The 57,671-nt window shown below is 71.5% G+C and carries 46 protein-coding genes (2 of these 46 running past the window's edge); 29 read left to right on the forward strand and 17 right to left on the reverse strand.

Annotated elements, in window-relative coordinates:
- The 3 genes from POL25_RS30740 to POL25_RS30750 form a co-directional block, all read left to right on the forward strand.
- A protein-coding gene (locus tag POL25_RS30740; protein ID WP_272089827.1) for a hypothetical protein crosses the window boundary here: on the forward strand, nucleotides 1-1,019 show its 3' portion. 397 nt of this gene lie to the left of the window's left edge; the window shows 1,019 of its 1,416 coding nt (coding positions 398-1,416); its start codon lies beyond the left edge, outside the window; its stop codon occupies nucleotides 1,017-1,019.
- Between the two features lie 609 nt (nucleotides 1,020-1,628).
- Nucleotides 1,629-2,726 carry a serine/threonine-protein kinase gene (locus tag POL25_RS30745; RefSeq protein WP_272089828.1) on the forward strand — a complete coding sequence of 366 codons (1,098 nt, stop codon included), beginning with the start codon at nucleotides 1,629-1,631 and terminating at the stop codon, nucleotides 2,724-2,726.
- Between the two features lie 398 nt (nucleotides 2,727-3,124).
- On the forward strand, nucleotides 3,125-4,846 hold the full coding sequence (locus tag POL25_RS30750) for a hypothetical protein (RefSeq protein ID WP_272089829.1): 1,722 nt from the start codon (nucleotides 3,125-3,127) through the stop codon (nucleotides 4,844-4,846).
- A 48-nt stretch (nucleotides 4,847-4,894) separates the two neighbouring features.
- Here POL25_RS30750 and POL25_RS30755 read toward each other — a convergent pair whose 3' ends face one another.
- From POL25_RS30755 to POL25_RS30770, 4 genes are all read right to left on the reverse strand, one after another.
- Nucleotides 4,895-5,671 (reverse strand): alpha/beta fold hydrolase, encoded by a 777-nt coding sequence (locus POL25_RS30755; RefSeq protein WP_272089830.1) that lies wholly within the window; start codon nucleotides 5,669-5,671, stop codon nucleotides 4,895-4,897.
- A 130-nt stretch (nucleotides 5,672-5,801) separates the two neighbouring features.
- Nucleotides 5,802-6,842: a HupE/UreJ family protein gene (locus POL25_RS30760; protein WP_272089831.1), complete on the reverse strand. Its 1,041-nt coding sequence runs from the start codon at nucleotides 6,840-6,842 to the stop codon at nucleotides 5,802-5,804.
- Between the two features lie 152 nt (nucleotides 6,843-6,994).
- Complete coding sequence (locus tag POL25_RS30765; protein WP_272089832.1) at nucleotides 6,995-7,864, reverse strand: CHAT domain-containing protein; 870 nt, start codon at nucleotides 7,862-7,864, stop codon at nucleotides 6,995-6,997.
- Between the two features lie 95 nt (nucleotides 7,865-7,959).
- Nucleotides 7,960-9,039 carry an SAVED domain-containing protein gene (locus POL25_RS30770; protein WP_272089833.1) on the reverse strand — a complete coding sequence of 360 codons (1,080 nt, stop codon included), beginning with the start codon at nucleotides 9,037-9,039 and terminating at the stop codon, nucleotides 7,960-7,962.
- 104 nt (nucleotides 9,040-9,143) lie between these two features.
- On the opposite strand from POL25_RS30770, the gene POL25_RS30775 reads away from it, so the two are divergent.
- From POL25_RS30775 to POL25_RS30785, 3 genes are read left to right on the forward strand one after another with little or no spacing between them, the layout of a single operon-like run.
- The gene (locus POL25_RS30775) at nucleotides 9,144-10,178 is read left to right on the forward strand and encodes a CBASS oligonucleotide cyclase (RefSeq protein WP_272089834.1); all 1,035 of its coding nucleotides are present in this window, start codon (nucleotides 9,144-9,146) and stop codon (nucleotides 10,176-10,178) included.
- The gene (locus POL25_RS30780; protein ID WP_272089835.1) at nucleotides 10,178-10,672 is read left to right on the forward strand and encodes an HORMA-1 domain-containing protein; all 495 of its coding nucleotides are present in this window, start codon (nucleotides 10,178-10,180) and stop codon (nucleotides 10,670-10,672) included. The genes POL25_RS30775 and POL25_RS30780 overlap by 1 nt, the downstream gene beginning before the upstream one ends.
- A complete protein-coding gene (locus POL25_RS30785; protein ID WP_272089836.1) occupies nucleotides 10,669-11,550 on the forward strand; it encodes an AAA family ATPase in 882 nt (293 codons plus the stop codon). Before POL25_RS30780 ends, POL25_RS30785 begins: the two co-directional genes overlap by 4 nt.
- Nucleotides 11,551-11,698: 148 nt before the next feature.
- Here POL25_RS30785 and POL25_RS30790 read toward each other — a convergent pair whose 3' ends face one another.
- Nucleotides 11,699-12,940 (reverse strand): DUF4056 domain-containing protein, encoded by a 1,242-nt coding sequence (locus POL25_RS30790; protein WP_272089837.1) that lies wholly within the window; start codon nucleotides 12,938-12,940, stop codon nucleotides 11,699-11,701.
- Nucleotides 12,941-13,045: 105 nt separating this feature from the next.
- Between POL25_RS30790 and POL25_RS30795 the strand changes: the two genes are divergently transcribed.
- Nucleotides 13,046-14,635 carry an alkaline phosphatase family protein gene (locus POL25_RS30795; RefSeq protein ID WP_272089838.1) on the forward strand — a complete coding sequence of 530 codons (1,590 nt, stop codon included), beginning with the start codon at nucleotides 13,046-13,048 and terminating at the stop codon, nucleotides 14,633-14,635.
- A gap of 59 nt (nucleotides 14,636-14,694) precedes the next feature.
- Here the strand turns inward: POL25_RS30795 and POL25_RS30800 are convergent, their stop codons facing one another.
- Entirely contained in the window at nucleotides 14,695-15,609 is a 915-nt protein-coding gene (locus POL25_RS30800) for a carotenoid 1,2-hydratase family protein (RefSeq protein WP_272089839.1), read from the reverse strand.
- Nucleotides 15,540-17,102, reverse strand: a complete 1,563-nt coding sequence (gene crtD / locus POL25_RS30805; RefSeq protein ID WP_373372136.1) for a 1-hydroxycarotenoid 3,4-desaturase CrtD — start codon at nucleotides 17,100-17,102, stop codon at nucleotides 15,540-15,542. The genes POL25_RS30800 and crtD overlap by 70 nt, the downstream gene beginning before the upstream one ends.
- Nucleotides 17,103-17,251: 149 nt before the next feature.
- On the opposite strand from crtD, the gene POL25_RS30810 reads away from it, so the two are divergent.
- From POL25_RS30810 to POL25_RS30825, 4 genes are all read left to right on the forward strand, one after another.
- Complete coding sequence (locus POL25_RS30810; protein WP_272089841.1) at nucleotides 17,252-18,130, forward strand: polyprenyl synthetase family protein; 879 nt, start codon at nucleotides 17,252-17,254, stop codon at nucleotides 18,128-18,130.
- A gap of 280 nt (nucleotides 18,131-18,410) precedes the next feature.
- Nucleotides 18,411-19,133, forward strand: coding sequence for a class I SAM-dependent methyltransferase (locus POL25_RS30815; RefSeq protein ID WP_272089842.1), 723 nt, complete (start codon nucleotides 18,411-18,413; stop codon nucleotides 19,131-19,133).
- Between the two features lie 391 nt (nucleotides 19,134-19,524).
- A complete protein-coding gene (locus tag POL25_RS30820; protein WP_272089843.1) occupies nucleotides 19,525-21,090 on the forward strand; it encodes an FAD-dependent oxidoreductase in 1,566 nt (521 codons plus the stop codon).
- A 709-nt stretch (nucleotides 21,091-21,799) separates the two neighbouring features.
- Complete coding sequence (locus POL25_RS30825; RefSeq protein WP_272089844.1) at nucleotides 21,800-22,891, forward strand: vWA domain-containing protein; 1,092 nt, start codon at nucleotides 21,800-21,802, stop codon at nucleotides 22,889-22,891.
- Between the two features lie 115 nt (nucleotides 22,892-23,006).
- On the opposite strand, the gene POL25_RS30830 is transcribed toward POL25_RS30825, so the two are convergent.
- Nucleotides 23,007-23,153: a hypothetical protein gene (locus POL25_RS30830; RefSeq protein WP_272089845.1), complete on the reverse strand. Its 147-nt coding sequence runs from the start codon at nucleotides 23,151-23,153 to the stop codon at nucleotides 23,007-23,009.
- Between the two features lie 215 nt (nucleotides 23,154-23,368).
- Between POL25_RS30830 and POL25_RS30835 the strand changes: the two genes are divergently transcribed.
- The 3 genes from POL25_RS30835 (at nucleotide 23,369) to POL25_RS30845 (ending at nucleotide 26,480) form a co-directional block, all read left to right on the forward strand.
- Entirely contained in the window at nucleotides 23,369-24,979 is a 1,611-nt protein-coding gene (locus tag POL25_RS30835) for a phytoene desaturase family protein (RefSeq protein ID WP_272089846.1), read from the forward strand.
- 5 nt (nucleotides 24,980-24,984) lie between these two features.
- Nucleotides 24,985-25,875, forward strand: coding sequence for a M15 family metallopeptidase (locus POL25_RS30840; protein ID WP_272089847.1), 891 nt, complete (start codon nucleotides 24,985-24,987; stop codon nucleotides 25,873-25,875).
- Between the two features lie 179 nt (nucleotides 25,876-26,054).
- Complete coding sequence (locus POL25_RS30845) at nucleotides 26,055-26,480, forward strand: hypothetical protein (RefSeq protein WP_272089848.1); 426 nt, start codon at nucleotides 26,055-26,057, stop codon at nucleotides 26,478-26,480.
- Between the two features lie 51 nt (nucleotides 26,481-26,531).
- Here the strand turns inward: POL25_RS30845 and POL25_RS30850 are convergent, their stop codons facing one another.
- The 4 genes from POL25_RS30850 to POL25_RS30865 form a co-directional block, all read right to left on the reverse strand.
- Nucleotides 26,532-27,722, reverse strand: coding sequence for a DUF4328 domain-containing protein (locus tag POL25_RS30850; RefSeq protein WP_272089849.1), 1,191 nt, complete (start codon nucleotides 27,720-27,722; stop codon nucleotides 26,532-26,534).
- Nucleotides 27,723-27,730: 8 nt separating this feature from the next.
- Nucleotides 27,731-29,044: a hypothetical protein gene (locus tag POL25_RS30855; RefSeq protein WP_272089850.1), complete on the reverse strand. Its 1,314-nt coding sequence runs from the start codon at nucleotides 29,042-29,044 to the stop codon at nucleotides 27,731-27,733.
- A gap of 65 nt (nucleotides 29,045-29,109) precedes the next feature.
- Complete coding sequence (locus POL25_RS30860; protein WP_272089851.1) at nucleotides 29,110-30,843, reverse strand: GDSL-type esterase/lipase family protein; 1,734 nt, start codon at nucleotides 30,841-30,843, stop codon at nucleotides 29,110-29,112.
- A gap of 13 nt (nucleotides 30,844-30,856) precedes the next feature.
- Complete coding sequence (locus tag POL25_RS30865) at nucleotides 30,857-32,509, reverse strand: MBOAT family O-acyltransferase (protein ID WP_272089852.1); 1,653 nt, start codon at nucleotides 32,507-32,509, stop codon at nucleotides 30,857-30,859.
- A 655-nt stretch (nucleotides 32,510-33,164) separates the two neighbouring features.
- Here POL25_RS30865 and POL25_RS30870 point away from each other — a divergent pair.
- Nucleotides 33,165-34,325 carry a hypothetical protein gene (locus POL25_RS30870; RefSeq protein ID WP_272089853.1) on the forward strand — a complete coding sequence of 387 codons (1,161 nt, stop codon included), beginning with the start codon at nucleotides 33,165-33,167 and terminating at the stop codon, nucleotides 34,323-34,325.
- A 102-nt stretch (nucleotides 34,326-34,427) separates the two neighbouring features.
- Here the strand turns inward: POL25_RS30870 and POL25_RS30875 are convergent, their stop codons facing one another.
- Together POL25_RS30875 and POL25_RS30880 are read right to left on the reverse strand one after the other, a co-directional pair.
- The gene (locus tag POL25_RS30875; protein WP_272089854.1) at nucleotides 34,428-34,790 is read right to left on the reverse strand and encodes a hypothetical protein; all 363 of its coding nucleotides are present in this window, start codon (nucleotides 34,788-34,790) and stop codon (nucleotides 34,428-34,430) included.
- Nucleotides 34,791-35,075: 285 nt separating this feature from the next.
- Complete coding sequence (locus tag POL25_RS30880; RefSeq protein WP_272089855.1) at nucleotides 35,076-35,684, reverse strand: DUF4142 domain-containing protein; 609 nt, start codon at nucleotides 35,682-35,684, stop codon at nucleotides 35,076-35,078.
- A 621-nt stretch (nucleotides 35,685-36,305) separates the two neighbouring features.
- Between POL25_RS30880 and POL25_RS30885 the strand changes: the two genes are divergently transcribed.
- A complete protein-coding gene (locus tag POL25_RS30885) occupies nucleotides 36,306-36,938 on the forward strand; it encodes a hypothetical protein (RefSeq protein ID WP_272089856.1) in 633 nt (210 codons plus the stop codon).
- A 120-nt stretch (nucleotides 36,939-37,058) separates the two neighbouring features.
- Here the strand turns inward: POL25_RS30885 and POL25_RS30890 are convergent, their stop codons facing one another.
- The gene (locus POL25_RS30890) at nucleotides 37,059-38,144 is read right to left on the reverse strand and encodes a hypothetical protein (RefSeq protein ID WP_272089857.1); all 1,086 of its coding nucleotides are present in this window, start codon (nucleotides 38,142-38,144) and stop codon (nucleotides 37,059-37,061) included.
- A 452-nt stretch (nucleotides 38,145-38,596) separates the two neighbouring features.
- Here POL25_RS30890 and POL25_RS30895 point away from each other — a divergent pair, with 452 nt between their 5' ends.
- From POL25_RS30895 to POL25_RS30935, 9 genes are all read left to right on the forward strand, one after another.
- The gene (locus tag POL25_RS30895) at nucleotides 38,597-40,093 is read left to right on the forward strand and encodes a CoA-acylating methylmalonate-semialdehyde dehydrogenase (protein WP_272089858.1); all 1,497 of its coding nucleotides are present in this window, start codon (nucleotides 38,597-38,599) and stop codon (nucleotides 40,091-40,093) included.
- A 5-nt stretch (nucleotides 40,094-40,098) separates the two neighbouring features.
- Nucleotides 40,099-41,460 carry an aminotransferase class III-fold pyridoxal phosphate-dependent enzyme gene (locus POL25_RS30900; protein ID WP_272089859.1) on the forward strand — a complete coding sequence of 454 codons (1,362 nt, stop codon included), beginning with the start codon at nucleotides 40,099-40,101 and terminating at the stop codon, nucleotides 41,458-41,460.
- A 10-nt stretch (nucleotides 41,461-41,470) separates the two neighbouring features.
- Nucleotides 41,471-43,120, forward strand: a complete 1,650-nt coding sequence (locus POL25_RS30905; protein ID WP_272089860.1) for an efflux RND transporter permease subunit — start codon at nucleotides 41,471-41,473, stop codon at nucleotides 43,118-43,120.
- A gap of 63 nt (nucleotides 43,121-43,183) precedes the next feature.
- Complete coding sequence (locus POL25_RS30910; protein ID WP_272089861.1) at nucleotides 43,184-43,579, forward strand: DoxX family protein; 396 nt, start codon at nucleotides 43,184-43,186, stop codon at nucleotides 43,577-43,579.
- Nucleotides 43,580-44,025: 446 nt separating this feature from the next.
- Complete coding sequence (locus POL25_RS30915; RefSeq protein WP_272089862.1) at nucleotides 44,026-44,994, forward strand: SPM autocatalytic domain-containing protein; 969 nt, start codon at nucleotides 44,026-44,028, stop codon at nucleotides 44,992-44,994.
- 549 nt (nucleotides 44,995-45,543) lie between these two features.
- Nucleotides 45,544-46,269: a hypothetical protein gene (locus tag POL25_RS30920; RefSeq protein WP_272089863.1), complete on the forward strand. Its 726-nt coding sequence runs from the start codon at nucleotides 45,544-45,546 to the stop codon at nucleotides 46,267-46,269.
- Between the two features lie 198 nt (nucleotides 46,270-46,467).
- Entirely contained in the window at nucleotides 46,468-47,976 is a 1,509-nt protein-coding gene (locus POL25_RS44605; protein WP_272089864.1) for a Rieske 2Fe-2S domain-containing protein, read from the forward strand.
- Nucleotides 47,977-47,978: 2 nt separating this feature from the next.
- A complete protein-coding gene (locus POL25_RS30930; RefSeq protein WP_272089865.1) occupies nucleotides 47,979-48,773 on the forward strand; it encodes a sterol desaturase family protein in 795 nt (264 codons plus the stop codon).
- A gap of 61 nt (nucleotides 48,774-48,834) precedes the next feature.
- Nucleotides 48,835-49,980, forward strand: coding sequence for a DUF7802 domain-containing protein (locus POL25_RS30935; protein ID WP_272089866.1), 1,146 nt, complete (start codon nucleotides 48,835-48,837; stop codon nucleotides 49,978-49,980).
- 105 nt (nucleotides 49,981-50,085) lie between these two features.
- Here the strand turns inward: POL25_RS30935 and POL25_RS30940 are convergent, their stop codons facing one another.
- Together POL25_RS30940 and hisD are read right to left on the reverse strand one after the other, a co-directional pair.
- Nucleotides 50,086-51,198 (reverse strand): pyridoxal phosphate-dependent aminotransferase, encoded by a 1,113-nt coding sequence (locus POL25_RS30940; protein ID WP_272089867.1) that lies wholly within the window; start codon nucleotides 51,196-51,198, stop codon nucleotides 50,086-50,088.
- A 30-nt stretch (nucleotides 51,199-51,228) separates the two neighbouring features.
- The gene (hisD, locus tag POL25_RS30945; RefSeq protein ID WP_272089868.1) at nucleotides 51,229-52,533 is read right to left on the reverse strand and encodes a histidinol dehydrogenase; all 1,305 of its coding nucleotides are present in this window, start codon (nucleotides 52,531-52,533) and stop codon (nucleotides 51,229-51,231) included.
- 129 nt (nucleotides 52,534-52,662) lie between these two features.
- On the opposite strand from hisD, the gene POL25_RS30950 reads away from it, so the two are divergent.
- The 4 genes from POL25_RS30950 to POL25_RS30965 all read left to right on the forward strand — a co-directional run.
- Nucleotides 52,663-53,736, forward strand: coding sequence for a hypothetical protein (locus POL25_RS30950; protein WP_272089869.1), 1,074 nt, complete (start codon nucleotides 52,663-52,665; stop codon nucleotides 53,734-53,736).
- Between the two features lie 182 nt (nucleotides 53,737-53,918).
- Nucleotides 53,919-55,073, forward strand: a complete 1,155-nt coding sequence (gene metK / locus POL25_RS30955) for a methionine adenosyltransferase (protein ID WP_272089870.1) — start codon at nucleotides 53,919-53,921, stop codon at nucleotides 55,071-55,073.
- A 922-nt stretch (nucleotides 55,074-55,995) separates the two neighbouring features.
- On the forward strand, nucleotides 55,996-56,796 hold the full coding sequence (locus tag POL25_RS30960) for a hypothetical protein (RefSeq protein WP_272089871.1): 801 nt from the start codon (nucleotides 55,996-55,998) through the stop codon (nucleotides 56,794-56,796).
- Between the two features lie 175 nt (nucleotides 56,797-56,971).
- On the forward strand, nucleotides 56,972-57,671 hold the 5' end (the start) of the coding sequence (locus POL25_RS30965) for a tetratricopeptide repeat protein (RefSeq protein WP_272089872.1). It continues 1,751 nt past the right edge of the window; 700 of the gene's 2,451 nt are visible here — the first part of the coding sequence; it begins with the start codon at nucleotides 56,972-56,974; its stop codon lies beyond the right edge, outside the window.

The raw sequence follows: 57,671 nt of genomic DNA on the forward strand, positions 1-57,671 counted from the left end.
CCGAGGACAGCCAGGCCCACCAATCACATGTCCCGAAGGACAGCCGCACCGGCTCATCCTCCGTCCTCGAGGCTAGCCCCCCGCTTCCCCCGCCCCTCGCCTCGCCGGGTCCTCCGATCCCCGTGACCCTCCTCGCCGCGCCGGCCCCGACCGCTCGGCTCGCCTGGCCTCGCTTCCCACCTGTCCCCGAGGCCAGCCCCGCTCCCGCCTCCCCACCTGCACCGAGCGACATGTCCTCCGGGACACTCACCATCCAGCTCGACTACAGCCTCGCCGAGGGCCACCTCACCCTCACCGCCCCCGAGCACGAGCGCCTGGTCCCTGCCCCCGAGGGCACCAAAAAATCGGAGGAGCGCGCCCTCACCTGCGTCTTCACCGGCATCGCGCTCGGCGGCCCTGCCGGCGGCCCGCGGCGGCTCATCCTCGCCGCGCGCGAGCGCTTCTTCTTCACCCGGGACGCCTGCGATGCGGCCGGCTTCGCCGACGATCCGCCCGGGCCCGACGAGCTGCGCGTGCTCGGCTGCGCCGGCGCCCTCGCCGATCCGGCCACCCGCGCCCGCCTCGAGCGGCCGCCCCCGCGCGACGCCCCCGACGCCGCCGCCCGGCTCCACCGCGCCCGCGCCGTCCACCACCTCCGCCGCGGCAGCGACGGCGCGCTCGTGTGCGACGTCTGGCGCAACCGGCCCGAGCGGGCTCGCGGGCATGGCCGCCTCGAGCACCGCGGCCGCGACGACGACGGCCGGTTCGTCCGCACCTACGCCTACGACGTCGGCCCCGGCTACCTCACCCTCCAGGGCCCCGCCGAGTTCCGCCGTATCGACCTCGCGGGCCAGCGCACCGACATCGTGCGCGCCAGCAGCTGCCTCGTCACCCGCGGCGTCGCGGCCGTCGGCCCCACGGCGATCGACCTCGGCGGCGAGCGCTGGTACCTGTCCCGAAGTGCATGCGACGCCGCCCGCCTCGCCGGCGCCCCCGCCCCCGTCGGCCCTGTCCCCCTGCTGGTCGCCGGCTGCGAGTGAGCGCCATCGCCGGTCCCGAAGTCCGCGCCCCCACCCTGCGCGCGCTCCTTCAAAGCACCCGCCCCTGCGAGGCCCCGCGACGCACGTGACCCCGCCCGCATCACCCCGGCCGCGCCCGCGAACGCCCCGATATCGGCCCGATCGCCGCCGCCACAATTTTGCGTGACCCTCCCCGCAACCGCTGCGCTCCCGTGCGCTCGCTGCAGGTTCCGCGCCTCGACCCGCGCCGCGCATCACCTGTCCCGAAGTACATGTGCGCCGCCTCGCAGCCCCCGCGCGCCCGTGCCCTCCCGACCGCCCGCCGCCGGGTTCAGCGGCGCCGCGAACTACAATTCACCTGTCCCAAAGTTTATGTGACCCGCTTCGCAGCGCCCGCGCTCCTGCGCCCGCCTCACGCGCTTGCGAGGGCGAACGAGCGCCGCGCGACCTGGCGGCGCCGGCGCGCGTCCGGCCCGGACACTCGTTCGGGCACCCCCTTCGACTTGATGATTTTTTGGTGCGCCGGATCGCGGAGGCTCGCCAGGCCCGCTGCGCCGCGGTCGCGCCGCGCCGGCCCTCGCCGCCACATCCTCGGCCTACAGCTCGCCTGTCCTCGAGGCCAGCTGCACCATGAGCACCCGCGCTATCGACATCGGCATGGAAGTCTCGCAGCCCGAAGCTCTCGAGGATCTGTGCACCACCCGGCGCACCTTGAGCCCCGCGGAGCGAGAGCTGTTCGGCACCGCTGCCGACGCCCTCGGTCGTTACTCGCTGCTCGGCAAGCTGGGCAGCGGCAGCATGGGCGTCGTCTTCCGCGCCTACGACCCGCGGCTGCAGCGGCCCGTCGCCGTCAAGATCCTCTACCCCTCGGGCAAGAAGACCGCCCACCTCGTCTCCACCGGCGACACCCGGCTCCTGCGCGAAGCCCAGTCGATCGCACGCCTCTCGCACCCCAACATCGTCGCCGTCCACGACGTCGGCGTCGTCGGCGACCGCATCTTCCTCACCATGGAGTTCGTCGAGGGTCCGACCTTGCGGCAGTTCTGCGACCAGCCGCGGGGCTGGCGGGAGCTGCTCCCCTTGCTGATCCAGGCCGGGCGCGGGCTCGCGGCCGCCCACCGCGGCGGCGTCATTCATCGCGACATCAAGCCCGACAACATCCTCGTCGGCGACGACGGCCGCGTCCGCGTCGTCGACTTCAGCGTCGCCCGCCCGCAAGGCGGCAGCGGCGACACCCTCGTCGGCAAGACCCGCCTCACCGACACCGAGACCCACAACCTCGTCGGCACCCCCGCGTACATGGCCCCCGAGCAGCTGCGCGCCGCCCCGGCTTGCGCGCGCTCCGACCAGTTCGCCTTCTGCGTCACCGCCTTCGAGTGTCTGTTCGGCGAGCGGCCGTTCGCCGGTCCCACCCTGCGCCGCCTGATCGACAACGTGCTCGCCGGCCCGCCGACCCAGCCGCCCCCGTTCAGCCAGCAGATCCCCCGCGCCCTCTATCAATGCATCGCCCGCGGCCTCGCTCTCGACGTCGACGACCGCTGGCCCGACATGGACACCCTCGTCGCCCAGCTCGAGGAATTCGCCGCCCGCGGCCCCCGGCGCTCCTCCCTCCTCCTCGCCGCCTCGCTCGGCGCCGCCGCGGCCCTCACCGTCGGCGCCGTCGCGGCCCAGTTCACCGGCACCAGCTGCTCCCACCCCGAGCTCGCCGCCCACCTCCATACCCGCTGAGCGCCGCGGCTCGCTCGCGCCCTCGTGACATGTCCCTTCGGACATCCTCGCCAGCGCCGCGACGACCTGTCCCGTCGGCCATCCGTCGACGGCCACCACCGCGTCGGGCGTGCCATCGAACACCGCGCCCTCCTCAGGGGACGCGATATCGAAGTCCAGCGGAGGATGCGGCACGAAACCGGTGTCGGTATCCGCCGCCGCAGCGGGAGCGGCGACCACCAGGAGCCACGCACGACAGATCGAGCCAGGCGCACGCATGTCCCAGGCCTGGCAGCCGAAAGGTCCCCTCTCCAATCCGACGCGACACGACCTGTCTCTCGTGCCAGCGCACTCGCGCTCGCGCGGAAATTCCGCCGACCACGTTGTCAGCGCCGGGCCCTGGGCCCTACCCTGACGCGATGCATCGCCCCCTCAGCTTGAGCCCGTCTGCGCTCGCCTTGCTCGGCGCCGGCTTGATGTCCGCCTGCCCCCTCCCGCCGGCCGCCGACACCGAGACCGCCAGCGACGGCACCACCGCGACGACGACCGACGGCGGCACCGCGACCACCGAGACCACCGCCACTACCGAGACCACCGCCACCGATCCGACCACCACCACCGGCCCCGGCACCACCGAGCCCCCGACCGGCACCACCGCGACCTCCTCCACCACCGACGACACCAGCACCACCATGCCCGCCTGCCGGGCCGAGTGCGGCGACGGCCTCGTCGAATGCGACGAAGCCTGCGACGCCGGCCCCGACAACAACGACATCGAGCCGGGCGCCTGTCGCAGCGACTGCACCGCCGCCGGCTGCGGCGACAGCGTCGTCGAATACCTCGACGACGAACAGTGCGACGACGGCAACCGCAGCGACGGCGACGGCTGCAGCGGCGCCTGTCAGGTCGAGGTCGGGGCCGCCTGCGGCGACGGCCTGCTCGACCTCGACCAGGGCGAAGAGTGCGACGACGCCGGCCTCGACCCCGGCGACGGCTGCGGCCCCAACTGCCAGCTCGAGCCTCCGGGCGGCGCCTGCGGCGACGGCCTCGTCGACCCCGTGCTCGAGGTCTGCGACGACGAGAACCTCGCCAACGGCGACGCCTGCAACCCGACCTGCAACCTCGGCAACAGCACCTCCCTGTTCGTCGGCAGCCAGGGCCAGCTCGGCCTCAAGGATGGCGTCGGCCAGGCTGCGCGGATCTCCGGCACCGGCGGCCTCGCCGTCGACCTCACCCACCTCTACCTCGCCGACGCGCAGAACAACTGCATCCGCCGCATCGACATCGCCACCGCCACCGTCGAGACCATCGCCGGCTCGAACACCGGCGCCAGCGGCTACCTCGACGCCCCTGACGGCCTCGACGCCCGCTTCGCCGGCCTCGACGCCATCGCCACCGACGGCAAGACCTTGTGGGTCAGCGACGGCACCAACAAGCGCCTGCGCGCCGTCAGCCTGACCGCCCCGTATGCCGTCACCACCGTCGCCGGCAGCGGCATGACCGGCGTCGCCGACGGCATCGCCGACGCCGCCACCTTCGACGACAACCGCGGCCTCACCTACTACGCCGGCCGCGTCTACATGGTCGACGCCAGCGCCGCCGTGCTGCGCCGCTTCGACCCTGTCACCCAGGAGGTCGTCACCCTCGCCGGCCTCGCCTACGAGAACGGCGGCGACGACGGCGTCGGTGACGTCGCCCGCTTCGTCAGCCCGCGCTACCTCACCTCCGACAACAGCGGCATGCTCTACGTCGCCGACACCAACGGCTTCGCCCTCCGCAGCTTCAACACCGTCACCGGCCACGTCGGAACCTTCGCCGGCACCGGCAGCGCCGGCTACGTCGACGGCATCGGCGCCGCCGCGGCGATCCACCGCCCGCGCGGCCTCGCCAGCGACGGCGCCAGCCTCTACTTCGGCGAGTTCGCCCAGCACACCGTCCGCCAGGCCATGCTCGCCACCCGCGAGGTCTCGACCAATGCCGGCCAGCACTGCGACGGCGACATGACCTGCCCTGGCGCCTACGTCGAGGGCGTCGGCGTCGAGGCCCGCTTCAACGGCCCGTTCGCGCTCGCCTACCACGACCCGAGTCACTCGCTGTTCGTGCTCGACAGCGCCAACCGGGTCATCCGCCGCGTGCAGTGATTCGCCGCCGCCGACGTGGTCGGCGCGCCGCTCCTCCGACCGCGATCGTCACTCGACCGCGTCGAGGAACTCGTCGACCAACCGGTTGAACAGCGCCGGCCGCTCCCAGTAGACCGAGTGCCCCGTCTCCGGCACTTTAATAAAGCGCCCGTGGACCAGCAGGCGCGCCAGGTGGGCCACCGAGTCGGGGGCGCACACGAAGTCCTCCTCGGCCGTCATGCACAGCGTCGGCACCGCGAAGCCCTCGAGGTCGCGCGCCGTCACCGTGCGCATCCCCAGCAGCACGTCGCGGATCGCCCGCTTGTCGGCCCCGCCGAGGACGTCCATCCCGCGATACAGCTCGTGCATCGCCGGCTGGTCGCGCACCATCCGCTCGCCCGCGGCGGGGTGCACCCCCTTCATGAACGCCGCCGTCGCCCGCCCGCGCAGGCGGTTGATCGCCGCGTCGATCTCCGGCGTCGTCACCTGTCCCGTCGTACAGGCCATCACCAGCGCCCGCACCTTCTCCGGCCGCCGCATCGCGTAGCCGAGGCAGCTCCACCCGCCCATCGACTGCCCCACCAGCCGCACGTCGTCGACGTGCAGGTGCTGCAGCAGCGCGTCGAGGTCGTCGACGAACCTGACCGGCCCCTGCCCCGACGCGTCGCGCGACGGCGCGAAGCCCCGGTGCGAGAACACCACGCAGCTGAACCGCTGGCGAAAGTGCGGCACCTGCTGCCACCACGACAAATAACCGCCCCCGAGCCCGTGCGCGAACACGAGCGGCGGCCCGCTGCCGTGCACCTCATAATAGAGCTCGCCGTCGGGCAAAGTCAGCGTCGCCATGACGCCACCCTATCGCGGCCCGCTGCGCGGCGATAGCCCCGTCACCCCTGCGCGCCGGATCGGCCCAGCCCGGCGCGCGCACATCCTCGCAGCATGCAGCACCCGATCGGCTCGATTCACCACACTCCGCTCACCCGAACACTCTCTCAAAAAACCACCACAATCCCGCCACCACGATCGCCGCCGAGATCCACCGCGCCCCGTGCCATCGGCGATACGCCGGCACGCGCCCCAGCAGCAGCAAGATCGGCAGCACCAGCGCCAGCACGGCCAGCTGGCCCGCCTCCACCCCGAGGTTGAAGAGCAGCAGCGCCGGCCCGACCTCCCCGGCCGGCAGCCCGAGCTCCGCCAGCACCCCCGCGAACCCGAACCCGTGGATGAACCCGAACGGCAGGGTGATCCGCCAGCGCCCGGCCGCGTCGGGCACGAAGAAATTTTCGACCCCGACGTACGCGATCGACAGCGCGATCGCCGGCTCGACCCATGCACCGCTCGGCGTCCAGATCCCCAGCGTCGCAAGAGCCAGGCTCAACGAGTGCCCGAGCGTGAACGCCGTGATCACCGCGATCAGCGAGCGCAGCTTGCCGCCGACCACCACCAATCCGAGCAGGAACACCAGGTGATCGGTCCCGATCAGGATGTGCTCCACCCCCAGCTCGAAGTACGCGGAGACCGGCCGCGTCGGCGCCTCGCCCTCCCCGCCCTCGACCGCGATCGTCGCCGACGGCGCGCGGGCCAGCAGCACCGGCTCGGCGAAGATGTCCTCGGGGCCAGCTCCGGGCCGGACGAACTGCCCCAGGTGGCGGTGCCCCGCCGCCAGCCCGGCGAACGACCACGTCAGCGTCAGCGTGCGCGGCGGCGCGGGGCAGTCGAAGCTGATCGCCACCGTCGCCCCGTCCTCCTCCGTCAGCCACGCCCGCACCGGCGCCCCCGCGCACGCCTCGCCATCGGCCGCCAGCCCCAGCGCCGCAGCCACCGGCCCCAACGCCGCGCTCGCGCCCGCCAGCTCCGCCTCGGTCAGCGTCCCGTCGCCGTCGCCGTCGAGCCCCGGCGCCAGCCCGCGCAGCTCCCCGCGCGCGAACGTCAGCTCGGCCGCGACCGCCTCGCCGTCGACCGTGTACACCCCGCGCGACAGCCCGACCTGGTGGGCCTCCGCGGTCCGCGGAACCACCAGACCCAAGAGACATGCCCCAATGACCATGCTCCAAGCGACATGTCCGAACGAGCCTGTCCTTGCGAACACATCTCTTGAAGGATGACGGCGTCGATGGTGCAGACGAGCTCTCCCCCGCCGAGGATACCCCATCTCCTCGGACCCTGGGATCAGAAGCGGATTCCGCCCGGGTCGACGCGAGCGCGACAGCTCAGCAACGGCAGGTGATCCTCGCGCGGGTCCAGCGACCCGAGCGCCGCCCGGGCGATACCGAACGACTCCTGGAGATCTTTCCCCTTGCCGATCGCACGATAGAGAGCGCGCGAGAAGATCCTCGCCGCTTCGTCGGAGATTCTTTCTCTCATCCCCACCACCGCGTCGACGCGCTCGGTCAGCACTGCCGTGGCCAGTCCGCTGAAACAAGCGTTGAGGACCACGCAGCGGGGTGGCTGGCGTAGCGCGCCGAGCAAACGCGCGAGAGCGTCGTAGCGCAGCCGGGTCGTCGATCCTTCCGCTCCGACGACCAGCATCGTCCCGTCCGAGCCGCCGTGACCCGCGAAGTGCAACAAGACCGGGTTGTGGTCGGTGATCAGATCGAAGGTCTGCTCCGCCGTGACGGACCACCCCCAGACCAACGAAAACCGCTCGCGGACAGGCCCCAGACCGAGCTCGTCTTCGATATCGCCTGCTTCTCTTGCGAGCTCGAGCGGAGCTTGACCCTCCGGACAGGCCATGAGCACGAGCGCGACCTGCTTGTCCGTGACCGGACCTCCCGGACCTCCCGCCGGAAACGGGTCGAGCCCGAGGCAAGCGACCGCGGCTGTCCGCAGCGCGTCGTCATGCTTCCGAAACTCCCCCAGGCGCAGAAACAGTTCCCGCTCGAGGTAGCCGAACTGGCGCAGCCGCTCGATCACGGCAAACACGTACTGGTCGACCCCCACCACCGAATCCGGCAACCCGGCGGCGATGTCCGCGTAGTGCATGGCGATGAACTGCCGCAAGTCGGGCAGCGATACCCGCTGGACGAGGTAGTGATGCAAGGGCTGAGGATACTGCGACACGGCTGCCATTACTCAGAAGTGTAGGCCACGGCAGCGACCGATCACCTTGCCGGACGCGTCCTCGCGCTTTCAGCTCAACAGCCCCAGAGCACCGCGATTTCCTCGATCTCCGCCGCCCGGCTGGGCCGCGCCCTGCGCAGCGCTTCGAATAAGTTCGCGTCTACTTTGCCATGCCGCTTCAAGACATCCATCACTTGGTGGGCGACTCCGGCGAGTTCGGCTTCCCAAAGGATTTCCTTGACGAGTGAACTCAAGGATTCGGTCATGGCGAACAATCGTCGAAGGTCGGCGCTCTCGAAGGACCTCGCTAAGAAGTCGACCAGCGCCTTCGCGGGTTCGGCGTCTCCTGCCCGGAGCTGGGGCGGCGCCGGCGACAAGAGGTCCAGAGTCGGCACGAACCCGCCCTTGTCGCGCTGATGGTCATAGACTCTCACGGGCGGATCCGCCTTGGGCAGGAAGCTCAGGCCGCACTGAACCGCCACGGCCACGGGCACGGCGGGGAACAGGTGGATCCGACAGCGTGGTCCGTGCGTCGCGCGAATTTTCGTCAGCAGATTCTGCCAGGCACTGGCGAAATCTTGCAGATGCGCCTCCGTGCGCACGGAGTCACGGCCCGGCTCCTCGACGGCGATCTCGTACATCGCACACGGACCCGGAGGCAGCACCGCCTCCGCCTCTTCCGGGTGCACCTTTCCGCTGATCGACAGTAACACCCCGACGTTCAAGCCTCGTGTTGTGTGGGTGACGACCTTGAAGGCCGACTGGTCCGGCCGCGAATCTCCCCACGTCCATCCAGCGGGCCTGTGGAACCGGTTGAACACCCGGATCTCCTGCTTTTCGCCCAAGGCCTCACCGAGCACCATCAGGAGCGGGATTGGTGCGAGACCGAACACACTGATGCGCCGCACCGACGACTGCGCGACCTGCTGCAAGAACCCGCTCACCTTGCGCCGGATTTCGGAGGCCAACAACTTCCACGTCGCGGGCTCGTCGTCAGAAACCTCGAGATATGCGAGGTCGATCTCCAGTCCTCCCGGGAGCGCCTCCCACGGCGGCAGGGCAGCCTGGATCTGCTCCTCGCTCCACAACCCCTTCTGACGGCCGATATTGGCGGAGAGGCGGATGACGTGGGTCTTCAGGGCGGGATCGTCCATGGCGCTCCTCGAAGTGCCCCCTCGCGGTCCGAACGATCACCTCGCCAGCGAGGTGATCGGTGAGGCGGGGCCGAGGCACCACGTCTCGACCCAGGAGGAACCCCGTGAAGAGCCTCAGCTCCAAGAGCCCATCGCATCGACGGCTGACCGCATTCGTCGAGTGGATCCGCACGCCCGACGATCGAGAAGAACGGATCAGGAACCAAGCCGACGAGGTACGGCGCCGTCTCCGCGGCAAGGCCGAGAGCGACGAGCTCGTCATCCGCTCCATGCCGTTCTCGGGCTCGTACGAGAAAGGCACGGGACTGCGGCGCCACATGCAGGGCGAGGCCGAGATCGAGGGTCAGGACGTCGACATCGCCATCGTCATCCATCCACGCAGTGTCCCCGAGGATGCTGACCGTGAGCGCCTGATCGAACGTTTCCTGAGCTACTTTCGCGCCAGCTACCCCGATACGCAGGCGTCAGCGACCCGCAGCTCCGTGCGGGTCGCCTTCGTGGGCAGCAAGGTGAATTTCGATCTCGTTCCGATGCTGGCGGTGGACGGCACCGACCGCGAACAGTTGCTGTTTCGCAGCAACGGTGAGCGCCGCCGGACCTCGATCCAGAACCACAGCGAATTCGTGCGGCGCCGCAACAAGCGCAGCAACGATTTGCCTGGCCGGGTAAAGTTCAACGAGTGCGTCCGGCTCGTCAAGTGGTGGCGTCACTACTGTGAGGGCAGCGCGCAACAGATCGAAGAGGTGCCCAGCATCCTCGTCGACCTGCTGTGCGCCAAGGCCTTTGACCAGCATGGCGTCGCCGCGACCTATACCGAGACGCTCGCCCGATGGTTCTCCACCATGGCGGATCTGGCCCTGCGCAAGCGCCTGGTCGCTTTTGACGACTTCGGTCCGGTCCCCGACCGCACCGTGGACGACCGCCAGTGGGCCGTCCTCGACCCCGTGAACCCGGACAACAACGTCCTGCCGATGGCCTGGAACAACCTGCACATCGCCGAGCTCGCCGACTGGCTGTCCACCGCCCGGGACCAGTGGGCCGAGGTCGAGAGCTTCGAAAGGGTCGACGAGGTCGACAAGTCGCGCCGGGTCCTTATCGAGCTGTTCGGCAATCCCTTCAAGCATCACGGAGAGCTGTGATGGCCTCGACCTTCACGAACACGGAGGCCTCGACCTTCACCGAGGCTCGCGCGAGGGCCGTCATGGTGAAGATCTTCGTGGACTTCACCGCCATGAAGAACGCCGGGCTCATCTCGGCCGCGCGGGCTGACAACTGGCACGAGGTGTTGTTGTTCGGCCTGTATCAGGAGGCTATCGAAATGTTCCAGGTCGCGTTCACGAGCCCGGCAGGCCAGCAATGGGCCTTGGACTATCAGATCAAGGACGACGGCTCGGTCGCCACCGATCAGCGCCCTGGTGGCAACAATTACGCCGTTTTTCCTCAGGGGACCTCGGTCTGCCTGACCGTGCGAATGCGTCAGAAAGCGCGTGGCCGCCAGAAAGTCCTCGACTTCATGAAGCAGCATGGTTGGGGCATGGAAGGCACCATCTTGACCGGCGACGCCTACGTCGACCGCCAATATTCCCAGAACGGTTACGGCGTGACCCGCACCAAAGTAGGAGAATGGAAATGAGTGAGTTGACCCTCCTGGAGACCAAACACCCCGACAAGTCCGCGAGGCGCCGGTTCGAGGGCCTCGTCGGCATCGACGCTCAGAAGCAACGCCTTCTCGACGACCTGGTCCTGATGTTCGCGCCGAAAGAGTTCGAAGATTGGCGCGCTCGGCATCATCCCCGCGGCCTTCCCTTCGCCGACGCGGGGGCTGCCAGCAGCCGCTTGCTGCTGTTGTCGGGCGAGGTCGGCTGCGGCAAGACGGCGCTCGCGTCCTCCGTGGCGACGCCGCTGGCGGAGCGGCTCGAGCAGCGGGTCCTCGTACTCGAGACGCCCTCCGACATCCGTGGCTGGGGCAAGGTCGGCGAGATCTCGGCGCGCCTCACCGACGCGTTCACGCAGGCCAAGGCCCGCGCGCGTGAATTTGATGCTGCCCTCCTCATCATCGACGAGGCCGACGACTTGGCTACCAGCCGCGCGCAGATGCAGGCCCACCACGAGGATCGCGCCGGACTCAACGTCCTCCTCAAGCAGCTGGACTTGCTGGCGCGCGAGAAAGTCCAACTGGTGACCGTGCTCATCACCAACCGAGCATCCGCGCTCGATCCGGCGCTCCTTCGTCGAGCGGCATCACACCTGAAGTTCACCCGCCCCGATGCCGACGCCCGGGCGGCTCTGTTCCACTCCATGCTGCACAAGACCTCGACCACGGAGCGCGACATCAAGGCTCTGGTCGAGGCCAGCGAGCGCGAGGTTCCCTTCAGCTACTCGGATCTGACCGAGCGCCTCGGCCGTCAGGCGCTCCGCCGGGCATGGAGCGCCGATCGTGCGTTCGACGCCGCCATCCTGCGGGAGACGCTCGCGGAGTTGGAGCCCTCACCGCTCATCGAGGTCGCGTGACCGGCGCTGGCCGGGTGAGCGAACCCCCTCGCCGCAATTAAAAAGCGCTTCAAAACCGGTGAGGGCCTGAAGCAGCGAACCCGAGCGGGGCTCGGCGGTGATATGTCGCGCGCGGATAGTGTGTGTGCTGCCGGCGCGACTTCCGGCATCACGGTCTCGCGGGGGTAGTCGCCGGCCCGGGCCGACCCGTCACGGGTCGGCGCACGATTTTTTGATTTTCTTTTGCTGGCGGCTTCTCGGCCTTGCCGGCCCCGGGCTTGTCGAACTCCGGGCCCAGCGACGCCGCGCCTTCGCGGCGGATGTCGTCCATGATCACCGGGAAATCGGCCTGGGTCACCGTCGTGCCCTCTGCGAGCGGCAGCGGGAAATTCTTCGGCAGCCAGGTGCCGAACTCGAACTCGACGGTCACGAGGTCGGAGATCTCCCGCTCGCCGATCCGGTGGTCGATGACCAGCGGCAGCGGCGGCGGCTGGCCGGAGCAGGCCTCACGGATCGCCGGAGCCGACACCAGCCACGCCGGCACCTGCGGCTCGGTATGGATATAGCGTCGCGTCACCAGCGTGAACTCCGGCACCCGCTTGCTCGAGTCCCACCACAGCCCGTCGACCGCCTGCATCGCCGCTCGTGCCCCGTCCTTCGACACCACCCCGAGGCGGCGCAGGCCCTCGCGGATCCACGCCTGCATCGCCAGGTCGTACTCCTCGCGCGAGCGGATCTCGCCCGCCAGGATCAGCCCCGTCGCCAGGTTGATGCCGAGCACGTTCGAGTACACGTCCTCCGGCGAGAACGACGACAGCCGCTCCGACACGCCCGGCACGCTCTCGAAGCCGTACCACGTGACCACCTCGTGCCACGTCGACAGCTGATAGACCGCCCAGCTCGCCAGCATGGCCGCCGTCTTCCACCGCCCGTGGCGCGCCAGCAGCCCCTCCGGCAGCGGCTTCACCACCACCCGCCGCTTCGTGCCCTCCTCTGGCCAATCGATGGTCGCCCCGTCGGGCAATCGTCGCACCAGCTGCAGCGTCAAGAACAGCGTGCGGTCGGCCATGTCGCGCACGTGGGCGATGTCGAGGAACCCGCCGCGGCAGGTGTAGACCAGCCCGTTGCGCTCGCGCGTCGCCTCGCCCTTGTCGTAGCCGTGCGGCCCGATCTCCTCCGGCGCGCGGATGTTCTCGTTCTTGTACAGCGGCACCGGCACCGGCCCGACCTCCGCCCGCAGGTCCTGGCCGAACGCGCAGCACGGCCGCAGCTTCTTCGGTGGGTCGAACACCGGCACGCTGGCCGGGTCGAAGCTCGTCCCGACGTCGGCCGGGTCTCGCAGCGCGCGCGCGACCTCGCGGCTGTCGACCATCAGCGGCGCCTGCCACGTCGGCGCGCACGCCGAGAGCACGGCGACGATCGGTGCAAGCAATCGCCCGAGGGCGATTCGCCCGGCCCTTCTGGGTATGACGGCACTCGCGTGTGCGCTTCGCACGGTCTATGCTCTGATCGCGACATGCACGTCCGGCAATGTCTGGTGCTCCTCCTCGTCTGCAGCGCGCTCGGCCTGGGCGTCACGCTGGCGCTGGGCGTGACCTATTCCGACCGCCTCTCGTCGCACGCCACCGGCTTCTTCGCTGTCGAGGTCGACGACGCGATCGCCGCGAACGCCGAGCCGCGTAGACCGCGCCGCAGCGTGCTCGTGGTCGTCGACGGTCTGGGTCACGAGGCCGCGCGGACCATGGGCGCGATCGCGCTCCTGCGCGAGCACGGTCAGTGCCGCAAGACCGCCGTCGGCGTGCCCTCGATGTCGCGGCCGGTCTACGCCACGATCTCCACCGGCCTCGAGCAGGACCGCACCGGCGCCCGCGGCAACGACGACGAGTCGCCCCTGTTCGCGCGATCGATCTGGCAGCAGGCCCGCGCCGCCGGCCTCTCGGTCGCCGCCGTCAGCGAGCTGACATGGTGGCAGGACCTTTTCCCCGGCGCCTTCACCAGCTACGCCGTGCTCGGCCTCGAGGATGACTACTTCGCCGCGCTCCCGCCGGCCGACCTCCAGCTCGTCCACCCGCTCTACGTCGACGAGGCCGGCCACGAGTTCGGGGCCGCCTCGCCGGAGTACGCCGAAGCGGTCGCGCGCGCCGATCGCGAGCTCGGCGGCCTGCTGCGCGGCCTCGACTTCAGCCAGGACCTCGTGGTCCTCACCGCCGACCACGGCCACTCGCTGCGCGGCGGCCACGGCGGCGACCAGGACGCGATCGCCAATGTCATGACTTGCCACGCCGGCTTCGGCGTCCGCCGCGACCCAGACTACGGCCATTTGCGAATCACCACAGTCGCCCCGTCCTTGGCGCTGCTGCTCGGCCTGCCGTTCCCGAACCACATGCGCGCCGGCGACGACGACCTCGACGCCCTGTGGGCCATCGTCGACCCGTCGGCCTTCCCGGCCGCCTACCTCGAAGATCGCCGCGCCGCCGTCGAGCGGTTCCGCCGCGCCAACGAGGACGCCGTGCGCGCCTGGCTGCCCGCGACCGGCGGCAGCTGGGACGCCTTTTACGACGCCTACCGCCAGCGCCACCGCAGCGGCGCGCGGGTGCTGGTCGCCGCCCTGGCGCTGGTGTGCCTGCTCCACCTCTACCTCCACCGCCGGCGCGAGCGACAGGGCGAGGCCCGCAGCGCCGCCCTGTTCGGGCTCGGCTTCGTCGCGGTGTTCGGGGCCGTCACCTACGCCCTGCAGGTCGGCCTGCGCGGCAGCTTCGACCTCAGCTCGGTCGCCGGCCGCGGCGAGTTCATCGGCTTCACCCTCACCCTCGGCGTCGGCTGGACCGCCCTCGCCGTGCTGGTCCACTGGCTGGCGCGCCGCGACGCCTGCGCCCTGATGCTCGATCTCGCCGCGATCCTGGTGATCGGCTCGGTCCTCGGCGCCGCCCACCCGCTGATCCTCGGCTGGCGCCTCGGCTTCCCGGTCCCCTCGCCGACGGTCTATTTCTTCCCCTACTTCGCCGCCCTGATGATCCCCGCGGTCGCCGGCGTCGCCGTGATCGTCGCCGCCGTGGTCGGCCTGCGCCCGCTGCGGCGCCGCTCGGACATGATCGCCAGGACATGACGGAATGGACATGCCCGATGGGGCATGTCACCGAGGACATGCCCCATCGGACATGTCCTTCAGCTCACCCGGCGGATGCGGAACGGCAGCATCGTCTGGACCAGCGGCGAGCAGAAGCGTGCCAGTGACAGCGACTCGTGGACCGCCCGCACCGGCACCTGGCCGACGCGGGTGGCCACCTGGGTGCGCGCGTAGAACGGCGTGTCCTCGAGCGTGCGGATGACGGTGGCGGGGGCCCCGTCGGTCCGGGTCGAGCGGGGGATCCACCAGCGGGTGCGGCCGAGCTTCATCGCGTGCGAAGCGGCCAGCGGCTCGACCTGGCCGTCGGCGTGGAACACCCGCCCGAGCTGCAGCTGGCTGCCGTCGCAGCGGCGGGCGTCGTACAGCACCACCGTGCGGTCCGGCAGGGCCGCGCGCGACCAGTTCCAGTCGACGAACGCCGCCTCGAGCGGCTCCTCGCCGAAGTTCGCGTCGTGGTAGCCGGTCCCGCGCAGCGTCAGCGCCGGCGCCGACAGCTCGGCCACCACGTGCGCGTGCGGGGCCGCCGGGTACCACCTGTGACGGCCGCGGGCGTCGAGCCGCTCCGGGCTGTCGGGGAACGCCGACGGGTACAGGCGCACCGTCCCCGTCACCCGCTGCCCGAGCACCGCCGTGCGCTCGTCGAAGCGGACCACCAGGCAATCGCCCTCCCACGCCATCGAGCTGCTGCCGACCTGCAGCCGGTCCGGCCGGCGCTCGACCTCGCTGGCGCCGTACTCGGAGAACACCCACGCGTCGCTGCCTGGCCCGTACAGCGCCACGTTGATCGCACAGTGCTCCATCGGGTCGGCCGCGCCCGCCGGGGCCTTCGCGCGGGCCTTGGCGTAGTACGGCGAGAACACGCTGCCGACGAAGGCGATGATCGTCAGTCCGTGGCGGCCGTCGTCGCTGAGCGCGTCGAGGTACCACCAGCCGTAGCCGCCCGGAGGGACCACCCGGTCGAACAGAGGCCCGCGCACGCCGTCGCCGCGGCGAACCGCCCGCTCAGGGTCGCCATCGGCACCCCCGCCCCCGGATGCACGCTGCCCCCGGCCACATACAGCCCCGGCAGCTTCGTCGTCGCCGTCGGCCGCCCCAGCGCGTCCAGCAGCCCCCGCGTCGCCGTCCCGTACAGCCCCCCGCCCGAGCCGGGGAACCTCGCCGCGAAGTCGTCGGGCGTCGTCACCCGCGGCGGCTCCGCGGGCGCCATCGACAACCCGCAGCGCTCGATCACTCGCCATGTCGCTCGTTCGCATGCCTCGATCTCCCTCGCCGTGAGCCACCCTTCGCCACCGCGTGGCGGCGCGTTCACCAGTACGAACAGGCGCTCCCCCGCGACCGGGACGCCGTCTCCCTGGCGGTCCGGCGCACACACATAGACCGTCGGCTCGGCCGGGAGCGCCCCGCGGTCCATCAGGGCCGTGAACTCGGCCGCGTAGTCCCGCGAGAACAGCACGTTGTGATAGGCCAGCGGCCAGCCGCCGGTCTGCCCGCGCAGGCACCACGTCACCGCCGACAGCGACCGCCGCGACCGCGGGGGCGCCTTCACGGCCCGGGCCGCCGCCGGGCCGAGCCGGCCGTCGCCCAGCGCCGCCAGGTCGCCGGCGAAGATCACCGCCTCCGCCGGCACCCGCTCGCCCGACGCCAGCCGGACCGCCCGCACGCACGAATCGGCCTCGATCGCCGCCACCTCGGCCTCGCAGCGGATCTCCGCCCCGTGGCGGCGGGCCAGCTCGGCCACCGCCCCCGTCAGCGCCGACATCCCGCCCACCGGGGCCCACACCCCGGTCTGCTCGACGTGGGCGATCAGGTTGAGGGTCGCCGGCGCCTCGAACGGGCTGCTGCCGTAGTAGGTCGCGTAGCGGGCGAACAGCTGGCGCAGCCGCGGATCCCGGAAATAATCGCCGAGGGACTTCCACATCGTGCGGTGGAAATCGAGCCCGAGGGCCCCCGGCAGCCCGCGCAGCCCGAGCGAGCCGACCAGGCTCGTCAACGTCGGCTGCGCGGCGCGGATGAACGGACCCTGGACTTTCTGGTAGATCGCCTCTGTATGGCGGCAGAACGCGAGGTACCCGGAGGCGTCGGCCGCCGAGGCGAAGCGGGAGATGGCCGCCGCCGTGGCCTCGCGGTCCGCGTACAGGTCGAGCCGTTCGCCGTCCTGCCACGCGTGTCGCGCCAGCACCGACAGCGCTTGCAGGTGCACGTGGTCCGCCAGCGCATCGTCCGCGTCGGCGAACAGCGCCTCGAACACCCAGCGCATCGTCAGCACCGTCGGCCCCGCGTCGACCGGCTGGCCTCCGACCCACTCCTGGCGCACCTTGCCGCCGACCTCCGTGCCGCGCTCGAGCAGCAGCACCGCCGCCCCCCGGCGGGCACAATCCACCGCCGCCGCCAGGCCTCCGGCCCCGCCGCCGATCACGACCACGCGGGGGCTGTGCTTCGCCACCATCATGACTGTCGCCAAATTATCGCGACCACTCCAGGTTTCAAGTCTTTGTCCAACGATCGGCCCTTTCATTGACAATCCTTGAACAAGCGAGCACACTTTTGCGCCTAACTCTGACCTATGGGCGGCCCGGGCGGGCCTGAGCAGCGGCCATGGAATCTCGACGGCGCATCGACCGAGCCCTCAAGACCTGCCTCGACCTGGCGACGGCGCCACCCTGTCCGCCGCGCCTGGGGGATGCCATGCGCCACGCCGTCTTCCCGGGCGGCGCGCGATTTCGCCCCGAGTTCTGTCTCGCCGTCGCCGAGGCTTGCGGCGCCGCCCACCCGGCGATGGCCGACGCCGCCGCGGCTGCCGTCGAGCTGCTGCACTGCGCCTCGCTGGTCTACGACGACCTGCCGTGTTTCGACGACGCCGCCGTCCGCCGCGGCCACGCCACCGTGCACGCCGCCTTCGGCGAGGAGCTGGCGATCCTCGCCGGCAACGCCCTCATCGTGCTCGCCTTCGACGCCCTCGCCCGCGCCAGCGGCTCGCACCCGCACCTCTTGCCCGGCCTCTTGCGCGTGGTCGCCCGCGGAGTCGGCGGGCCTGCGGGCATCGTCGCCGGCCAGGGCTGGGAGTCCGAGGCCGGCCAGGGCGACCTCGGCCGTTACCACCGGGCCAAGACCGGCGCCCTGTTCGAGGCCGCCGTGATCGCCGGCGCCATGACCGGCGGCGGCGACCCCCTGCAGTGGACCGGCCTCGGCTATCGCCTGGGCGAGGCCTACCAGATCGCCGACGACATCCGCGACGCCTACGGCCGGCCCGAGCTGCTCGGCAAGCCGGTCGGCCAGGACCGCGCCCATCACCGGCCCTCCGCCGTGCGCGAGCTGGGCCTCGGCGGCGCCACCAGCCACCTCGGCGAGCTCGTCGACCAGGCCGCCGGACGGATCCCCGCCTGCGCCGGCCGCAGCGACCTCCTGGCCCACCTCCGCCGCTGGTCCGAGCAGCTGCTCGCCGCCCCTCCGCCGCTCGCCGCCAGCCTCCCGTGATTTGGCCCCGCGACGGCTCAGCCCCCCTGCGGAGCCGCGAAACGCCGCCCGCAGCCCTCGCGGCCCCTCGCGCCGGCCCCTCGCGCCGACCCCTCGAGCCTCGCGGAGCGCCGCCGGGACAGCGGTCTCGGCGGCGACGCGGCGGCTGGTCTCACGGTCCCGCACCTGCTTTCCCGCGGCCCTGGCGAGGCTCGCTCGCCTCACCGCTCGCCCCCGGCGCATTCGCCCTCGCTCGGCCCCGATCCTCGCGCAGACTCTCCTCTCTCACCCGAAATTTCCCATGACTCGACCGCCGCCGACCTTGCGCGCGCAGAAGCAGGCCGTCCCGCACGCCTTCGACCGCGTCGCCGCCCGCTACGACCTCCTCACCGGCATGAACCCCGGCTACAGCCGGCACCTCGAGCGCAGCGCCGAGCGCATGCGCGTCCCCGACGAGGCTGCCCTTTTGGACCTGTGCTGTGGGACAGGTCTCTCCACCCTCGCGCTCGTGCGCACCTACCCGCGCGCCCGCATCACCGGCCTCGACGCCTCGCAGGGCATGCTCGACCTGGCCCGCAAGAAGCCCGAGCTCACCGGCGTCCGCTTCCTCCACGGCGACGCCATGGACCCCGCGGCCCACGGCGCCGACGGCCCCTTCGACGGCATCCTCATGGCCTACGGCATCCGCAACATGCCGGACCCTGACCTGTGCCTGCGCCGGCTCTTGCCCCTGCTCAAGCCCGGCGGCGTCGTCTGCTTCCACGAGTACAGCGTGCGCGACTCGCTGCGGGCCCACCTGGTGTGGAACGCCGTGTGCCTCGGCATCATCATCCCAGCCGGCCTCGTCACCTCGCCCGGCTCCGACATCTACCGCTACCTGCGCCGCAGCGTGAACGCCTTCGACGGCGCCGCCGCCTTCCAGCGGCGCCTGCAGGCGGCCGGCTTCTGCGACACCCAGGCCGCCAGCATGGACGGCTGGCAGGAGGGCATCGTCCACACCTTCCTGGCCCGCCGCCCCGGCTGAGCCATACCTGGGACCGGGCCGCCCGCGCCGCCTGTCCCCGGGGACATCTCCCCAACCTGTCCCCGAACGCCAGGCCTCCGGGCTCATCCTCACCGACCTGTCCCCGAGGACATCCGACCTCCAGGGTGCCCTCATAACCTGTCCCCGAGGACACCCGACCTCAGCGCCCACCGACCTGTCCCGGGGACATCCCAACTCCGGGGCCGCTCTCACCGGCCCACCTCGAGGATCTCCGAGCCCGACCTCGCCTGCCTGTTCCCCCGACCTCGCCGACCGAGGACATCCGGCCTCCGCACCCATCCTCGCCGACCTGTCCCCGGGGACATTCACCATACCTGCCCCGAGAGACATTTCTCCAATTCACGCCCTCACGGCCGACCCGCCCCAAGCCATGCTCGGAATCTCTCGCCGCCCCGCAAACGCCCCCGACCGCCGCGCCCCTCTCGCCTTGCCGCGGCCGCTCGAAGTCCTCGTCGTCGGCGGCGGCATCGCCGGGCTCGCGGCCGCCACGATCCTCGCCGAGCGAGGCGCGCGGGTCACCGTGCTCGAGCCCGACAATTTCCTCGGCGGCCGCGCCGGCGCCTGGAGCGACACCCTCGCCGACGGCAGCGCCTTCGAGATGGAGCGGGGCTTCCACGCCTTTTTCCGCCAGTACTACAATTTGCGCGCCTGGCTGCGGCGCATCGATCCGTCGCTCGGCTTCCTCCGCCCGGTCGAGGACTACCCGCTGCTCGGCCCCGGCGGCCTGCGCGAGTCGTTCGCCGGCCTGCCCAAGCTGCCGATCTGGAACCTCGTCAGCCTCATCCGTCGCAGCAGCAGCATGACCCTGCGCGACGCCCTGCGGGTCGACGACACCTGCGGGCGCGCCATCATGGCCTACGACCCGGTCGCCACCTACGCCCAGTTCGACCGCCAAAGCGCCCAGGCCTTCCTCGACAAGCTCGGCTTCCCGCCGCAGGCGCGGCAGATGCTGTTCGATGTCTTTTCCCACTCCTTCTTCAACCCCGAGCAGGAGTTCAGCGCCGCCGAGCTGCTGATGATGTTCCACTTCTACTTCGTCGGTAACCCCGAGGGCATCGTCTTCGACGTCGCCGACGGCCCGTTCTCGAAGTCGATCTGGCAGCCGATGGCCGCCGTGCTCGAGCGCCGCGGCGTCCGCTTGTGCCTCGGCGAGGGCGCCGTCCATATCGACCGCGGGCCCGACGGCCGCCATCGGATCACCAGCTCCAAAGGCCAGGTCCACCACGCCGACGTGTGCATCCTCGCCGCCAGCGTGCCCGGCCTGCAGCAGCTCGTCGCCGACTCGCCCGGCCTCGGCCAACCGCGCGGCGCCGCCCCCGAAGATCCCGGCATCGGCCACTGCTGGCGCGAGCAGGTCGCCGCCCAGTCCGTCACCGCGCGCTTCGCCGTGTGGCGGCTGTGGCTCGACCGCCCGTGCGCCCCCGGCCGCGCCGCCTTTGTCGGCACCACCGGCCTCGGCCTCGTCGACAACATCTCGCTCTACCACCTGTTCGAGGACGAGAGCCGCGACTGGGCCGCGCGCACCGGCGGCAGCGTCGTCGAGCTGCACGCCTACGCCCTCCCCGGCGACGTCGACGACGACGCCATCCAGGCCGACCTGCGGCGCGCCCTCCACGAGCTCTACCCCGAGACCCGCGCCGCCAGGGTCCTCGACGAGCGCTTCTTCGTGCGCCAGGACTGCCCCGCCTTCCGCCCCGGCAGCCACCCGCAGCGCCTCCGCGTCGACACCTCCGACCCCACCCTCCACCTCGCCGGCGATTTCGTCCACACCCCGTTCCCGACCGCCCTGATGGAGCGCGCCGCCAGCACCGGCATCCTCGCCGCCAACCACGTGCTCCACCACCACGGCGCCGCCGAGGAGCCGCTGTGGTCCGTCCCCCCGCGCGGCCCGCTGGCCCGCCTCATCCACCGCAAGGGCCTGCGCAGCCCGGGGTGACCGCCTGTCCGAAGGGACAGGCCACCGCCACGAGCCGGCTCGTCGTCGGCCTCACTCCGCACCTGTCCGAACGGACAGGCACCTGGACGCGCCCACGAGCGTCGCCGGCTCGTCTTCGGCCTCACTCCGAACCTGTCCGAACGGACAGGCACCTGGCCGCGCCCACGAGCGCCGCGCTGGCTCGCCGTCGGCATCATCCCACCTGACCGAACGGACAGGTCCTTCTCGCCGCCCCGAGCGCGACCGCAGCACCTGCCCGAGCCCGCGGGATCGACCCGCCCCTTCCCCGCGCGATCGCAGCAATCCGCGCACGCTCGCGGGCCCGTCGCCCTCGCGCCGCGTCCTTGTCGGTTGCGCACGACAGGACGAATCCCCGACCCCGCCCTCGTGGACGCGCGGGCTCGCTGGCGCGCGGGCGCCAGTGGTTCGGCGCCGCGCCTCGCCGGCCGGCGAATATACCGAGCCGCGAACCCTCGCAGATCGCCCGGAACCTGCGCCTCTGTCCATGCACGCGCGTGTCGCAGGACATGCGCGCACGCCTGCGGGCTCTACGCGGCTTCGCGGCCGTCAATCTCGCGCGCGGGCCCAAGGACCCCGGCCGAGGTCGAGGAAAACGGCAGGGGCAATCCGGCTAGCGCCTCGCGTCGACCTCACTATGCTTGCACCAATGCTTGCGCGAATTAGCATTTCAGGCGGGACAATGTGGGCAATGGTCGCGGCGCTGGCTGGCTGCGGCGGCGTCGGGGCGACCTCCGGGACCGACACCGGCACCGGCAGCACCACCGACATTCCCGGGATCACGAGCGTCACCAGCACCACCGAGACCGGCCCGACCACCACCGCCGGTACGACCACCGACGACGCCGTCAAGTTCGACATCGGCGGCCCCGGCACTGACACCGACAACGACACCAGCGTCTGTGCCGACGCCGACATCAAGTTCGAGCCGCAGATCCCCACCGTCCTGCTGCTCATCGATCAGTCCGGCAGCATGACCACCCAGTTCGGCGACACCGACCGCTGGGAGGCCGTCTACAACGCCTTGCTCGACGAGCAGGACGGCCTCGTGCCCCAGCTCGAGGGCCAGGTCCGCTTCGGCATGGCGCTCTACACCAGCTTCGAGGGCGACCAGGGCGGCCGCGAGTGTCCCGTCATCACCGAGACCGCGCCCGCGCTCGACAACTACCAGGCCATCGCCGCCACCTGGGACGCCAGCCAGCCCGAGGACGAGACCCCGACCGGCGAATCGATCGCCGCCGTCACGCCGACGCTCGTCATGGATCCCACCGAGGGCAACAAGATCATCGTGCTCGCCACCGACGGCGAGCCCGACACCTGCGCCGAGCCCAACCCGCAGAACGGCCAGGACGAGTCGGTCGACGCCGCCGCCGCCGCCTTCGCCCAGGGCGTGCGCACCTACGTGATCAGCGTCGGCAACGAGGTCAGCGACCAGCACCTGCAGGACGTCGCCAACGCCGGCGTCGGCGTCGGCGACGGCGACCCCGACGCCCCCTTCTACAAGGCCGACGACGCCCAGGCCCTCGCGGACGCGTTCGCCGACATCGTCGACGGCGTCCGCGACTGCAAGCTCAACCTCGACGGCACCGTCTCCGAGGGCGGCGAGGATCAGTGCACCGTCTACGTCAACGGCGAGGTCGTGCCCTTCGGCGACGACGACGGCTGGCAGCTCAACAACCCCGGCGAGGTCGAGCTCGTCGGCGACGCCTGCGACGCCATCCAAAACGGCGAGGTCCAGGTCTCGATCAAGTGCGCCTGCGGCGTGGTCGTCCCGGTCGGCTGAGCGAGGACCTTCGTCTCGCCATCAAAGCACTCTCGGCCGCGGGGACACCGGTCCCCGGCCGAACGAGTCCTCGAGCTGCCTCCGGTGTGAGACCCTCGCCCGCGCACCTCGGCGCTCACCGGGGTGCCACGAAGTCCTTGAGCGTCACGCGGCGCTCCTCGCGGCCGCGGTGGAGCTTCGTCGAGCGCTGGGCCCGGTCGCTGATCGCACCGTAGAGCCCGAAGGCAACGAACAGCAGGAGCAACAGGACAAGCGGGGTCATCGCGTGCGCCCTCCTCTTGTCTCGAGCGTGGGACCGATCGACCGCTCGCGCCCCCGAAATCGCGACGACGCTCCTCCAGACCCCGCTGTTCGCCTGCCCACCGTCGCGTCTGCCGGCCCCGCCCCGCCCGCCGCGGCGCGCCCCGCCGGCGGCCTCTGCTGCAGTTTCGCCTCGCTCCGTCTTGGCGGCCGCCGCGCGCTGTATGCTGAGCACGCATGTCTGACCGCCCTGTGCGTCACCCCTGGTCGAAGCACCTCCCGTCCGGCTTCGCCGCGCCTGCTCTTTGGGACAGCATCGTCATCGGCTCCGGCATGGGCGGCATGACCTGCGCCGCCATGCTCGCCGCGCTCGGCCAGCGCGTCCTCGTGCTCGAGCAGCACTACGTCCCCGGCGGCTTCACGCACAGCTTCAAGCGCGGCAAGTATCACTGGGACGTCGGCGTGCACGCCGTCGGCGAGGTCACCGAGCGCAGCATGCCCGGGCGGCTGCTCGCCGGGCTCACCGGGCGGCGGCTGCAGTGGGCCTCGCTGGGCCCGGTCTACGACGCCTTCGTGTTCCCCGACGGCCTCCAGCTCGGCTTCCCCGACAACCCCCAGGCCTTCCGCGCCCTGCTCCACGACACCTTCCCCGACGGCCACACCGCCATCGACGCCTACTTCGCGCGCGTCCGCGAGGTCTCGGCGGCCATGCGCTCCTACTACCTCGCCCGCCTCGCCCCGCCCTCTGCACATGTCCTCACGGACATGTTCACGAAGACAGCCCGCCGCGCCTTCGGCGAGACCGCCAAGCACGCCCTCGACCGCCTCACCGACGACACCCGCCTCAAGACCGTGCTCGCCGCCCAGTGGGGCTATCACGGCGCCACCCCGAGCCGCGCCTCGCTGGCGATCCAGGCCCTCGTCACCAAGCATTTCCAGTGGGGCGGCTACTATCCGGTCGGCGGCTCGTCCACGATCGCCCAGGAGCTGCTGCAGACCGTCGCCGACGCCGGCGGCTACACGCGGATCTCCGCCGACGTCGCCCAGATCGTGCTCGAGAACGGCGCGGCAGTCGGGGTGCGCATGCGCGACGGCGAGGAGATCCGCGCACGCCGGGTGATCAGCGCGGCAGGGGTGTCGTCGACGGTGCAGCGGCTGCTCCCGCGCGAGGTCGCCGACACGCGCTGGGCCGCCAGCGTGCGCGCGCTGCCGCCGGCGCCGGCCCACGTCTGCCTGTACCTCGGCTTCAAGGGCGACATCCGCTCGGCCGGCGCGGGTGCCTACAATCAATGGTACTATGATACGTGGGACACCGAGCTCGACGCCTGGGACATCGCCGACCCCGAGCGCATCGCCGACGCCCCCGTGCTCTACTGCAGCTTCCCCTCGCTCAAGGACCCCGCCTACGACCCCGGCCCCGAGCAGCGCCACACCGGCGAGGTCGTCACATTCGTCCCCTGGGACCGCTTCTCCGGCTGGCTCGGCACCCGCTGGAAGCGCCGCGGCGACGACTACGATTCTTTTAAAAAGGTCCTGCAGGATCGGCTGCTCGAGCAGTTCCTCAAGAAACTCCCCGGGCTGCGATCGATGGTCGACCACGTCGAGCTCTCGACCCCGCTGTCGACCGACACCTTCGTGCGACCGATGGGCGGCTCGATCTACGGCATCCTCCCGACCCCCGAGCGGTTCGCCAACCCGTACCTGCGACCGCGCAGCAAGATCGCCGGGCTCTTCTTCGCCGGCAGCGAGGTGGCCACCGTCGGGGTCATCGGCGCGATGATGGGCGGGGCCCTCGCCGCCGCCGCCGTCGACCCGGTCGGCGCCGCCCGCATGCTCCGCGGCCTCTGATCCGCATGCGCCCGGCCTCCGCCCGCCTCGGCCTGCTCGTCCTGGTGATGGCCTGTGCGCCAGAGCCGGCGCCGCCCGCTGCGGGCACACATGTCCCAGGGGACAGGTCCGAGAAGCTTCCTCACGCCCGCGGACCTGTCCCCGACGACATATCATCTGTCCCTAGAGACAGCCACGTCACCCCGCCGACGACGCTCGCACGCAACCCCGGAGACGCCCCACCCGAGGCGACCGAAGAATCACCCGCTCCGCCCGCCGCTCACTCTGGACCTGTCCCCGGGGACATATCATCACACCCCGAGGCCGCCCCGCCCCTCCTCACGATCGCCCCGCCGCCGGGTCTCCTCGACCTGCGCCGCGAGCTGCCCGGCGCCTGCTTCGAGGTCCGCTACGCCACCGCCGACAACTTCACCGGCGCCGTCCTCCCCGGCTACGACACCCCGGGCGCCTGGCTACGCCCTCGTCCGGCCCGGGCCCTCGCCCGCGTCCAGGCCGCGCTCGCCGGCGACGGCCTCACCCTGCTCGTCCACGACGCGTATCGCCCCGTGCGGGCCAGCCTCGCCATGGTCGCCTGGGCCGAGCGCAGCGGCAGGCGGCAGCTCGTCGACGACGGCTACATCGCCCGGCGCTCCGGTCACAACCGCGGCGACACCGTCGACCTCACCCTCGCGCGCGCGGGCACCTGCGAGCCGCTCGACATGGGCACCGCCTGGGACCACTTCGGACCCGACAGCCGCTATTCGCGGGCCGACGGCGACGCCCTCGCACATCGCCGACGACTGCGCCGCGCCATGCAAGCAGCAGGCTTCACCCCGTACGACCAGGAATGGTGGCACTTCACCTTCCGCGACCCGGACGCCGCCCCGCTCGACATCCCCTACGCCGCGGCCCCCTGAGCTCTCGTCCCATGCCGCAGCGCTGCCCGATCTCCGCCAAAACCTCACCGCCCATCCTTCCCTACCTCCACGCGATCCACGAAGAACCGCGTTCCCACGGCTCCTCCGCGCCACGCTCTGCCTTGGCCGCGGTTTGACAGCCACCGCCCGCGCTGGGAGCATCGCCGCCGGAGGTACGAATGCGCCCACTGCTGTCTGTTTCCCTGCCCGCGCTCGCGCTCGCGGGCGTCGCCCTCACCGCCACCGAGGCCCACGCCAAGGGCCTCGTCCTTATCACCACCGGCGAGAGCGTCCTGCATTATGACGACCTCACCGGCGAGGCCAAGGCCTTCGCCGCCGAGACCACCGGCCACGAGGTCCAGGTCGGCTATCTCTACAGTCACTTCGGCGTGTTCTGGCTCGACCTGTGGACCTGGGACGGCAAGTACTGTCTCTACCAGGGCGACAACGTGTGGGAGCTGACCCCGGACGACGCCGCCGGCCTGCTCGGCGTCAAGGTCGACGAGCTCGGCAAGCCGCTGCTCTACCACGCCCCGCTGGGTCTCCTGATCTTGCTCGGCCTCGGCGTCGGCCTCGGCCTGTTCTACCGCTTCAGCCGCGATTGATCGTACCACCCGGGCTCGCCGCACCGCCGGCGAGCCCGCCTGCGATCCCGGTCAGAGCTTGGCCCGGATCGATCGCACCAGGTGCCACAAGATGGCGTAGGCCGCGAGCGTGACGGCGAGCCCGCCGATGCCCGAGCTCAGGTGGATGTAGATGTCGCCGAGCGGATCCGGCAGCGAGAAGCCGCCGCCCGTCGGGAACGACACGTGCCACGCCCCGCCGTCGACGCGAGTCAGCTGCGCCTTCATCCCGCGCACGATCTCGTTCGTCATCTGCAGCAGCCACCCCAGCCACCACACCAGCACCAGCAGACCCGCGCCGGTGCCGACCACCGCCTTGTGGGCCCCGCGGACCACCAGCGGCGGCATGAAGAAGTTGAGCCCCGGGACCAGCCAGCCGGCCACCGCCATGCCCGGGCCGAACGGCGTGCCCAGGCGATTCGCGGCGTACACCCGATACAGGAACACCAGCAGCGCGACGCCGATCACCAGCGAGAGCAGCGTGTAGAGCGGCCCGACCACCTGCCACAGGCGAAAGCCCAGCGCCGGCACCGTGTACGCCAGCGCGAACATCACCAGCGGCAGACCGAAGCGCACCAGCAGCAGCAGCTCGAGCAGCCCGCCGTGCTTCGGCCCCTTCTTCTCGGGCGGGCGCCGGATCGTCGACCGCCCCACGCCCGAGCGCCCCGTCCCCGTCGCCATGAACGCCGCCGCCGTCACCGGCTCGAGGCTGCCCTCGAGGCCTGCCAGCGAGACCTCGAGGATCTTCTCGAGCTGGGCCTTGAACGCCGGCAGGTCGAGGCCCTCGTGGAACCCGTAGTTGCTGCGGCTGCCGTCGGGCCGCGTCTCGGCCAGCACGGCCTCCTTCACGTGCACCGTGCCGGTGCCGAGATCGGCGCAGCGCTCGTAGAAGAACACGCTCGGCTCCCCGGCCTTGCGCACCAGCGCCAGGAACATCGCCTCGTTGGCATTGAGCGCCGGCGGCATCGAGATCACCACGACCTCGACGGCGCCCGACTTCACGTGACCGACGACGTCGAGCTTCGCCATCTCGCGCCCACCCGGGGCCAGGCCGACGTGGGGCAGCGCCTCGACCATCCCCTTGCCCGACTCGGTCCACAGGAAGAACAGGAACGCCTCGCGCTTCGGCCCCGTCAGCTCCTCGAACATGCGGTCAGGCGCGCGGAACGTCTCCGCGGGGATGACTTTCTTGGCGAACGACAAGTGATGCTGGCGTGCGGACATGAGAGCTCTCAGGGCTGGGCGATGGCGGCGAGGGCCGCAGAAAAGTCTTCACGGCAGATCGAGTGGAACTCGAGCGGCCCGAGGCTGGCGCCGACCTCGAGCATGCGCACCGGCGGACGGGCGGTCATCGGATAATCGGGATCTATCGCGTTCGGCAGCACGCAACCAGGGCCGATGCCGAACAGATCCTGGACCTCGGGATCGGGGTCGTCCTCGAACACCAGCGCCGCGTCACCGGACTCGAAGCCTGGCGGCACCCCGGCGATCGCCAGCAGCCGCACCCGCGCCCCGCCGGTCTTGCTCGCCTGAATGTCGGCCAGAAAATTCGAGTAGCGCGCCACCGGCCACAGCACCGCCGCGTCGGGATCCTTGGTGGGCGCACCATCGATGTCATGGTCAGCCGCAGGGCACGCCGAGTACGTCGGCCCGGCGCCCACGCAATCGACCCCCGCGTTGAAGCACACCGCGCTGGTCCCGTCCGGTCGCTCGGGGTCCTCCCAGAAGGTCTTGTTGGTGGTGAAGATCTCGCCGAATCTCGGGTTGGCGCTGCAATCGACCTCGTCGGTCACGATCACCACCACCAGGTCGGCCTCCGGCCGCAAAAACCCGTACTCCGGCTCGTTCGCGTCCATCGACCGCGCCAGCGCCAGGTACATGCTCTCGAGCTGCGACTCGAACCCGCAGCCGTTCACCCCCCGCGGCAGCGCACACCGCAGCGCCTGCACCAGGCTCAGGCCCGCGTCCGCGAGGTTGGTGACGCCGCCGGTGCGCTCGAACCACGGCCGCACCGCCGGCTCGTCGTCGAGCGCCGTCGGCGTCGGCGCGATGCCGATCGACGCGACCTCACAGATGTCGGCGCACGCGTACGCATAATCGTCCATGTTGAACGAGAACTCGCCGTCCTCGATCCTCTCGAGGCAGCTCCGCGTCGCCATCGCCCCGCGCTCCGGCGTCGTCTGGGCCTCCGGGCAGCGCGGATTGCCGACGTCGGTGGTGGTGATGCCGATCCGCAGGTCGCGCTCCGTGTCGAGCAACGCGTCGATGTTCTTGGCCAGCAGCGCCTGCTCGTCGGCCATCGACCCGGTGTTGTCGATCACGAACAGCACGTCGATCGGATTGGTCCCCGACGGTCCGCCGGTCGGCGTGTCCTCGGTCGTCGTGCCCGCCGTCGGCTCGTCACCCGAGTCGTCGGGCTCGCCCGAGGGCCCGTACGACGGATCGTTCGTCGGCCCGGCGCTGACCGTCAGCTCGTCGAGGATGCTGCCCTTGCCGCCGCAGCCGGCCAGCGCCAGCGCGACGCACCACGTCACTCTCGTTCGCACGCCGGGACTCTACCAAGCTTCGCGCAGCTCGAAGGCGCGAAACCGCGCCCTCGCTCGCATCGCCGTCATTGCCCCGTCAGCGCCTTGACCGGCGTTCCGGCGATGCGCTGGCGATATTCGGCGTAGCCCTGCATCAGCGACCGGTACAGCAGGGCGCCCACCACCTTGTGCCCGTGATGCGTCAGGTGTGAAAGATCGCCGGCGCCGAGGGCCGGCGACGAGCGGACCCACCGGCCCATCGAGCCTGCCCCGCCCATCGCCTCGTACGTGTCGAAGAAGGCGCAGCCCTCCGCCTGGGCCACCTCGCGCTGGGCCTGGACCAGCTTCGTCACGATCGGCCGCGTCACGATCTTGCCCGAGCCGTCGCGTTCGCCGTGATCGAGCGGCGCCATCACCAGGCACGGCAGCGTCGGGTCGGCCTTGCGGAACAGCTGGATCACCGCCGCGTACTCGGCCTTGTACTTCTCCATCGTCCCCTGCGTGTTCATGTCGTTGCCGCCGAACATGAGCACCAGCAGGTCTGGGTCGCGGCGGGCGATCTGGCGCTGCAGGTGGTCCGCGTCGAAGTTGAGGATCCGGCGGGTCAGCGCGCCGATCTGGCTCATCTCGTCGTAGACCACCCCGGGCCCCGAGCGCTCCATCGCCACCCCGTACGCGCGCACCTTGCCGCCGCCGGCCGCGCGGACCGACAGCGTGTGTTCGCCGTCGTCGGTCTCGATCACGTGCCAGCGGTCCTCGAGCTGCTCGGCCGCCGTCTCGAGCTCGACCGGCTCCTGCTCGTCGAGCTTCAGCCGCAGCTTGCCGCCCTTCGGCATGCCTGCGTACCACACCTCGTAGCGGGCCACCTTGCGGCCCATCGGCCCCTTCTGCGCCGTCGACAGCCGGATCTCCGCCCCGCCGGCCGACTCGAAGGTCGTCCCGCCGACCCCGTAATAGCCGTCCTTCTTGCAGTCGAAGATGATGAAGCAATGTTGCCACGGGCTGCGCTCGTCGAAGCGCACCCCTTGATGGCGGTAGCTCGCGTTGGGCTGGCCGAGCAGGTGGAACCCGTGGCCGGCGTCGCCGAAGCGGGCCTGCAGCTTGCTGCGGATCGCCCCCGTGATCCCGTCGTTGCCGATCGCCGAATCACCGTAGTGCATCGCCCGCGTGATCGCCCCCGGCAGGCCGAGGTGTGTGCGAGTCAGCGCCGCGTAGAAGCGGTCGAGCGCCTCGGGCCGCTCGAGCGGCATCTCGACCGGCGTCGCGTCTTCGGGGTCGACGGCCAGCGGCGGCACCTTCTCGTCCTCCTCGACCGGCGCCGCGCGGACCTCGACCTCTTTGAACTCCTCGACCTCCGCCTTCTCCGCCTCCGCGCGCGCGACCGCCACCGCCTCCTTGACCTCCGCGTCGGCGACCTCGGCCTTCTGGCCCATCCCCAGCAGCTCGCGGCCGATCAGGTTCCAGAACGGCACATAGCGGTACTGGCCCGTGTCCGCCTCGGTCTCGAGCGTCCACGGCCGCACCAGGTGCAGGCACTGCAGCGGCGCCGCACCGCCGACCTCGGCCTCCGCCGCCACGCAGCTCGTCAGCGCCGCCGCCACCTCGGTCCCCGGCGACGTCGCCACCGTCGGCGCCGGCACCACGTAGGTCGCGCCCATCGCCAGCGCCACCCCGAACATCGCCCCGATCACCTTGCGGAACGTGCCCGGCGGATAGCTGACGCCGGCCTCGTCGTCGCGCATCAGGTCGACCGCGACCTTGCGCTCCTCGCCGTCGAGCAGCCCCTCGTGTTCGTCCGCCGCCATGGCCCTGCTGGTCATCGGTCGTCGTCTCTCAGAACTGGAAGTAGATGTTGGCCCGCGGCCCGCTCGAAAGCAGCATGTAGATCAGCAGGGCCAGCAGCGCCAGCAGCAGCCCGATCACCGGCCCCGGCAGGCGGCGGAACGCCGCGTACGTCTGGCGGTCGACCAGGCCCTTCGGCGTCAGCAGGTGGTAGCCGAGCCCGAACAGCAGCGCCGCCCACACCGCCGGCGTGATGAGCCCGTCGCGGATCCCGTGGGCGTCGAAGCGCAGCAGCCCGGCGATCATCTTGCGCGAGGTGTCGAGGTCGTCGGCGCGGAAGAACACCCGCGACAGCACCGTGAAGTGGAACGTCAGCAGCACGTGCAGCGCCGTGTTCCACGCCGTCCCCGTCTCCGGCAGGCGGGCCACGATCAGGAACATCAGCACCGCGAAGCCGCCCAGCCCCAGGCTCTCCGTCTGGCCCAGCTGCAGCGTCGTCGACGACAGCCCGTACACCGCCGCGAACAGGATCAGCAGCCCCGTCACCCACATCGCCCGCGTCTTCGCCGTCCCCGCCCCGCGCTTGCGCAGCCGGTTCCAGCGGTTGAACACCATCGCCAGCGCGTGGATGTTCGAATACAGGATGAAGTTCCAGCTGGCCCCGTGCCACATGCCGACCAGGAACATGGTCAGCCACAGGTTGAAGTACACCCGCCCCGGCGAGCCCTTGCTGCCGCCGAGCGGGAAGAACACGTAGTCGCGCAGCCAGGTCGACAGCGTCATGTGCCAGCGGCGCCAGAACTCGCCGAGGTTCCTGGCCTGGTACGGGCGCTCGAAGTTCTCCGGCAGCACGAACCCGAGCATCAGCGCCACGCCGATCGCGATGTCCGTGTAGCCGCTGAAGTCGGCGTAGAGCTGCAGCGTGAACGCGTACAGCGCCAGCAGGATCTCGAGCGACGTGTAGTTCTCGGGCGCGTTGAAGATCGCGTCGGTGAACTGCGCCGCGATCCAGTCGCCGAGGATCGCCTTCTTGGCCACCCCGATCACCACGCGGTACATCCCGCGCGTCATCGCCTCGGCCGACAGCTGCGGCGGCCGGTGCAGCTGCGGCAGGAACTCGTGCGCGCGCACGATCGGCCCCGCCACCAGCTGCGGGAAGAACACCACGAACAGCGCGAACTTGCGGAAGTTCGGCTCCGGCGTCAGCCGCCCGCGCCACACGTCGATCGTGTAGCTCAGCGTCTGGAACGTATAGAAGCTGATCCCGATCGGCAGCAGCAGCTCGAGGTGCGGCACCACCACCGCCATCCCCAGCGCGTTCGCCACGTCGCTGAAGATCCCGAGGAAGAAGTTGGTGTACTTGAAGTAGCCGAGCAGCCCGAGGTTGCCGACCAGGCTGACGCCGAGCCAGAAGTTGCGCGTGCGGCTCGCCGCCGCCTTCGCCTGCCGGTCCTTGCCTTCGAAGGCCTCGCGCTGGCGCCAGATCTGGTGCGAGCACACGTAGTCGAGCACCGTCGACAGCAGCAGCAGCCCGACGAAGTACCACGGCGGCTGCAGCGGCTCCGTCTCGGGCCCTGCCATGTAGAAGAAGTAGCTGGCCGCGATGAGGAACAGCACCCGCATCACCGGCACATGCGACAGCCCCCACGAGATCAGCAGCACGGGGACGATGAAGAGCAGGAAGTCGAAGCTGACGAAGAGCATCGGTTGCCGGCGACGTCGGGCGCTCACGCTACCCGCGCTGCCCGAGAACGCGAAACTTTCCCCTTAAACTTCCGTACCCCCGTAGCTCACGCTACAAGGGCAATCCGGGGCTTTTTGCGCTTCGTGTCCAGGCCGTTTCCAGACGGCGGCGGGGGCGGCTCGGCCATGGCGGTGCTCACGTCCACCGCCATCCCCGCCATCTTCATCCTGCCCGCGTGGAGGTAGCCCCGCGCGACGGTCCCCTCGCCGGTGTGCCGGACGAGGTGCTGCAGGCCCGCAGAGGCAGATGCTGCTCGGCCAGGTGGGCCCACCTGGAGTGATGGATCCGGCGGAGGCCGAATCACGCGTGACCGTCCGGCCAGGGTACCGGTCATCACCGTGGGTGCTCCCAGGCTCAGGTTCGCGCCTGGTGCGCCGAGGGAGAACCCACATCGTGTCCAGCCCTCCCGCCTTGAGCGCCTGCAGCGCCCGATCTTCTGGCCGACCTTCAAGGCGAGACCGGGTTGTCCGTGGCGCGGCGATCCGATTGCGCCCGAACCTGTCCATGCCGCCCATCCTCGACCTCGACGCGCGCCCGAATTCGCCGTGCATGGCCTCCAGGCCCTGATTTGGGCCTGGTTGCCTCCGAGCCGCGCGTCTGGGTAGCGTGCGACCGATGACGCGGACCACCGCCCCCCAGGCCGTCGCCACCGCGCTGGCGCTCGCAGGATGTTCGGCCGGCGAGCAGCGGCGCGAGGTCGACGCGGCGCCGGCGAAGATCGATGGCCGCCAGGCGGCGCGACAGGGCGACCTGCTGTCCGGGTCGTGGGCGCCGTTACCGGGGCGGATCGTCGACATCGCGGCGACCGACGACATGCTGTTCCTCGCCGACGTCCCCGAGGCCGGGCACCCGATGCGCGTCCACGCCGGGCGCTGGCGCGACGGGCAATGGCGGTGGGAGCAGCCGTGGAGCGTGCCCTGGCCGCCGACAGTCCCGGCAGGCCACGATCTCACGGGCTCCGGCGCGTGGCTCGGCGTCGCGGCGACCTCCGGAGGCGCGCACGTCTCGCTGACCCGCGTCGAGTATCAGGGCGGCTCGCACGGCATCGCCGTGGCCACGCTGGTCGACGGTGCGTGGACGAACACGACGGAGCTCGAGAGCCCGACCGACGCCGACATCGCCTTCGGTCGGCCGGCCCTGCGCCGCGGCGACGTGCTGCTGACCGCCGACGGCCACGATCGCCTGTGGCACTACACGCGTGCGAACGACGACTGGCAGGGGCAGCCGATCGCCCTGCCTGCGGGCAGCACGCTGATGCTCGAGCCGGCGATGGACCTGTCCGCGGACGCGGCCGATCTCGCGGTCGCCTATCAAGACGCCGCCGACAAACCAGCGCTCGCGCTCTACCGTCGCGGGCCCGCCGGCGGCTACGCGCTCGCCGGCACGCGGGCGCTCCCCGGCCCGGTCACCGCGCTGGCGTTCGCCGGAGCGGAGCTGTTCCTCGGGTTCCAGCGGCCGACCCCCGACGGCGCCGTCGTGTGGGCGCTGCCGGCTGCCCTGCCCGATCCGCTGGTCCCGGCGCGTCGCCTCGAGTTGCCCGCGCCGGCCGATCCGAAGCACGAGCACCTCTCCGACGGCGACGTCTCGCCCGACTGGGTCCTGGCGCTGCAGCTCGACGCCGCGTGGGTCCGCGACGCCGCGGCCGCAGGTCCGCTGCGTCGCCTCGACCTCCCGCCCGCGAAGGACGGCAAGCTGCGCCGGCCCGCTGGAGCGCTCATGGGCTCGGTCGCGGTGCTGCTCGTCGACGGTCGACTCGGGTCCTTCGCGCTCGAGTGAGAAACGGTCTTCCAGACAGCATGTCCCTCGGGACATGTCACCCCGAACGCGAGCGGGCAGCCACCTCGCGGCGACTGCCCCTTGCGAGCGCTCACGCGCGCCTCACTCCGGCTTCTTGCCGCCGTGCTTGGCCACCACCGCCGCGATCAGCGTCTTGCCCGGCTCCTCGGCGCACGACTTGAAGATCCGGTAGCCCATCGCCGAGCGGTTCTTGTCGTAGCACTCGAGCACGTCCTTGTGCTTCTCCTCGAGCTTCTGCGCCTGGCACTCGGCGGCCACCTCCGACTTCAGCGTCTTCATGATCTCGGGCGAATCGCCGGTCTCCTTGGCCTCGAGGAGGACGATGCCCGCCAGCGGACCGGCCGCCTTGGCACACAGAGAGTCGTCGGCGCCGCCCGAGCAGGCGGAGGTGACGGAAGCCGCGACGAACAGCGCGGCCAGCGAGAGCTTGAACGACAGGGTCATGACATTCTCCTGGGGGTGAAGAGGGCGCGACGCCGCAAGGGTCGCAGCCGCGCCGAGCATCGCACGATCGCCGCGGCCGCGCCCACGACCCCGATCGCAGGGTTTTTCGCGGCGGCCGGGCTCTGCCGCCGCTCGCGTCTCGCCGCCGGACGACCTCGCGTGCATCGGCAACGATGTTCCGCTGGCGGTCCGTCCTCGTTGTCGGACGTCGCGGATCACCTCGTCACGCCCGGCGACGCCGACCGCAGCCACCCGGACAACCCCTCGTCCGCGCTCGACCTGCCGTCACTGCCCGCCGCCGCGGACCAGCGCCGATTCGCCTGACCGCGTCGACCCGGCCAGCGCCGCGCGCAGGGCCTCGGCCGCCGCCAGATCGGCGGCTGCCTGCTCGACCACCGTCACCAGCTCCGCGCGCAGCCCTGGTGCCTGCGCGTACGGTCGCGCCTCGTTGTTGACTGCCCCGATCCCCAGCATCAGCGCCTCGATCTGTCCCTTGAGCCAGATCTCGTCGAACCCGGCCCCGCGGGGCTCGGCCGGCAGCTCTGCCAGCGCCCGCCGGGCCGCGAAGCGCAGCCCGTCGCTCGTATCACCGCCGCTCGCTCGCAGCCCCGTCTGCACGCTCAACGCTCGCAGCCGCCGCTGCCCCGCCGCCGCGTGGCGCGTGATCGTCTCGGCCAGCGCTCGCACCTCGCGGCTCGTCCCGCGCGTACGCCCCGGCGCGGCCGCCTCGCGGCTCACCGCGTGGATGGTCGCCAGCACCCCCAGCAATTCGTCGTCGGACGCCGGCGGGCTCGGCAGCGCCGCGGGCGGGAGCGTCGGCGGGGTTGCGGCCCCGGCTGGAGCTCCGCCAAGCACGACCATCGCTCCCACGATCAGAAATTTGAAGATCGCCATGCCACGAGCGTGACCCGGGTCTCGCGCCCCAACGTGGCTCCCTCGCGCTCCCCGGGGCCTCCCTCCTCGCGCCCGCGCCAGCGCGCGCCGGACCCCGCGTGCGCGGCCGCCACCCGCCGGGCCCGGTCTCTCTTCATATGTCCTTCACGACATGTCGTCCATGACATGTCATGCGAGCGACCTACGCGACATCTCGGCAGTCCGCGAGCGCTCGCCACCATCGTCGAGGTCGCGGCCACCGAGCCCGCACCGGCCTCAAGCGGACCCGAGCAGTCGATGATCGCCCTTGCGACACCGCATGCGAGCGAGCGCCTGTGACCGCCGTCGAATCGCGGCGCCCGGGTCCGCGCCACCGCAAGCAGGCCGCCCGGCCGACGCCGACATCCGCATGACCGCCCTCTTGCCGCCGAACGGCGAGAACTGACAGTCGCCGCGACATGAAAAAAACCACGCCGACCCCCGCACCGCTGACGACCGCTCAGACCACCTGTCCATTCGGACACATTATCTGCTTCCCCGCCCGTCGGCCCCGCGATTCGCAGCTTCATCCTTCGCCGCCCCGCCCCTCGCCCCCGGAACCGCGACTTGTTCGCCCGTGCTCGCCGTGTCACCTTCCGCCGCATGCGATTACCCCGATTCGCCTGCGCCCTGAGCCTGGTCCTGTTCGCCTGCGGGGGCGACAGCGACACCAGTGCCACCGACACCACCGGCGTCACCGAGGCCAGCGGCACCGACGGCACCACCGGCACCGACGGCACCACCGGCACCGACCCCACCGAGGCGCCCGGCACCGACACCGACGGCGAGCCGCTCGCCCCCGAGTGCGCCTGCCTCGCCGACGAGGCCAGCTGTGGCGCCGAGCTGTGCCCTGGCGTCGGCCTCGACTGCGAGGAGCCCGCCTGCGATCCCGCCCACCCCGTCAACGACGAGGCCGCCCTGCAGTGCACCCTCGAGGCTCTGCGTGACCGCGAAGCCGGCAAGGTCTCCTGGTTCGTGCGCGAGAGCCTCGGCCAGTACGCGTACGGCACCACCATCTACGTCCAGGCCGACGGCAGCGCGATCGTCACCCGCTCCGGCGGCGCTGACCTTTGCAGCTACTGGGGCCCCGACACCCGCCACGCCCTCGCCGAGCCCACCTACTTCGACGATTGCCTGGCCCTGCCGACCGGCCGCGAGCGCTTCGACTGCCTCGTGGAGGGCCTGGGCGAGGAGCTGCAGGTCTGCGTCCCCGAGGCGCAGAGCTGCGAGAGCTAGCGATCTCGCGGCGCCTCGTCTCCCCGAGGCGCGCGCGTGCCATGACCTTCAAGACATGTCCCCAAGATCATCCACGCACGCCTGGCATGATCTTCGAGACATGTCTTAAAGTTCACCTCGTCACTGCGGGATCAGGCAAGCGCACGCGTCCTTGTCCCCGTCGTCCGGCGCGTAGTCGAAGCAGGTCGCGTCGTAGGCCTCGCACAGCCACGCGTGGCCGTTGCCGCACAGGGTCAGGACCGCGTCCGGCAGCATCGGCGCCCCGCCCAGCAGCGGCGCCTCGCCCAGGCCCAGCTTGGTCGCCGGGGCCACCACTCCGCCGAGCGGATCGATGATCGCCGCGCGGGCGTCCGGGGCGGTGCTCATCACCAAAAAATTCTCGCTGCCGGCGATCAGCGCGATCCCGTCGAAGCCGGTCAGGCCGACCTGCCCGGGCATGTCGACGCGGCGGACCTCGCTGAGCCCGTCGCGTGACAGCACCACCAGCTCGTTCGTCCCGTAGCTGGCGATATAGAGGTTGTCGTCGAGGCCGAGCGCCAGCCCGGCGCAGACGCTCATGCCGAACCCGAGCTGCTGCGGCGGCTCGAGCGGCGCCAGCGTCACCGGGTCGACCTCGTTGAGCACGCAGCTCTGGTTGATGAGCAGCCCGCGCTGCAGCTTCGCATCGTACGTCGCCCCGTCGAGCTGCGGCAGCGCCTCGGCCGGCACGTCGAACACCTCGCCCTTCGGCGTGCCGTCGGTGCTGAAGCGGCGCGCCTTGCCGCTGAACGACATGATCATGACCTCGTCCGCGTCGCCGTTGTAGAACGACGCCTGCAGCACCTTGTCGGGCAGCCCGGTGTCGAACTTCTTGACGTAGGTGAACGCCACCGTGTCGGTCACCGCTTGCGGGTCGCAGAAGTTCGGCTCGGTGGTGCTCGTCGCCGGCTCGGTGGTGCTCGTCGAGCTCGTCGTCGTCGTCGAGGTCACCGCCGAGGTCCCCGTCGGCACCTCGCCGGTCGAGGTCGTCGAGTCGCTCGTGCCGGTTCCGGTCGCCTCGCCGGTGGTCGAGCTCGAAGTCGGCGGTTCGGCCGTCGTGCTCGCCGTGTTGCTGGTCGTCGACGCCGTCGTCGTCGCCGAGGCGCCGCCGCTGTCCGGGCGACCTTCGTCGCTGCACGCCGCGAGGGCGCAGGAGGTGAGCACGAAGACCAGCGATCGCACGAACATGGCCGACCATAGCCCAGCCCCACCGAGCCCGGGGCTCGATCGCGCGCGACCGCGAAGCACCGCGCCTCATGCAAACCCCGTCGTCGCGGCGCGTGAGCCCCGGACACCGCCCGCTCGACGCTCGCGCAGACGGTCGCGCGGCGAAATCAACCTGTCCCGAAGACCATCTCCATCCTCCTCGATCTGCATCCCCGCGAGAATCATCGCGCCGACGCACTCGCCGCAGACCCCGACTGCCGAACCCCGCCTCGCCGGTCCCCGCGCCGCCGCCCCCGCCGGCAGTTTTCCCCCGCTCCGCCGCCCCCGCCCCGCAGAATTTCCGCCGCCGGCTCGCCGCTCTGCCGCCCCGCCCCGCCGATTGCCGCGCAGATCCTCGTTTCGCGCCCCGCCTCGCCGCCGGGCCCCCTTCCGCCGCGCCGTCGCCTGCGATATCCCTCGGCTTGAGCCGCGCCATGACGAACGACCTGCGCTTCCCCGCCCGCAGCTACGACTTTACGCCCTACGTCCCGTGCAACAACTGGATCGGCGGCGAGTTTACCCCCGCCGCCGCCGGCGACAGCTTGCCGATCGACAACCCGCGCCACGGCAAGACCTTCGGCCACGTCGCCATGTCCGGCGCCGCCGACGTCGCCCGCGCCGTCGAGGCCGCCAAGGCCGCCTTCCCCGGCTGGCGCGACACCCCGCTCAAGGAGCGGGTCCAGGTCCTGTTCCGCCTCAAGGCCCTGCTCGAGCGCGACCTCGAGGAGCTCGCCTGGCTCGTCTCGCACGAGAACGGCAAGGTCATCGCCGAGGCGCGGGCCGACGTGCTCAAGGGCATCGAGTGCCTCGAGTACGGCATCAGCCTGCAGAACATGGTCGCCGGCGAGCAGCTCGACGTCAGCCGCGGCATCAACTGCAGCATCACCTACGAGCCGCTCGGCGTGTGCGCCGGCATCGTCCCGTTCAACTTCCCGATCATGGTCCCGCTGTGGATGCTGCCGCAGGCGCTCGTGTCCGGGAACACCTTCATCCTCAAGCCGTCCGAGGTCGTCCCCTACGGCGCGATGAAGCTCGCCCAGCTGCTCCAAGAGGCAGGTCTGCCCGCCGGCGTGTTCAACACCGTCAACGGCGGCCAGCCCGCCGTCGAGGCCATCGCCGACCATCCTGACATCAAGGCCGTCGGCTTCGTCGGCAGCACCCGCGTCGCCAAGGCCGTCTACTCGCGCAGCGCCGCCGCCGGCAAGCGGGCCCTGTGCCTCGGCGGGGCCAAGAACCACTTGCTCGTCGTGCCCGACGCCGACCTCGAGCTGACCAGCACCACCGTCGTCGCCTCCGCCTACGGCTGCGCCGGCCAGCGCTGCATGGCCGCCTCGCTGATGATCGCCGTCGGCGACGTCGATCCGATCGTCGACGCCATCGTCGCCCACGCCAAGAAGCTGCGCCTCGGCGAGGACATGGGCCCCGTCATCCACGGCGGCGCCGTCGAGCGCATCACCCACTACATCGCCGACGCCGAGCGGCGCGGGGCCAAGATCCTGCTCGACGGCCGCGGCGCCAGGGGCCCCGGCGGCGTCGGCCACTGGGTCGGCCCGACGATCCTCGACCACGTCAGCCCCGACATGCCGGCCGGCTGCGAGGAGATCTTCGGCCCCGTCCTCTCCATCATCCGCGCCCGCACCGTCGACGAGGCGATCGCCATCGAGAACGCCAGCACCTACGGCAACGCCGCCTCGATCTTCACCCAGAACGGCGCCGTCGCCCGCTACTGCATCGAGCGCTTCGAGGCCGGCATGTGCGGCGTCAACATCGGCGTGCCCGTCCCGCGCGAGCCGTTCTCGTTCGGCGGCTGGAACCAGTCGCTGTTCGGCGCCGGCGACCTGACCGGCTGGGACGGCCTGCGCTTCTGGACCCGCGCGCGCAAGCTGACCACCCGCTGGCAGCTCAGCAAGGACGCCACCTGGATGTCCTGAGGGACATGTCCGAGCAGCCCTCCGAGCCCCCGAGGATCTCCGCCATGGACAGCCGCACCATCGTCGAACTCTGCAAGCAACACACCATGTGGTCGTGGTCGAAGAGCGGCCCGCTGCAGCCGCTCGCGTTCGAGCGGGCCGAGGGCGTGTACCTCTACACCCCCGAGGGCAAGCGCTACCTCGACTTCAACAGCCAGCTCATGAGCGTCAACATCGGCCACAGCCACCCCAAGGTGCTGGCGCGGATGAAGGACGCCATCGACGGCCACATGCTGTTCGCCGCCCCGAGCGCCGCCACCCCCGTGCGCGCGCGCCTGGGCCAGCGCCTGGCCGAGCTCGTGCCCGGCGACATCAACTCGTTCTTCTTCACCCTCGGCGGCGCCGAGGCCAACGAGAACGCGATCAAGGCCGCCCGCCTCTACACCGGCCGCCACAAGATCCTCAGCCGCTACCGCAGCTACCACGGGGCCACCCACGCCGCCATGCAGATGACGGGCGACCCGCGCCGCTGGGCCAACGAGCCCGGCGCGTCCGGCTTCGTCCGCGTCATGGACCCGATCCCCTACGACTTCAGCTTCGGCAACACTGACGCCGAGCGCACCGCGAATCACCTGCGCTACCTCGAGGAGATCATCCAGTACGAGGGCCCGCACACGATCGCGGCGATGTTCGTCGAGACCGTCATCGGCACCAACGGCATCCAGCCGCCGCCCGAGGGCTGGCTGGCCGGCCTGCGCGCCCTGCTCGACAAGTACGGCATCCTCCTCGTGTGCGACGAGGTCATGTGCGGCTTCGGTCGCACCGGCAAGCTGTTCGCCTTCGAGCACTTCGGCGCCCAGCCCGACATCCTCACCATGGCCAAGGGCCTCACGTCCTCGTACGTCCCGCTCGGGGCCATGGGCGTGACCGACAAGATCGCCGCCCACTTCCGCGACAACGTGTTCTGGGGCGGCCTCACCTACAACGCCCACCCGTTCTGCCTCGCCGTCGCCGAGGCCGTGCTCGACGTCATGCTCGAGGAGGACATGGTCGGCAACGCCGCCCGCATGCAGCACGTCATGCTCGCCGAGATGGCCGCCCTCAAGGCCAGGCACCCGAGCGTCCGCGACTTCCGGGCCATCGGCCTGTTCGGCGCCATCGAGCTGCAGAAAGACCGCCAGGGCACCCGCATGGCCCCCTACAACGGCTCGCACCCGGCCATCGACCGCATGATGGCCTTCTTCAAGCAAGAGGGCCTGTTCACCATCTCGCACTGGTGGACCCTGATGTGCAACCCGCCGCTCTCGATCACCGAGGCCGAGCTGCGCGAGGGCTTCGCCATCATCGACCGCGGCCTCGCCATCACCGACGAGGCCGTCGAAGGCTGACCGTATGGACATGGCGCGAAGGCCCTGTCGCTTCGACCATGTCCTCCAGGCCATCCTGATCCTCTCCGCCTGCACCGCCCCGCCCCCGGCCCCGACGTCCGAGCCCGCGCCGTCCGCCCCGCCGGTCCAGGTCCGCGTCGAGGTCGTCACCCCTGGCGGCGGCGCCTCCGAGCTCGACGCCGAAGTCGCCCAGCCGATCGAGGCCGCGCTCGCCCGCCTGCCGGCGGTCCGGCGGCTCCACACCCGCAGCGACACCGGCCGCGTCGAGGTCGTCGCCACCCTCACCCACGCCGGCGCGATCGAGGCCGTGCGCGACGCCGTCACCGGCGTCCTCCCGTCCTTGCCGCCCGCCGCCGAGGCCCCGGCGCTCACCCGCCTCGACGGCGTCGTGCCGGCGCTGGCGCTCGTCACCCGCCCCGAGCACGCCGGCGCCGTTCAGAGCGCGCTCGAGCGGACCGCGGGCGTCGGCCGCGTCGAACTCTGCGGCGTCGGCGAGCCTCGCACCGCCGTCCTCCTCGATCGCACCCGCCTCGCCGGCGTCCCGCTCGACGCGCTCGTCGCCGCCGTCACCGCCGCCCTCGCCGACGACGACCCGGCCGCGTTGGAGCGCCTCGCCAGCCGACCGATCGCCGGCGCCCTGCAGCTCCGCGACGTCGCCGCGCTGCAGGACGGCCCGCGTCCGCCCGCGTGCCGGGCCTACGGCGCCCGCGGCCCCGTCGCCCTCGTGCTCGCCGCCACCCAGCCCGGCGCCGATCCATCTGACGTCGCCGCCCGCGCTCGCCCGCACGCCGTCGACCTCGTCTCGCCCACCGCCGATCTCTTCGCCGACCCCGTCCCGGCCGGGGGCGCCGAGCTGGCCGTCCTCACCGCCGAGCTGCGGCCGCGCGACGACCTCGGCAGCGCGCTCGCCGGCTGTCTCGCCGCCGTCCCCGACCTGCCCGCGTGGGCCCTCACCGTCGCCGCGCCCGACCCGGCCGGGCCGCTCGCGCGGGTCCGCCTGCTGGCCGGCGTCACCACGACCTTCCCCATCGAACATGTCCGGAGGGCCCTGTCCAAATGCGCAGGTGATTCACGGGTCGCCGTGGTCGCCCCGCGGCTCGCCGCCGACCACGCCGTGAGCCTGGCCGTGCAGGGCGCCGATCCCGGGCTGCGCGCCGACGTGGCCCATCGCCTCGGCGAGCGCATCGCCGGCTTGCCCGGCCTCACCGGCCTGCGGGTCCGCGCGCCCGGCCCCGCCTCGCAGACCGTCGAGCTGCGCCGCGACGTCCTGGCCGCCCGCGGCGTCCCGCTCACCGCCGCCGTCGCCGTCGTCCGCCTCGCCCTCGGACCCGTCACCCTCCATCCTCCGTTCGTGGGCCGCGGCTCCCGGCTCCCGGTCGACATCGACCTGGTCGATCGAACAGGTCCCATCGACCCGCTGGTGCGCGAGCTTTACGTCGGCGCGCCGACCGGCCCGGTCCCGCTCGCCGACCTGGTCCAGATGCAGGCCTCCGCGGGCGGCCCGCTCGAGCGAATCGATCGCCAGCCCACCGCCTCCGTCGAGGTCCGCCTGCGCCGCGCCGCCGACGGAGACGCAGTCCGCCGCGCCGTCAAGCACTTCGAGCTCCCGCCGGGCGTCGCCGTCGTCGAGGGCGGCGAGCTGGCGGAATTCGGCCCCTGAGGCGTGGTCACACGCGTGTGCCTTCTTGTGCGGCCGGCGCTCGCTGGTCAAGCTGCTCGAGCCATGACAGAGCCCCAAGCCTCCAGCCCCTGGCCGCGACGCGTCGGCATCGCCCTCTCCGTCCTCCCGGTCGCCATGCTGCTCTTCAGCGCGTCGGCCAAGCTCGGCTCCAACCCCGAGGCCGTCGCCGGCTTCAAGGCGATGGGCTACCCCGACGGCGCGCTGCTGAAGCTCGGCATCATCGAGCTGGTCGCCACCATCCTCTACGCCATCCCGGCCACCGCCGTCCTCGGCGCGATCCTCGTGACCGGCTACCTCGGCGGCGCCGTCGACGTGCACGTCCGCGGCGGCGACGAGCTCGGCAAGATCTTGTTCCCCGTGATCCTCGGCGTCATCGCCTGGGCCGGCCTCTACCTCCGCGACCCTCGCCTCCGCGCCCTCCTGCCGATCAAGCGGTGATCCACCGCCGCGGCGAGCTCCTCCCCCGAGCTCGCCCGCATCGCTCGAATTGCGGACCCGCGGCTTCGAAGAGTTTCCTCGCCCCGCGCATCGTGCTCGCAGCATCGCGAGCCCGCTCGTCACGAACCCGCCGCCTCCGCGAGCCCCTCGCCCGGCGCATCGTGCTCGCGGCATTGCGAGCGAGCTCGCTCGCTGCCTCCGTGCCGAGCTCGGCGGAATCACTGCATCCTCGACTCGAGCCGCAGCTTCCTTCTCGAGCAACTTCGCCCTCGTGCGAGCTCGACCTCGGCTGCCCCCACCTGTCCGCCCGGGCTCCTGCGTCATGCCGGCCGCGCTCGCGAACTGCACGCACGACAGCCCTGTCAGGCTCCATGCGCCTGCGATCCGGCCCTGGGACAATTTCTCAATGATCCCGCCATGGCACGAGCCTCGCTTAGGGGCCGGGCATGACCCGCACCGTCCTCACCGTCGCCTCGCTCCTGCTCGCCCCCGCCCTGCTCGCCTGTGACAGCAAGCCCGAGCCGGGCGACGACACCGGCAACATCGCTGCCAGCGAGGGCACCGACAGCGACGGCACCGACAGCGACGGCACCGAGGGCACCGCGAGCCCCGGGGACCCGACCGAGGGCACCGGCACCGGCACCGAGGGCGAGGGCACCACCACTGGTAACGTCGAGGAGGCCGTCTGCACCCCGGAGATCGTCGGCGACGCCCGGACCTGCGAGGGCGGCACCCAGTTCTGCAGCACCGACTTCGCCGTGCCCGACGCCAAGTACTTCTGGGGCCCCTGCCTCGCCGCCCCCGTCTGCCAGCCCGGTGAGGAGCAGGGCTGCAACACCTGCGAGCTGCGGGCCGACGGCGTGCCCGAGTGGGTCGACACCTGCGACGAGGGCGGCACCACCACCCCGCTCGTCCTCAACTTCGGCGCCGACCCGGTCCGTTACGCCAGCTCGGCCGCCGACTTCGACCTCGGCCCGGCCTGCGGCGCCACCGACTGGCCGACCGCCACCACCCCGTGGCTCGCCTTCGACCGCGACAGCTCCGGCGCCATCGAGGCCGGCCGCGAGCTGTTCGGCAGCGCCACCGTCCTGCGCGCCGGCGGCCTGGCCGACAACGGCTTCACCGCCCTCGCCGAGCTCGACCAGGATCGCGACGGCAAGATCTCCGCCAGCGACCCCGCCTTCGCCCGCCTCCTCCTGTGGGCCGACCACGACGCCGACCGCCGCTCGACCGCGTGGGAGCTGACCCCCATCACCTCCGCCGGCATCGTCGCCATCGGCCTCACCTACCGCAACGACTCGCGCTGCGACGGCCGCTCCAACTGCGAGATCGAACGCGCCGCCTTCACCTACCGCGACGCCCTCGGCCGCGAGAGCGTCGGCGAGATCGTCGACGTCCACCTGTCCTGCCAGTGAGCCTCACCGAGGCCCTCTGACGACCGCGCCGGCCCCCGCCTGCGCGGTCGTCGACGTCTGGCCCCACGACGCGGGCGGCGAATCTCGCCATCCACGGTCGCGCTGCGATCGTCGCGTCCCGGCGATCGCCGCCCGGCGGACTCGCTAGAATCACGGCGCGGCGTCGATCGACACCCCGCGAACTCGCTGCGAATCAATCCGCGCGGCGTCGAGTTCTCGCCCACGAGCTCGTGGTCTTCGAGGCCCCTCGCCAGCTGCTGTCACATGCACCTTCGGACATGCCCGAAGGGTCATGTCTCGTCATGACCTCACCCCGCCCCGGACCGCGGCGCCTCGATCGCCGGCCCGGTCGAGCCCGCCGGGCCGCCCCCGCCTGGCCCCTCGCTGCCCGCGCGACCGCGCGCCCCGCGGCGAACCTGTCCGAAGGGCCATCCTTTCCCATCCTCGCCCGAGGCCGGTTTGGGGCCCCTGTGCCACCGGGGCGGCCCGCGCGGGCTCCGCCGTCGTTGCACGGGCCCCGCGGCGGGCGTAGGCTTGCGACACTCCACCATGTTTCTCGGCATTCGACGCGCGATCTCCCTCCTCCTGCTGAGCCTCTACTTCTGGAATTTCCTGCTCGTCGCCCTGGTGGGCCCGGAGGACCTGTACGCCTGCTACGCCGCCCTGGCCGCGGTCTACGGGGTCGCCTTCGTCGGCGTCGCCGCCGAGTGGTTCTGGGCCCGGTGGTTTGCCATCGGCCTCGGCCAGTTCGGGGCCTTCTCGCTGCTGGCGCTGCCGCAGACGGGGCCCGAGCCGTCGCTGCTGGTGTTCGGCATCTCGCACGTCCTGGTCGCGCTGTTCCTCGGCGGTGAGGGCATGGCCGCCCGCTACGAGCGGAGCGAGGCCTGCGTCGAGCGTTACAACTTCCAGGAGGAGTCGCTGATCCTGCTCCGCCGCTCGATCAAGTCGGCGGGCATGTCGCTGCCCTTCCTCATCCTCTTCACCCTCGCCCCGCGGCAGGACGCCCTGCACCTGACGGCGCTCGGCCTCGGCGTCGCCGCCCTGGTCGGCCTGATCCGTCGCCGCACCTGGGCCCTGTTCGCCGCCGCCGGCGCGGGCGCGATCGCCCTGGGCGACGGCCTCGGCCTGTTCGGCGCCCCGACCCACGGCTACTTCCTCACCACCCCGAGCGGCAGCCTGATCCTCCACGGCCCCGGCTTCGCCCTGCTCGCCTCGCTCATGCTGCTGGTGCCCCTCGCGTTCGCCCGCCCGATCGCCCGCTGGCTGCGCGCTTGAGGCGGCCGGCTCGCGCCGGTCTCTTCAGACATGAATGTTGGGCCAGGTCTCTTGGGACCTGGCCCTTTGTACATGGGGCGGCAGCGCCCCGCAGATAACTACCCGGACGTCACGTGTCTGGGGGCGCGGGCCCACGCGCCCGACCGGAGGTTTCTGCCTCATTGATTCGCGAGACACGCGCCGCTACCGTGTGCGGCCGTGGGCGCTCGCTTTCCTTTCCCTTCGTTTCCGCGTGGTTGGTTCGTCATCGGCTTCCCCGAGGACATCGCTCCCGGGCAGGTCAAGACCCTCCGTTACTTCGCGGAGGACATCGTCGTGTTCCGCACCGAGTCGGGCGTGCTGTCGGCGGTCGACAAGACCTGCCCGCACCTCGGCGCCCACCTCGGCGGCGGCCACGTCAAGGGTGAGTGCCTGCGCTGCCCGTTCCACGACTGGGGCTTCCGCACCGACGGCGTCGTCGTCGACGTCCCGTACGCGCCGAAGATCCCGGCCAAGGCCGCGGTCAAGACCTGGCACATCCGCGAGCAGAACGGCGTGATCCTGGCCTGGTACTGCCCCAAGGGCGAAGCCCCGGCCTACGAGGTCCCGGTGCTCGACGAGGAGGGCTGGACCGGCAACAAGACCGTGCGATGGGTCGTGCGCTCGCACCCGCAGGAGGTCGCCGAGAACACCGTCGACTGCTCGCACCTCGGCCCGGTCCACCACGTCGGCCGCACCGACGTGCTCTCGGTCGAGCAGGAGGGCCACTTCATGCGCGTCGTCCTCCAGATGGAGGCCTCGGGCGCGCCGATCGACATGCCCGACGAGTTCAACGACGTCCAGCTCGACGTCAAGCTGTACGGCATCGGCCACATCGTCTCGTCGACCACCGTGCTTACCTCGGACATGCAAACGCGCCAGCGGATCTACCCGACCCCGATCGACGAGGACACGATCGCGATCTTCGGCGTCAGCAACATCCGGCAGATGGCGGACGAGGGCTACACCCGCGAGATCGAGGACATCTTTTACCGGGCGTTCTTGGCCGACTTCCCCAAGGACTTCCCGATCTGGGAGAACAAGGCCTACCTCGACAAGCCGATGCTCGCCGGCGGAGACGGCCCGATCGGTCGCTACCGCCGCTGGTGCCGCCAGTTCTACGACTACCCCGAGGCCGCCCCCGCGCAGCCCGCCGCCGCCGCTGCCGCGCAACCGCTGGCCGCGCCCGTCACCGCGATCGCCAAGCTCAAGGGCTGGCTGCGCAACCTGGCCCAGGCCCCGGCCGCCAACGGCAACGGCGACAACAACAGCGGCAGCAACAACGACGCCGGCCTCGACGCCCACCTGATCGACCTCGGCCCCCGCAAGCCGCGAGCCGTCGCCGCCACCAGCAAGTTCGCCTCGGTCGGCGACTACTTCGACAGCCTCGAGAAGCGCTTCAACCCGGCCGCCGCCGGCGACCTGACGGCCGTCATCCAGTGGGTGCTCACCGGCGACAAGGCCTGCACCTACTTCGCCGAGATCAAGGACGGCAACGTCCAGCGCGTCGCCGGCACCCACCCGGCGCCGACGATCACCATCGAGATGTCGGCCGACGACTACCTGCTCATGATCAACGGCGAGCTCAACGGCGCTCGCGCCTTCTCGACCGGCCGCGGGCGCCTGCGCGGCCCCGTGCGCCTGGCGATGAAGATGCAGCGCCTGTTCCCGCTCGAGGCCGCGGTCTGAACATGGACGAGCTCCTGCGCTGGCTGGCCCTCGCGTTCTGGTCGATCGTCGGCGGCCTCGTCATCGTCTGGGGCGTCGCCGGCTACTACCACGTCCGCTACTACGTCCTCCGCCGCCACGAGCCCGAGACCTGGAAGTGCCAGCCCCGGCGCTGGCTACGGCCCGAGCAGCAGCGCCAGGCGATGCGGCTGACGACCATGAACATGACGATCGGCGGGCTGCTGTCGGGCACCTTCATCTGGTGCCTCGACCGCGGCCTGCCGACCGGCCTCTACTTCGACTTCGCCGAGCGCGGCTGGGCGTGGTTCCTCTTCAGCAGCGCCGCCTTCTTCCTGCTGGTCGACCTGCTGGCCTACTACGCCCACCGGGCGATGCACCACAAGCGGGTGTTCCGCCACGTCCACGCGTGGCACCACCGCTACGTCGCCACCACCCCGTTCGTCGTCACGGCGATGCACCCGGCCGAGTTCTTGACCTTCCAGGCGGTCACCTTCTTGCCGATGCTGTTCCTGCCGATCTACTTCCTCACGGCGATCGCGGTGTTCGTCTACATCCTGGTGTTCAACATCATCGACCACTCGGGCGTGAAGCTGAGCTCGCGCTGGCCGTGGCAGGGCCCGACCAGCTTCCACGACGACCACCACGCCCACTTCCACTGCAACTTCGGCCAGTGCCTGCTGCTGTGGGACCGCCTCCACGGCACCCTCCGCCGCAAGAACCGCCGCTACGGCGCCGACGTCTACGGCGGCCGTGGATCGGGCGGAACCACCGAAGACGAATTCGTCACGTACAAATGACCCCGACGCGGCCCGCTCGCCGCCTCGCCTCGACGACCTCCCGCGCCCCGATCGACCTCGCATGCACGCTCCCTGGGACCTCGCCCCGCACCTGCCCTGGCACGTCTTCACCAACCCCGCCGACAAGTGGGCGACGATGCCGTCGTTCCTGCTCGGCGAGTACCTGTTCTACGCCTGCGCCGCCCTGGCGTTCACCCACGCGTGGAAGCAGGGCGCCGAGCGGCGCAAGCACCTGCTCGCGTGGTTCGGCGCGCTGCTGGCCGGCACCGCCAACGACATGATCTTCATGGCCCTGCCGCTGGTCGACAACTTCTGGCAGGCGCAGTCGACGATCATGATCACGCCGCGGCTGCCGCTGTACATCCCCTGCGTCTACGTCTGCTTCATGTACTTCCCGACGGTGTCGGTGTGGCGCCTCGGCCTGCCGCCGCTGGCCCGCGCCGCCCTCACCGGCCTCGCCGGCAGCCTGTTCTACGCCCCCTATGACATCACCGGCGCCAAGTTCCTGTGGTGGACCTGGCACGACAGCGACGCCCCGATCGCCAGCCGACTGCTCGGCGCGCCGATCGGCAGCACCATGTGGGTCATCACCTTCGTCGCCGCCTTCTCGTGGCTGCTCGGCAAAGCCACCGACCGCGACCCCGCCGTGGCCGGCAAGACGGTCGCCAAGGGCCTCGCGCTGGTGTGCGGCCTCAGCACGCTGCTGATGATGCTGCAGCTCAACGTCCTCCAGCAGCTCGACGGCGGCGTCCCGGGGCCGATCGGCCTCGTCACCGTGATCGCCCTGTACGGCCTGCTGATCTGGCGCGGAGCCAGGCGCGCCGACCCGGCCGAGCCGCGCCGCGCCGACCGGATCCTCCACGCCGCGGTGGTCCTCTACTTCACAAGCCTGGCCGTGATCATGGCGACCTTCACGCCCGAGGACCACGTCAGCGCGAGCATGCACCAGACCTACGGCCAGTGCCACGTCGAGGCCACCGACATCACCGGCCACACCCGCTGGCTTTACGTGTGCGCCGAGGACTTCGACGAGGACTACTCGTTCGACGGGGTCAAGCTGCCGAGCGACGGCGCCGAGTGGTACACCGTCACCGGCCGCCCGCACACCAGCTACCCGAAGTGGCTGGCCGGCGTGTCCGGCCTCGGCCTCGCCGGCATCGCCCTCTACTCGTTCCTGCTCGGCCCGCTGCGCCGCCGCCGTCGCTGACGGCTCGCTCTTGGGACATGTCACCCGCGACATGTCCCTCGCACCATGCACGAAGGGACATGCCCACGAGGGCATGTCCCTTTCACCATGTCCGCTCTGGGAGCGTCAGGTCGCCGCGCCGTAGCCGGGGATCACCTCGGCGAGCGCCTTGGCCAGCACGTCGAGCTCGGCGTTCGTGCCGACGCCGACGCGCAGGCAGCCGCCCAGGCGCGGCAGGCCCGAGGCGTCCTTGACCAGGACCCCGCGCTGGGCCAGCTCCAGAGCGACGCGAGTGGCCTCGCCGGGCGGGTCGAGGCGGACGACCGCGAAGTTGGCGGAGGCGGGGAAGAGCTTGGCCTTGGGGATCTTGCCGAGGATCCCGACCAGCTTCTGCCGCGCCGCCAGGCTGCGGGTCAGCATCGCCTTCTGCACGCCCTCGAACTTGGTCAGCACCAGCTCGGCGATCGCCTGGCTGGTGGCCGACACGTTGTACGGGTTGCGGACCACGTTGAGCGGCCGCCGCAGCGCCGGCGGGGCCACGCAGTAGCCGACCCGCAGCGCCGCCAGCCCGATCTTCGACAGCGTCGACATGTAGACCACGTTGTCGGGCAGGCCCGCGCGCCACAGCGACGCCCCCGGCGCGTACGAGATGTACGCCTCGTCGAGCACGAACACCGTCCCCGGGTGCTGCGCGATCAGCCGCTCGATCACCGCCGCGTCCCACAGGCTGCTGGTCGGGTTGTTCGGCCGGGCCAGGAAACACAGCGCCGCGCCAGTGGCGACGTCGAGCGCCTCGTGCAGCAGCGGCTCGTCGAGCTCGAGCTCCTCGGTGAGAGGCACCTCGAGCACGCCGATCCCGCGGCAGCGCGCCGCGTGGCCGTACATGTGGAAGGTCGGCGTCGGCACGACGAGGAAGCTCGGCTCGCTCGGCCGTCCGCCCAGCGCGGTCAGCAGGAAGCCGATGATCTCGTCGCTGCCGCAGCCGATCACCACCGCCTCCGGGTCGACCCCGTGGCGCTGGGCCAGCAGCGCCCGCAGCTTGCGCCCCGACGTGTCGGGATAGCGGGCCAGCTCGATCTGCGCCACCCGCTTGCCGATCTCCTGCATCACCTCCATCGGCCACGGCTCGGCCAGCTCGTTGGACGCAAGGCGTGCCTTGGCCGGCACTGGCTCGATGTCATATACGTCGAGACCCGCGAGCGCAGGCCGCAGGTGGCGGGTCCATTCAGATGTCGTCATGAACATGTCCTCCGGGTCATGTCTTAAGTGCTATGTCGTTTCGCGCAGGCGTAACTCGGCCGCGCGAGCGTGCCCCTCGAGCCCCTCGGCGCGGGCCAAGCGAGCGATCGCCGGCGCCTGGGCGGCCAGCGCGGCGCGGCCGAGCCGCAGCACGCTGGTGTGCTTGACGAAGTCCCACACCCCGAGCGGTGAGGCGAAGCGGGCCGCGCCGGCCGTCGGCAGCACGTGGCTGGGCCCGGCCGTGTAGTCGCCGGCGGCCTCGGGCGTGAACGCGCCGACGAAGATCGCCCCCGCGCTGACGATCTGCCGCGCCACCTCGTCGGCCTCGGCCACCAGCAGCTCGACGTGCTCGGGCGCGTAGGCGTTGACGGCCGCGACCATCGCCGCGAGGTCGTCGACCACCACCGCCGCGCCGTGCTCGCGCAGCGCCTGCGAGGCGATCTCGGCCCGCGGCAGGTCGCCCAGCTGTCGCGCCAGCGCCGCGGTCACGCGGGGCACCAGCGCCTCGTCGTCGGTCACGAGGATCGCGCACGCGAGCACGTCGTGCTCGGCCTGGGCGATCAGGTCGGCGGCGATCAGCTCGGGGTCGGCGGCCGCGTCGGCCATCACCACGATCTCGCTCGGCCCGGCGATCCCGTCGATCGCACACAGCCCGAACACCTGGCGCTTGGCCGCGGTCACGTAGGCGTTGCCGGGCCCGACGATCTTGTCGACGCGCGGCACCGTCGCGGTCCCCAGCGCCAGCGCGGCGATCGCCTGCGCCCCGCCGATCTGGAACACGCGGTCGACCTCGGCGATCTCGGCCGCCAGCAGCACCACGTCGGGCGCGCGCGGCGTCACCAGGATCACCTCGGGCACGCCGGCGACCTTGGCCGGGATCCCGGCCATCAGCACCGACGACGGATAGGCCGCGGTGCCGCCGGGCGCATACACGGCGACGCGGCGCAGCGGCGCGACCCGGCTGTACAAAGAGACATCTTCGATCTCGAGCCCGGTGTCGCCGTGGGCCTGGGTCTCGTGGAACACCCGGATCCCGCGGGCCGCGGTGACGAGGGCGGCGCGCAGGTCGGGCGACACGCGCGCCGCCGCCTCGGCCCGCGCCTCGCGGGAGATCTCGAACTGCTCGGGCGTCAGCGTGCGCTGCTCGAACCGGCTCGTCAGCTCGCACACCGCCGCGTCGCCGCGCGCCCGCACGTCGGCGATGATTGCGCGCGCAGCCGCATCGGCCTCGCCTTCGAGCCCCGCCGCGCGGGAGCAGAGGCTCCTCCAGGTCGCCTGGTCCTCGGCTCTACCCCCGCCGCGGAGGTCGAGCGTGCGAAAGCCGAGGTCTCGCATCGCTCGCAAGGTACAGCGCTCACGCCCCTGACGGAAGTGAAACTCGCCCGGTTCTTGGTTATCCTGCCTTCTGCGCAGATGTCGCCCGCCGCGTACTGTCCAGCTCGCGTCCTCGCGCCTGCACGCGCGGTGGGGCTCGCGCTCACGCTCGCGCACGCGGCCTGCACCGCCCCCGGCCCCGGCGCGACCGAGGGCGCCGGCACGGGCGACAGCAGCAGCACCGGGGTGTGGGCCGAGGCGCCCGCCCCCGCCGACGCTTGCGACGAGGCCCTGCTGGTGTCGCAGGGGCGTTATCGCGGCAACCTGCGCGAAATGAAGGTCGACGAGCCGATCGGCGGCGTGTGCGGCGGCGCCGGCCCGGACGCGTTCTTCCGCGTCGAGGTCCCGGTGCGGGCCGACCTCCGCGTCGCCGCCCACGGCGTCGGCTTCGCCCCGCGCCTCTCGCTCGCCCCCGACGACTGCCTCGGAGGACGCGAGATCACCTGCGCCGCCGACGGCCCGCTCGAGCTGCCCGACCTCGCCGCCGGCACCGTCCTGCGCCTCGCCATCGGCGTCGACGCGGCTGTCTTTTCGGACCTGAAACAAAAGCCAGCCCCCGACGACGCCGTCGACCCGCTGAGCTACGACCTCGACATCGGCCTCGTCCGCGTGCTCGCGGCCGGCGACGTGTGCGAGCCGGCCTCGCGCGGGCGCTGCGTCGCCGGCACCCTGTGCATGACGAGCGCCCCGGCCCAGCCGCCCGAGTGCACCACCCTGCCCGGCGACACCTGCAGCACCGCCCTGCGCACGCCGGTCGTGCTGAGCCCCGCCGGCGAGGGCGCTCTGGTGATCGACCCCGCCCTGCCGCAGACCGACGCGCACGCCAGCAGCTGCGGCGGCGCCGGTCTGCGCGAGCGGGTCCTGCAGTTGGATCTGCCGGTGGTGCCCCCGGCGCGGGCGCTCGAGATCACGGTCAGCCGTCCGGACATCGGCCTCGCCGTGCGCTCGCCCGGCTGCCTCGCCGCCGACGAAGTCGCCTGCGCGGCCGGCACCGGCGCCCCGGCCCGGATCGTGCTGGATCGCCTCGCGGCCCGCCGCGCCGCCGGCGTGGCGCCTTACTTGTTCATCGAGCTCCCGCTCCACAGCGAACGCGATCCTGCCTTCACGCTCGACCTGCGCCTCGTGCCCGAGCCGACCGCCTGGGGCACGGCTGGAGCACCGTGACGCCCTCGCGTGCGCGTGTGAGGGTTTGACGCCACCTGCGTGATCGGCGGGCTCATCCCGCGTGAGATCGTCGCGAATGGGCCGCAAAGCGCTTGCCCTGCGCAAAAGGCGCGCATATGCTCGCGCCGCGCCCGCGGGTGCCAATCCTTACGTCAACCGCTGTTCCGCCACCGAGAGTCAAAATGGCAAGCCGACTGTTCACCAGTGAGTCCGTAACCGAAGGTCACCCCGACAAGATGTGCGACAAGATCAGCGACTCGATCTTGGACGCGATCCTCGCCCAGGACCCCCGCGCACGCGTCGCTTGTGAGTCGCTGGTGAAGACGGGCTACGTGAACGTCGCCGGCGAGATCACCACCAGCACCTACGTCGACATCCCGCGGATCGTCCGCGCCACTGTCCGCACCATCGGCTACACGAGCTCCGACATGGGCTTCGACGCCGACAGCTGCGGCGTGCTCGTCGCCATCGAGGGTCAGAGCCCGGACATCGCCATGGGCGTCGACGAGGACAGCCAGAAGGAGCAGGGCGCCGGCGACCAGGGCATGATGTTCGGTTACGCGTGCACCGAGACCGACGAGCTGATGCCGATGCCGATCAGCCTCGCGCACAAGCTGACCCGTCAGCTCACCGAGGCCCGCCGCGCCGACAAGAACAGCTTCCTCCGCCCCGACGGCAAGAGCCAGGTCACCGTCGAGTACGACGGCGGCCGCCCGACCCGCGTCGACACCGTCGTCATCAGCACGCAGCACAGCGCCGAGGTCTCCCAGGCCAACCTGCGCGAGTTCGTGATGGAGAGCGTGATCAAGAAGGTCGTCCCCGCCGACCTGCTCGACGCCAAGACCAAGTTCCACATCAACCCGACCGGCCGCTTCGTCGTCGGCGGGCCGATGGGCGACAGCGGCCTCACCGGCCGCAAGATCATCGTCGACACCTACGGCGGCATGGGTCGCCACGGCGGCGGCGCCTTCTCGGGCAAGGACCCGTCGAAGGTCGACCGCAGCGCCGCCTACTACGCCCGCTACATCGCCAAGAACCTGGTCGCCTCGCGCCTGTGCAGCCGCGCCGAGATCCAGCTGGCCTACGCGATCGGCGTCGCCCGCCCCGTCAGCATCGCCGTCGACACCTTCGGCACCGGCAAGCTGCCCGACGAGAAGCTGGCCCAGATCGTCGAGGCCCACTTCGACGCCCGCCCGGCCAAGCTGATCCAGGAGCTCGACCTGCTGCGCCCGATCTACGCCCAGACCGCCGCCTACGGCCACTTCGGCCGCAGCGAGCCGGACTTCACCTGGGAGCGCACCGATCGCGCCGAGGCGCTCGCCGCCGCCGCGCGCTGAGCCCCCTCCGGTCCCGACGCCCGCGCGCGACCCCGGCCCCCGCCGCGGTCGCGCGCTGTTTTTTTTGGCGATGACGATGGCGTTCGGGACATGTCCTCACGGGCATGTCCCGATCGACATGTCCCATGTGGCATGTCCCGTTCGACATGTCCAAGGGGCAGCCCTCGCGGCCGCCCACTCGCTCCACCCGCGCGCATCCGCGTCCGGTTGCCCCGACATGTCCGAAGCACGGTGAGCCGCCTCCGCCACCGCGCACTCGCTCCACCCGAGCCCATCCGCGGGTCGGCTGACCCCGACACGTCCGAAGCACGCCTGGGCCGCCTTCTCGCCCGCGCACTCGCTTTCGCCCACGCCCATCCGCGGCCGGCTGGCTCCGACATCTTCGAGAGCACGCCGAAGCCGCCTTCTCGCCCGCGCACTCGCTACATCCGCGGCCGGCTGGCCCCGACAAGATCAAAGCACGCGGGGCCGCCTTCGCGGTCGCGCACTCGCTATCCGCGGCCGGCGGCCCCGTCATGCTCCAGACACGCCGAGTCTCCCTCGCCGCCCCGAGATCGCGCGCACCGCAAGCAGCCGCTCGCTCCTAGCACGCCGCAGCCATCGGCACGGCGACATCGCCGAGCGCCCCCTCGTCCGACTCACGCAGCGCGGCCTGTCTCGCTGCGACTCGCGAACGCGACGAGCGAGCACCCGAGCGCGCGTGCAGATGCAGCAAACCGAAGCACGCCTCCGCCAAGTTCGCCGCGAGCCGGCCACTTCAATGGTTGAAAGCCGTGCAGTCGACCCGGCTCGCGTGGCCCCAGCAATTTCTCGAGCGCGGTCGCCGCTGGTTCGATCCCGCCCTCACCCTGCAAGCACCCACGGAGCCCACGAATTGTCCGCCGACTGGCTCAGAATTACGCGCCTTGGTAGCCTGTCTGTGATGGTCGCCTCGCCGTCGCGCCGGCTCTCTGTTGCTGCTCTGGTCCTCGCCCTCGCCGGCGGGGCCACCTGGGCCCACGCCGCTCCCGCCCCGAAGAAGGCGGCCGCCGCCCCGGCCGCGGCGCCTGCGTCTGCCGATCCGGCACCGACCCAGACGGCCGCGCAGACGCCGACCCCGACCGCCGCCACCAACACCGGCGGCCTGCTCGGCGAGGACCCTGCCGCCAGCGCGCGCACCTCGGACCTCTACGGCGACCGCCTCGACGGCATCGAGGCCGAGGTCAACAGCCTCAAGGACAAGATCTTCCGCAGCAAGGCGCGCCTGGCTGTCCTTCGCGACACCGTCATGGCGGGCGTCGCCGCTGGCGGCCGCGTCGTGCTCGCCCACCGCAACCTCATGGGCGTCGGCTTCCGCCTGGTGCGGATCGTCTACACCCTCGACGGCGCGCAGATCTTCGCCCGCAGCGACGAATCGGGCGGCCTCGACGCCGAGGACGAGATCCTCGTGTTCGACGGCACCTTGCCGCCCGGCCCGCACGAGGCCCGCGTCGAGCTCACCTACCAGGGCCAGGGCTACGGCGTCTTCACCTACCTGCGCGGCTACACCTTCAAGTCGCCGCAGACCCACAGCTTCAACGTCACCGAGGGCGGCAGCTTCAAGCTGGTCAGCAAGGGCTACGAGCGCGGCAACCTCACCACCGAGATGAAGGACCGCCCGGCCGTCGAGTTCCAGATCCTGGGCCAGGACGGCGTCGCCAGCTCCGCCGCCAAGTCCGAGCCCGCCGCCGCGCCCGCCAAGTGATCCCATGCCGCGCGCCCTCGCCCGCCTGGCCCTGGCCTGTGCCCTGCTCGCCCCCGCGGCGGCCGAGGCTGCGCCTTGGGACATGCCCGCGAGCACAGGTCTCTTCGCACCTGTCCTTTCGCGCATGTCCCTCCAGCCATCCTGGTACGCCGCCCTCGCCCCTGTCTCTGGCGCCATGTCCTTTCGGACATCCGCGCACGCCGCCCTCGCCCCGCTCCCCGGCAACCTGTCCCTCGGGACATCCGCTCCGCTCTTCGCCCCGCTCCCCGGCAACCTGTCCCTCGGGACATCCGCTCCGCTGCCCGCCGCCCTGCGCGCGCCCGTGCTCGCCGCCCCCGGCCCGCGCGTCCCCGCGACGCCCGGCGAGCCGGTGGTGAGCGGCGACGCCGTCCGCCTCCTGAGCGACGCCGAGGACGCGATCAAGGCCGCCGAGCAGCTCACCGCCGCGGCCGCGACCCCGAGCCCCGCCGAGCTGGCCGAGCGCCTCGTCGCCGGCCAGGTCCAGCTCGAGGGCGGCGACGCCGAGGGCGCCGCGATCATCTTCCTCGACCTGCTGGAGAACGCCCCCGGCACCCCCGCGGCCGTCCAGGCCCGCTACTACCTCGGCGAGGCGCTGCTGCTCCTGCGCATGCGTCGGTGGGCCAGCGAGTGCTTCTCGCTGACCCTCGCCGACGCCAGCCCCGAGGCGCGCCGCCTCCATCAGCGCAGCGTCGCCCGCCTGCTCGAGCTCGCCGCGCCCGCCCGCGCCCGCGGCCACGCGCGCAAGCAAGGCCTGTCGGTCATGCCCGAGCTGCGCGCGCGCATGCAGTCGGTCGGCCTCGACGGCGACCGCGGCCCCGGCAGCGAGCTCAGCGCCCTCGACGTCACGCGCCTGC

It is taken from the genome of Nannocystis bainbridge, assembly GCF_028368995.1.
GTDB lineage: Bacteria > Myxococcota_A > Polyangia > Nannocystales > Nannocystaceae > Nannocystis > Nannocystis bainbridge.

Coding starts and splice junctions, on each gene's coding strand:
- crtD (WP_373372136.1), bottom strand. CDS start 17,102: ATGGTGGCGAAGCACAGCCCCCGCGTGGTCGTGATCGGCGGCGGGGCC.
- POL25_RS30930 (WP_272089865.1), top strand. CDS start 47,979: ATGGACGAGCTCCTGCGCTGGCTGGCCCTCGCGTTCTGGTCGATCGTC.
- POL25_RS30860 (WP_272089851.1), bottom strand. CDS start 30,843: ATGACCAGCAGGGCCATGGCGGCGGACGAACACGAGGGGCTGCTCGAC.
- POL25_RS30870 (WP_272089853.1), top strand. CDS start 33,165: ATGACGCGGACCACCGCCCCCCAGGCCGTCGCCACCGCGCTGGCGCTC.
- POL25_RS30745 (WP_272089828.1), top strand. CDS start 1,629: ATGAGCACCCGCGCTATCGACATCGGCATGGAAGTCTCGCAGCCCGAA.
- POL25_RS30910 (WP_272089861.1), top strand. CDS start 43,184: ATGACAGAGCCCCAAGCCTCCAGCCCCTGGCCGCGACGCGTCGGCATC.
- POL25_RS30890 (WP_272089857.1), bottom strand. CDS start 38,144: ATGTTCGTGCGATCGCTGGTCTTCGTGCTCACCTCCTGCGCCCTCGCG.
- POL25_RS30830 (WP_272089845.1), bottom strand. CDS start 23,153: ATGACCCCGCTTGTCCTGTTGCTCCTGCTGTTCGTTGCCTTCGGGCTC.
- POL25_RS30940 (WP_272089867.1), bottom strand. CDS start 51,198: ATGACGACATCTGAATGGACCCGCCACCTGCGGCCTGCGCTCGCGGGT.
- POL25_RS30755 (WP_272089830.1), bottom strand. CDS start 5,671: ATGGCGACGCTGACTTTGCCCGACGGCGAGCTCTATTATGAGGTGCAC.
- POL25_RS30815 (WP_272089842.1), top strand. CDS start 18,411: ATGACTCGACCGCCGCCGACCTTGCGCGCGCAGAAGCAGGCCGTCCCG.
- POL25_RS30900 (WP_272089859.1), top strand. CDS start 40,099: ATGTCCGAGCAGCCCTCCGAGCCCCCGAGGATCTCCGCCATGGACAGC.
- POL25_RS30795 (WP_272089838.1), top strand. CDS start 13,046: ATGCACGTCCGGCAATGTCTGGTGCTCCTCCTCGTCTGCAGCGCGCTC.
- POL25_RS30880 (WP_272089855.1), bottom strand. CDS start 35,684: ATGGCGATCTTCAAATTTCTGATCGTGGGAGCGATGGTCGTGCTTGGC.
- POL25_RS30915 (WP_272089862.1), top strand. CDS start 44,026: ATGACCCGCACCGTCCTCACCGTCGCCTCGCTCCTGCTCGCCCCCGCC.
- POL25_RS30885 (WP_272089856.1), top strand. CDS start 36,306: ATGCGATTACCCCGATTCGCCTGCGCCCTGAGCCTGGTCCTGTTCGCC.
- POL25_RS30865 (WP_272089852.1), bottom strand. CDS start 32,509: ATGCTCTTCGTCAGCTTCGACTTCCTGCTCTTCATCGTCCCCGTGCTG.
- POL25_RS30835 (WP_272089846.1), top strand. CDS start 23,369: ATGTCTGACCGCCCTGTGCGTCACCCCTGGTCGAAGCACCTCCCGTCC.
- POL25_RS30875 (WP_272089854.1), bottom strand. CDS start 34,790: ATGACCCTGTCGTTCAAGCTCTCGCTGGCCGCGCTGTTCGTCGCGGCT.
- metK (WP_272089870.1), top strand. CDS start 53,919: ATGGCAAGCCGACTGTTCACCAGTGAGTCCGTAACCGAAGGTCACCCC.
- POL25_RS30895 (WP_272089858.1), top strand. CDS start 38,597: ATGACGAACGACCTGCGCTTCCCCGCCCGCAGCTACGACTTTACGCCC.
- POL25_RS30780 (WP_272089835.1), top strand. CDS start 10,178: ATGGCCTCGACCTTCACGAACACGGAGGCCTCGACCTTCACCGAGGCT.
- POL25_RS30825 (WP_272089844.1), top strand. CDS start 21,800: ATGGTCGCGGCGCTGGCTGGCTGCGGCGGCGTCGGGGCGACCTCCGGG.
- POL25_RS30850 (WP_272089849.1), bottom strand. CDS start 27,722: ATGTCCGCACGCCAGCATCACTTGTCGTTCGCCAAGAAAGTCATCCCC.
- POL25_RS30960 (WP_272089871.1), top strand. CDS start 55,996: ATGGTCGCCTCGCCGTCGCGCCGGCTCTCTGTTGCTGCTCTGGTCCTC.
- POL25_RS30750 (WP_272089829.1), top strand. CDS start 3,125: ATGCATCGCCCCCTCAGCTTGAGCCCGTCTGCGCTCGCCTTGCTCGGC.
- POL25_RS30770 (WP_272089833.1), bottom strand. CDS start 9,039: ATGGACGATCCCGCCCTGAAGACCCACGTCATCCGCCTCTCCGCCAAT.
- POL25_RS30905 (WP_272089860.1), top strand. CDS start 41,471: ATGGCGCGAAGGCCCTGTCGCTTCGACCATGTCCTCCAGGCCATCCTG.
- POL25_RS30935 (WP_272089866.1), top strand. CDS start 48,835: ATGCACGCTCCCTGGGACCTCGCCCCGCACCTGCCCTGGCACGTCTTC.
- POL25_RS30820 (WP_272089843.1), top strand. CDS start 19,525: ATGCTCGGAATCTCTCGCCGCCCCGCAAACGCCCCCGACCGCCGCGCC.
- POL25_RS30810 (WP_272089841.1), top strand. CDS start 17,252: ATGGAATCTCGACGGCGCATCGACCGAGCCCTCAAGACCTGCCTCGAC.
- POL25_RS30840 (WP_272089847.1), top strand. CDS start 24,985: ATGCGCCCGGCCTCCGCCCGCCTCGGCCTGCTCGTCCTGGTGATGGCC.
- POL25_RS30920 (WP_272089863.1), top strand. CDS start 45,544: ATGTTTCTCGGCATTCGACGCGCGATCTCCCTCCTCCTGCTGAGCCTC.
- POL25_RS30785 (WP_272089836.1), top strand. CDS start 10,669: ATGAGTGAGTTGACCCTCCTGGAGACCAAACACCCCGACAAGTCCGCG.
- POL25_RS30845 (WP_272089848.1), top strand. CDS start 26,055: ATGCGCCCACTGCTGTCTGTTTCCCTGCCCGCGCTCGCGCTCGCGGGC.
- hisD (WP_272089868.1), bottom strand. CDS start 52,533: ATGCGAGACCTCGGCTTTCGCACGCTCGACCTCCGCGGCGGGGGTAGA.